Below are 56,510 nucleotides of genomic sequence, written 5' to 3' on the forward strand. Positions count from 1 at the left end.
CAGGCCGTGACCAGCGGGTTCGGCAGCCCGCCCGTGCAGGGGCGGCACAGGGTGCGCCCGCCCAGGCTGCGCAGCTGGTCGGCCACGGCGACGTGCCAGCCGAGGCCGCCTTGTATGGCGGAGCCGTCGGAGAGCCGTTGCAGCAGGCCCCCGTAGCTGACGTAGGCCTCGACCACCCACTCGGCGGAGCCGGCGACGAGTCCGGCGAGCAGGGCGGCGAGCGGTCTCCAGCGGCGCCGGAGCAGGGCGAGGGCGAGCAGCGGGAGCACCGCCCAGACGGCGTCCATCGGCCGCATCCACGCCATGAGGGCGGAGCCGCCGAGAAGGCCCCACAGCGCCGCGCGGTCGTGCCGGTCCGCGTGGACGCGCACGAAGCAGCCCGCGCAGGCCAGGGCGCCGATGCCGACCCAGTAGTTGGGCATGGCCTGGGGACCGTAGAACAGTGTCACCCACAGGGAGGCGAACAGGGCGCCGGCCAGGGCCAGGACCCCGGCGGGGAACAGATGCCGCCACACCCGCAGGGCCAGGTACAGGGCGAGGCCGGACAGGACGGCGAGGTAGACGCGCAGCAGGGCGGTGGACGACGACCAGGAGGCGACCGGGGCCACCAGCAGCGGGACGCCGCGGGCGCGCGGGGCGCTGAAGAAGGCCGCCGGGGCGTGCGGGCTGACCTGGCTGACGTAGACGGTCTCGTCCCAGCCCAGGCCCATGCCGGGGCGGACGAGGAGGAGCTGGGCCAGGGTGAAGGCGGCGGCCACGGCCGCGAGGGGCACGTCGCGGCGGGAGGGCAGGACGCGGCCGAGGCCGGGCGCCGGTCCGGCTCTCCGGGTCCCGGTGAGTAAGGCGTGCGTGCTGTCGGCCATCTCCACCCCTCACCCCTACGCGTTGTAGGGTTCTGGCTCCCCAGTCTGCGGGATCGGTGCAGGAGCCGGGTAAGACGTCGGGGAATCGTCGGGAAAGCGTCGCGTAAATGTCCGCGAACTCGGTGGGCATCGTACGAATCTACAAAAAGCAAAAACCAATCAAGTAAGGAAAGAAAACGGATCAAACAGCGAAATCAAGGACAACCTAACCCGCGCCGGGGCGCCCCGCCGGGCGGGACACCGCCGGACGGCTGACATCACTACGCGCTGTAAGGTTGAGGGCATGGCTGGTAGAGGGCCTCATGGCAGGACGGAACGGCGCAGCTCGGGTGAGCTGGAGAGTGAGGTCCTCGCGACGCTGTGGTCGACGGAGCGGCCGCTGACGCCGGCCGAGATCCAGCTGGAGATCGGCGGCGATCTGGCCTACAACACCGTGCACACCATCCTCAAGCGGCTCTACGACAAGGGTTTGGTGCTGCGCGAGGTCGACGGGCGGCGGGGCGCCTACCGGCCCGCGAAAAACGCCGCGGAGTTGACCGCCCAGGCCATGCACGAGGCCCTGGACCGGGGCCCCGATCCGATCGCCGCCCTGCGGCAGTTCGTGACCGGACTGAGCCCCGAGGAGGAGCGGGCCCTGCGCGAGCTGCTCACCAGGGGGCCCGCATGACGGTCCGCTGACGGTCCACGTCCTCAGCGGACGTTGGGGCGTCGGTGCGGGGGCTGTTCCGGGGACGGGAGGTGCTTGGGCGGGGGGACCGGGCGGGATGCGGGGGTGTCCGGCTGGAGGCGGAGGGCCTCGCCGTGGTGGCGGACCGTCAGTGCCGGTCCTGACAGCAGCGTGTACGTGGCGGTCTCCTGGGTGAACTCCAGGCGCAGCCGGCGGCCGCGGAAGAGCATGACGAAGGACAGGCGGCCGAACTTCTCCGGCAGCCGGGGCGAGAACTCCAGCGTCTCGCCGGCCCGGCGGGCGCCGCCGAACCCCGTCACCAGCGCCAGCCAGGTACCGGCCAGCGACGCGATGTGCAGCCCGTCGCGGGTGTTGTGCTCCAGGTCCTCCAGGTCCATCAGGGCCGCCTCGACCGTGTAGTCGTGGGCGAGGCGCAGATAGCCCGCCTGCGCGGCGATGACGGCCTGGATGCACGCCGACAGCGAGGAGTCCCGTACGGTCAGCTGCTCGTAGTAGGCGAAGTTCCGGGCGATGTGCTCCTCGTCGAACTCGGTGGCACAGGTGTACAGCGCCAGCACCAGGTCCGCCTGCTTGATCACCTGCTTGCGGTAGATGTCGAAGTAGGGGAAGTGCAGCAGCAGCGGATACTGGTCGGCGCGGGTGCCCTCGAAGTCCCAGCGCTGGAGGCGGGTGAAGCCCGCGTGCTGCTCGTGCACCCGCAGTTCGGGGTTGTAGGGGATGTTCATGCTCTCGGCGGCGTCCCGCCAGGAGGCGCTCTCCTCGTCGTCGGCGCCGAGCCGCTGCGCCTCCTTCGGGCAGCGCTCGACAACGTCGGCGGCGGCGAGCAGGTTCGCGCGGGCCATCAGGTTGGTGTACAGGTTGTCGTCCGCGATCGCGCTGTACTCGTCAGGGCCGGTGACGCCGTCGATGTGGAAGGTGCCGCGGTGGTCGTGGTGGCCGAGCGAGCGCCACAGCCGGGCGGTCTCCACCAGCAGCTCCAGCCCCGTGTCACGCTCGAAGTCCTCGTCGCCGGTGGCGGAGACGTAGCGCACCACGGCGTGCGCGATGTCGGCGTTCACATGGAAGGCGGCCGTGCCTGCGGGCCAGTACGCCGACCCCTCCTCGCCCCCGATGGTCCGCCAGGGGAACGCCGCGCCGCGCAGCCCCAGTTGGGCGGCGCGCTCCCGGGCGGCGGGCAGCGTGTTCTGCCGCCAGCGCAGCGCCTCGGCCACGGCGCCGGGCGCGGTGTACGTCAGCACGGGCAGCACGAACATCTCCGTGTCCCAGAAGGCGTGCCCGTCGTAGCCCGATCCGGTGAGCCCCTTGGCCGGGATCGCCCGCTCCTCGGCACGGGCCCCGGCCTGCAGCACATGGAACAGGCCGAAGCGCACCGCCTGCTGGATCTCCTCGTCGCCCTCCACCTCGACGTCCGCGCACGCCCAGAAGTCGTCGAGGTACGCCCGCTGTTCCGCGGCCAGGCCGTCCCAGCCGTCGTGCGCGGCGGCCGCCAGGGCGGCGTCGACCTGGTCGCTCATCGCCGGCAGGGAGCGGGCGCCGGACCAGCCGTGGGCGACGAGCTTGTCCACGCGCAGCTTCTCCCCCGGCTCCAGGACCGCGGCGACCGTCAGCCGGGCCAGGTCCGGGTGGCTCTCCCTGCTGGTCGTGGTGCGCTCCGGGCCGGAGACGACGTGGTCGGCGGCCACGGCCACGCGCAGTCCGCTGACGCGGGTGCGGTGCACCAGACGCAGCCGGTTGTCGCAGGCGAAGTCCTCCTCCGGCTCCAGCGGCGCCTGAAGGGCGATCGCCGCCCGCGGGTCGCCCTTGGTCTGCGGCAGCTGCTCGTTGGCGACGAGTTCGGACTGGATGACCACCCGCGTGTGGCAGTCGACCGCCTCCACCTCGTAGGACACCGCGCCGAGCGACCGCTGGGTGAGGGAGACCAGCCGGGTGGAGCGCACCCGGATCCGGGTGCCGGCCGGCGAGCACCACTCGCAGGTCCGCTCCATCACCCCGCGGCGCAGGTCGAGCACGCGCTCGTGGGAGACGAGCCGGCCGTAGCGCAGGTCGAACGGCTCGTCGTCGACGAGCAGCCGCAGGATCTTGCCGTTGGTGATGTTGATGACCGTCTGGCCCGACTCCGGGTAGCCGTAGCCGGCCTCGGCGTACGGCAGCGGGTGGGCCTCGTAGACACCGTTGAGGTAGGAGCCGGGCAGGCCGTGCGGTTCGCCCTCGTCGAGGTTGCCGCGCCAGCCGACGTGGCCGTTGGACAGCGCGAAGACCGACTCGCTCTGGGCCAGCACGTCCAGGCTGAGTTCCGTCTCGCGCACCGTCCACGGCTCCACCGCGTACGCACCGTGGGTGATCATGCGGCACCTCCCTTCTTGCCGGTGAGGAGCTCGGCGAGGTCCTTGACGACCACGTCGGCGCCGTGCGCGTACAGCGCGTCGCTCTGGCCGACGCGGTCGACGCCGACGACGTACCCGAAGTGGCCGGAGCGGCCGGCGTCCATGCCGGCCAGGGCGTCCTCGAAGACGGTGGCCTGCTTCGCCTCGACCCCCAGGTCCTGGGCGGCGGCGAGGAAGGTGTCCGGGCGGGGCTTGCCGGGCAGTTTCCGCTCGCGGGCGACCACGCCGTCGACCCGGACGTCGAAGAGGCGTTCGGCGTCGATGGAGCGCAGCACGTCCAGGGTGTTGGCGCTGGAGGAGACGATCGCCGTCTTCAGGCCCGCGGACCGGACCGCCTCGATGTAGCGCAGGGTGCCGTCGTAGGCCTCCACGCCTTCGGTGCGGATCTTCCGCAGGACGAGTTCGTTCTTCCGGTTGCCGACTCCGTTGACCGTCTGCGCGCCGGGCGGGTCGTCCGGGCTGCCCTCGGGCAGTTCGATGCCCCGGGAGGCGAGGAAGGTGCGCACCCCGTCGGCGCGGGGGCGGCCGTCGACGTACTCGTCGTAGTCGGCGACGGCGTCGAACGGCCGGAAGTCCGCGCCCTCCCGCTCGCGCAGGAACGCGTCGAACGTCTCCTTCCAGGCGGCCGCGTGCACCACGGCCGTCTTCGTCACGACCCCGTCGAGGTCGAAGAGGCAGGCCAGGATTGTCTGGGGCAGACCGAGCTCTGTCATACAGGGACCCTTCCCCATATCGCGGGCCCGAGAGGGTGTCACGCGCCACACGGGACGTACTTTCCGACATGCCTTTCGCATGCCTTCCGACAACTATCGGACCATCAGGCGCCCTCGGTGCGACGGCATGGAGGGCCAACCGGGTGACCGGGTGACACACTGTGGCCTGTGCCGCCGACCTCGACCTTCGACGATCTCCTCATCCGGGCCCGGTCCCTGGCCCGCGAGGGCCACCGCGCGATCCTCGGCATCGCGGGCAGCCCCGGCGCGGGCAAGTCCACCCTCGCGGAGCGACTGGTGCGGGCGCTGAACGGCGCGCGTGAGCCCTGGGTCGCTCATGTCCCCATGGACGGCTTCCACCTCGCCGACGCCGAACTGGACCGGCTCGGCCGCCGGAACCGCAAGGGCGCGCCGGACACCTTCGACGCGGCCGGGTATGCGGCACTGCTGCGCCGGCTGCGGGAGGAGTACCGGGGTGCGGCGCCGGACGGCGGCGAGACGGTGTACGCGCCCGGCTTCGAGCGCGTCCTGGAGCAGCCGCTCGCGGGCGCGATCCCGGTGCCGCCGTCCGTCCGGCTGGTCGTGACGGAGGGCAACTACCTGCTGCTGGACACCGGTGCCTGGGCTCGCGTACGGCCGCAGCTGGACGAGGTGTGGTTCTGCGAGCTCGACGAGCCGGAGCGGATCCGCCGGCTGGTCGCCCGGCACGAGGAATTCGGGAAGGACCACGAGCGGGCGGTCGCCTGGGTCCTGGGCACCGACCAGCGCAACGCGGACCTGGTGGCGGCGACCCGCGACCGGGCGGACCTGGTCGTGCCGGAGGCGCTGGTGCGGGGCGGGCCTGCCGCGCCGGCACCCGGTTCGGACGCGGGCGCGGACGCGGACGCGGACGCCGGCGCCCGCGCCCGAGCGGCCGGGTGAACTCCCGCCCGCCGGCGCCCGTACCGGTGGGTGCGGCAGAGGGTCTGCCGGTACGAGCCTGGAGTGGTGACGCGGCGGATGACGGTGGGCGAACAGCACCCGGCCCTGACCCCAGGGCCCCTCGGCGACGGGTCCCCTCGGGCGTCCGCCGGTGAGACGTCCGCCGGGCCGCCGGGCGCGGCCTGGAGCGCCGGGGCGGCGCGCGTGTACGCCGGGCTGCGACGGCACCGGCGGTGGCTGGTGCCGCTCGCCGCGGTCCTGCTGCTGGCGCAGATGGCCGTCGCGATGGTCACGGCGGCGGCCGAGCAGACCCCCACCATCGACGAGCCCGTCTACGTCGGTACGGCGGCCGTCTACCTCCACGAGCACAGCCTGGCGTACAACCCCGAACACCCGCCGCTCGGCAAACTGCTGATCGCCGCGGGGGTCGCCGCCGCCCGCCCGCACTTCGACGCCTCGTTCACGGGCGACCAGGGGCGGCTCGGGCGGCATCTGCTGTACGAGTCGGGCAACGACCCGTGGCGGCTGATGCTGTGGGCCCGGTCGCCGGTGATCGTCGCGGCCCTGCTGTTCGGGCTGGCGGTGTTCGCGTTCGCCCGGGAGCTCGCCGGCACCGCGGGCGCGCTCGTGGCCCTCGCCCTGTACGCGTTCTCGCCCGATCTCATCGCGCACGGCTCGCTGGCCACGCTGGACGTGCCCGCGGCCGGCTTCATACTCCTCTCGGCGTGGCTGATGTGGCGGGCACGGCGGCGGCCCCGGCCGTACGTCCCCCTGGCCGGGGCGGCGCTCGGCGCGGCCGTGGCGACCAAGATGAACGCGCTCCCCGCCGTGCCGGTGCTGCTGGCGCTCGCGGTCCTGACGGCCTGGCCGGGAGGCCGCCGTTCCGCCGCCGACGGCGGCACCCGGGCCGGGACCGCCCGGGTCCTGGCCGCCGGTGCCGGACGGGCCGCCACCGCCGGGGCGGCCGCGGTCGCCGTCGTGTGGATCTCGTATCTGGCCGTCGACCCGCACCTGCGCCCGCCCTCCCCGCACACGGTGCCCGCCGTGCACGGACTGCGCGGGGCGCTGGTCGATCTGCTGCCGCTGCCCGGGGCGTACCGCGACGGGATGCGGATCCAGTTCGGGCTGGAGGCCCGTCCCTGGCAGGGGTTCCTGTTCGGGCATGTGTACACCGGGGCGCGCTGGTACTACCTGCCGGTCGCGCTGCTGGTGAAGACGCCGCTCGGCGCGCCGGCCCTGTGGGCCGCCGGAACCGCGGCCCTGACGGCCGTGCGACGGCTGCGGCGCGCGGCGCCGTACGTCCTGGCCCCGCCCGCGGTGCTGCTGGCCGGGGCCATGCACTCCTCGCGCGACTTCGGCACCCGGTACGCGCTGTTCCTGCCCATGTTCCTGGCCGTCGCCGCGGCCGTTACGGTCACGGTCGCGGCCGGCGCGGTCCCCGTCCCGGCCGGTGCGGTCCCCGTCGCGGCCGGAGCGCCGACCGTCCGCCGCGCGCGGCGGCGACTCGCCGTGGTGGCGGCGCTGGTGGTGTTCGTCGCGGTCAGCTCGCTGCGGACGTTCCCGTACTACCTGCCGTACTCCAACGAGGCGTTCGGCGGGCCGGCGAAGACCCATCTGCGGCTGCACGACTCCAACGTGGACTGGGGCCAGGACCTGGGCCGGCTCGCCGACCGGCTGCGCGCCCGGTACCCGCGGGAACGGGTCTGGCTCGTCTACAAGGGCAGCGGGGTGCCCGCCTTCTACGGCATCCACGCGGCCGATCCGCGCGGGGCGCCCCCGGAGCGGGTGCACGGTCTGCTGGTGGTGTCGGACTCGGCGGCCGCCAAGGCGAAGGGGCGGCTGGCCGCGCTGATCCGGTCCGCCCGCCCGGTCGGCGAGGTCGGTCACTCGATCACGCTCTACCGGCGGTGAGCCCTGGTCATGACGGTGAGTGAGCTATGTTGAACCTCTGTGGGAGACAATGAAGGCGCCCAGGCGCCATCGCCGCAGCAGGCCCGGGCACAGGCGTCCGCGATCACCGCGGGCAAGACGGTGCCGGAGGCGGAGGCGGCCCCGGCGTCCCAGCTCAGAGAGCTGTTCGACGGCCCTCACCTGTCTCCCGGGCAGCGCCGCATCGCCCAGTACCTGATCGAGAACATCGCCGAGGCGGCCTTCCTGTCGATCACCGAGCTCGCGGACCGGGTCGGCGTCAGCCAGCCCTCCGTGACGCGGTTCGCCGGCGCGGTCGGCTTCAGCGGTTACCCCGCGCTGCGCGAGAAGCTCCAGTCCATCGCGCTCCGGACACTCGCGGGCGGTCCGGGCGCGGCGGAGGAGGACCGGGGCAACGAGCTCCAGGCCGCGATCGACGCCGAGATCGAGAACCTCGAGAACCTGCGCCGGGACCTCGCCGACCCCGACCGTGTGATCAGCGTCGGCCGCGAGCTGTCGCGGTCCACCCCGCTGACCGTGCTCGGGCTGCGCATCTCCGTCTCGCTCGCCGAGTACTTCGCCTACGCCGCACGGCGCATCCACCCCGACGTACGGCTGGTCACCCACGGCGGGAGCGTCGCCTACGACGCGCTGCTCCAGGCCCGTGAGGCCGGCGGCACCTGGGTGCTGGCCTTCTCCATGCCCCGGCACGCGCACGAGACCCTCACCGCCGTCCGGGTCGCCCGCAGCGCCGGGTTGAGGGTGGCACTGATCACCGACCTGGCGCTCGGCCCGGTGGCCGACGAGGCCGACGTCACCTTCGCCACCGGCACCGGCTCCCGCCTGGTCTTCGACTCCTACGCCGGGCCCGGTGTGATGTGCGCGGCCCTGCTCCAGGCCATGACCGACGCGGATCCCGAGCGGACGCAGGCCCGGCTGGAGGAGTACGAGCAGCTCGCGGACCAGCACCAGTTCTTCCTCAAGGAATGACCGCGTCCGCCCTCCGTCCGTCCTCTGTCCGTCCTCTGTCCGTCTCCGTCCGTTTTCCGTCATACGGACCGGCCGTCCTCCGTCCTCCCCCCTCTCCCTCGCTGCGGACTGATCGTTCGCGGAACCGGTCGGAACGTATGAGGAGCATGCCGTTCAAAGCAGGCATGAATGTTTTCATACGTCTTGCAAAGAGGATGGCATATATAAATACTGCTCACGGATCGCGGCCGGCCCACTCCGGGCGCGTTCCACGGGGCGTCCGGTCGGGCACCGCCTGCGCGTGCGCCCGCGGCGGCCCCGGTCATCCCCTAGGCCGGGGCCGCCTCGCCCTCGTCGGACCACCCTCCACGACGCCGCACACCCGGAAGCGATGATCATGCCTGTGACGACCACGCGCACCAGCCCGGACTGGCCCTGCCAGGTCAAGGCCCCCGGAAGCTACGACTGGGAGCGTTCGGCGACCAGGTGGCTGCGCGAACTGGTGCCCGCGCGCTACGGCAGCTACCCCGCACTGGTGCGGCACCCCGTCCTGCTCGCCCGGCACGCGCAGATCCAGGTCCAGCAGGAGATCCGGGTGGCCCGCACCGCCCTGCAGACCGCCCGCGCCGACCTGCCCCGGCTCGGCATGCCGGAGTCGGTCATCGAGCACACGATCAAGCTGTACGCGGCGGAACTGCTGCAACTCCAGCACATCGCCCGCAGTGTCCGGGCGGTGTCGGAGGCGCTCGTGGGGCGCGGCGGCGGCCGCTGAGAACCCCTCCTCACCGTCTTCTCGCACGAATACGGACCGACAATCCTGTGATCAGACCGGTTCCGATGTGCAATGCTCGTCCCGTGACCAGCGATTCCGGCTTCTCCGCGGACTCCGGCCCCGCACCCGACACGGCGGCGCTGGCGAGGATGGTGGCCAGGCAGCGGGCCGAGATGGACCGACTGCAAGAGCGAGCGACGACCTCCGCCGTGGTCGAGCGGGCCAAGGGGGCGCTGATGGCGCTGACCGGCTGCTCCCCGGAGGCCGCGCACGAGGAGCTGCTCCAGCGTGCCAAGACCGCGGGCCGCACGCTGGTGGAGGAGTGCTGGATCACGCTCGGCACACTGGTGCCTCCGCTCACCCACACCGGCGGCGCGACGGCCCCGGACGCCGCGCCGACCACCTCCGCGGCCCCGGCCGGCCCCGACCTCGGCAGCATACGGGGCCCGGCCCCGTCCCCCGGCGCCGCCGCACCCGCGGCGGGCGCACCGGGCGGCGACTCCGCCGTCCTCGCGGTGCTCGGCCGGGCCCTGGTCCGCGCCGGCACCCCGCACGACCTCGCCCACTGCCTGCGGGAGCATCTCGCCGAACCGGCCGGGGCGGACGCGGTGATCCTCTACCGGCGGCTGCCGGCCGGAGGACTGGAGCTGATCGGCCACGCCGGCGTCGACGACACCCTGGCGGACCAGTGGCGGCACGTGCCGCCGCTCAGCGGGGTCCCCGCGCTGGACGCGCTCGACACCGGTGAGCCGCGCTGGCTGGAGAACTCCGCAGAGGAGGCGGAGGACAACGAGCGGCACCTGCTGATCGGCGACCCCGCCGAACGGTGGCGGTCGCGTGCCTGGCTGCCGGTGGTGGGTGGGAGCCCGGCCCACGTGGCCATAGGTGTACTCCGCTCCCAGGACGGGCCGTTCACCCCGAACGCCCGGGAACTGCTGCGCGGTGCCGCCCGGCTGTGCGCGGGCCGGCTGCGCTCCTTCGACGCCCGCCCCGAACAGCTCTCCGAGGGCGCCCCGGACGCCGTCCGCGCCCTGTTCGAGGCGCTGCCCGGCGCCGCCCTGCTGCTCACCCCGTTGCGTTCGGCCTCGGGCGACGTCGAGGACTACCGCATCGACGCCGCCACCCCGCAGACCGTCGACGTGACCGGGCGCGGCGGACGCGAGCTCACCGGGCTGCGGATCCTGGAGTGCTGGCCGGCCGTCGCCGAGGAACCGCTGTGGCAGGGCTGGCTGGGCGTCCTCGGCACCGGTGAGCCCTACGAGAGCGAGCCGTACGCGCAGCAGGAGTTCGTGGCCGGCGCCCAGGAGCTGTCCACGTACTCGGTGCGGGCCACCCGCGTGGGCGACGGGCTGCTGGTCACCTGGCTGCGCCAGGACTCCTCCGACCGGCAGGAGCAGCGCCTGGCGGACCTCCAGCGCCTCGGCCGTCTGGGCTGGGCCACCTGGAACCTGGTCACCCGCGAGGCCGTCTGGTCGTCCCAGGTCTACACGCTGTGCGAGCGCGACCCCGTCCACGGCCCGGTGCGGCTGGAGGAGCTGCCGAAGCTGGCTCTGCCGGAGGACGAGCCCGCGCTCGCCCGGGCCGTGCGGGAGCTCCTCGGCGAGGGCAAGCCGTTCGACGTGCCGTTCCGGATCAGTACGCCGGCCGGTGTGCGGCACCTGCGGGCCGTCGCCGAGGCCGTGGCGGACGCCCAGGGCACACCGGCCGAGGTCCATGGCTTCATGCAGGACCTCACCGCGCAGCGCAGCGCGGAGCTGGCCCTGGTGGAGAGCGAGCGGGCGATGCTGGCGCAGCACGGGATCCTCCAGGCCGAGCGGATGCTGGCCGGCCGGCTCCAGCACGCGCTGCTGCCGCTGCCGCGCCGGCCCGTGCGCCTGGCCGGGCTGCGGGTGGACCTCGCCTATCTGCCCGCCGAGTCCGGGATCCACGTCGGCGGCGACTGGTTCAGCGCCATCGAGCTCCCCGGCGGGGACGCGCTGTTCGTGGTCGGGGACGTCGCCGGGCACGGCATCGACGCGGTGGCCACCATGGCCCAGCTGCGGTTCACCGCCAAGGGCATGATCTTCACGGGCTCCTCGCTGACCGGGGCGCTCGCCCGGCTGAACACGCTGCTGCTGCACTCCCGCGACTCCCACGGCACGGCGACCATGGTGCTGGCGCGGTACCAGCCGGACGAGCACCGGCTCCTGTGGGCGCAGGCCGGCCATCCGCCGCCGCTGCTGCTGCGCCGGGGCGAGGCCCGCTACCTCGAACGCCCGCGCGGGGTGCTGCTGGGAGCGGCCGAGACTCCGCACTTCGAGCAGGCCGAGTGCCGGCTGGAGCCGGGCGACCGGCTGCTGATCTACACCGACGGCCTGGTCGAGCGGCCCGGCGAGAGCATCCACCAGGGTCTGCAACGCCTCGCCGAAGCCGCCACGGCCCATCGCACGGACGCACCCGGCTCCCTCGGCCCGCTGCTGGCCGCGATGCTCAAGGGCGAGCGGCGGGACGACGTCTGCGTCCTGGACATCCGGGTCCCGGCGGAACCGGTGTAGCCCGGCCGGGCTTTCCCGATCCGCCCGGTGGCCGGGTCAGCCCACCGGGTGGCCCGGCGCGATGGCGGCCGCGTCCGTCAGACGCAGCAACGGGCCACGCCGTCCGCCCCGTTCGTCCGGTTCGCCGTGTTCACCTTGTTCGCCCCGTTCACCTGGTTCGTCTTGTTCGTCTTGTTCGTCGCGCCCGGTCCGCCCCCCTGACTCCACCGGCTCCAGCACAAAACCCACATGGTCCCCGCCGTCGGTGCGCAGGACGATCCGGCCGACGAACCAGGCCGGCGCGTCGTCGAGCACGACCGCCCCGCCCGGCCGCCGGGTGCACGGCACATGAGCGAACTTGTCCACGGCGTCGTCGCCGGTGCTGCCCCCGAAGAGCTCGGCGAGGGCGTACTGATCCCGGGCCAGCAGATGCACGGCGAGCCGGTCCGCCCTCCCGGCCACCCGGAAGGTGCGGTTCGCCTTGGACAGCCACACCACGAAGCGCAGCGGATCGATGGAGCACTGCGAGGCGAACCCGACCAGGCAGCCCGCCCGCTCCCCGCCCGCCGCGGCCGTCACCACGTACATCTCGGGGTCGAGCCGCCCCAGGAACGCGTCCACGCCCGTCATGCCGTAGCCCTCCGTCCGCCGCGCGCCGGTCTCCGTGCCCCTCCGACGGCACCAGCTCAGCACATCACGGCCGCGCCCGCCCGTTCGCTACGCCTCCTGCGTGGCGGCGAGAAAGCCGTGCAGGGAACGCGTCATCGCGGCCACGAAGGCGCCCTGGCCCGTGTCGTCGAGTGCGTCCAGCGACAGATACGGGTTGAGGTCCTCCAGCTCGACCAGCAGCAGTTCCCCGTCCGGGGCACGGCAGGCGTCCACGCGCTGGATGCCGTGGTCGAGGGCGTTCCACTCGACGAAGCGCCGGGCGAACTCCAGGTCGTCCCTGGTCGGTTCGTACGGCCGCAGCTCCCAGCGCCGCCCGGGGTCCGGGGCGTACAGGGCGTACTGGAAGTCGTGGTCGACGAAGTAGAAGGAGATCTCGTGGGCGAAGTCGATGTGCGGCTGGGCGAGGACGGTGCCGTCGACCAGGCCGGGCAGCCGGTCGGCGGTGACGATGCGCAGCCCTATGGAGTCGGCGCCCAGTTTCGGTTTGACCACATACCGGTCCGCGACGGGCAGCAGACGCAGGTCCTCGGGACGGTCGACGGTGGGGATGACCGGGTACCCGGCGGCGGTCAGGTCGAGGAGGTACTGCTTGCCGGCCATGTCGCCCCGGCCCGTGAGCGGGTTGTAGACCCGTGTTCCGCCGGCCAGGGCCCGTGTCCGGAAGTCGTCGTAGGCCTCCCGGTACTCCAGGACGGGTCCGCTGTTGCGGACGACGACGGCGTCGAAGGCGTCCATCAGGGCCGCCGCGTCCCGCGGGTGGCACAGGGCCAGGTCGAACTCCTCGCGGAGGCGTGCGGTCAGCCGTATGTCCTCGTCGCAGTAGCGGCGGCCGCGCGCCGGATACGCCAGGTCGGTGACGTACAGGAGGCGGGGGCGTGCGGACGGCATGCTGGGGGCTCCTGGGGTGGTGGTGTATCCGGTGGAAGGAAGGCGAGGAAAGGTTACTGCGGGCAGGTCGGAGCGCTCGCCCGACCCTCGGCCGCCTTCGCCCACTGCACTGAGTGCCATGGTTCCCGGAGCGGGCTCCCCTCTCCCCCTCGACTGGCGGTACTCCGTACCGCGATCGACTCAGATTTTGGTACGGAGTACCTTTACGTCTGGCACTGAGTGCCATACTCTGTTGGCCGTGCACGGTGGCACGGGTACCGCGCACGGGTGTGCACGGGTGGTCCGGGCACACCGGATTCCGGCCGAGCGCAGGGAGTTGACCAGCGTGTACCACTACTCAGGCAGCGCCGCTCATGCGGATGCCGGCTCCACGGCGGGCTCCGCGACCGGCCTCCTCGAGCCCGGCGCCCGCGATCAGGACGCCCTGTACTTCCAGCGCTGCACCTGGTGCGGGACGGCGATGTTCCACCGGGTGCTGTGCCCGGTGTGCCGCGGCAGCGAGCTGCGCACCGAGCGCAGCGCGGGCACGGGCACGGTCCGCCACTCCACGGTGGTGCACCGCAACACCCCGGCCGCCCGCAATGTGTCGCTCATAGAGATGGGCGAGGGCTTCGTCGTTCGGGGCCGGGTCATGGGGCCGCTGATCGGCATCCACGGCGGCGACCGGGTGCGGCTGTCCACCGCCAAGGACCCGGTGCGGGGCGAGCCGGTCTTCCAGCTGGTCGACGAGCCATACAGCGCCTGGAGCTGACGGCCTCCCGGCCGCCGCCGTCACAACAGCACCCCCGGGTGCGGCAGGTCCCGCGACCGTTCCGGTCCGGGGACGCCGGCACGCTGTTCCTCCCGGGCCGGTCCTAGGGGTTTCTCGTCGATCAGGCCGGATCAGGGAGCGGTGGCCGGCGGTGGGGGTACCTCCCACGCCGTTCAGGCAGTGGGGGAGCACCGCAAGGCGCAGGAGGGAGTCGATCCGGAGCATCGGCGACCGACGACAACGCCGCGAGGTGCGGTGCCAGGCGCCGCGAGCCCGGCGTGGTCGGCGAAACACCCCCCAGGGCCAGGGCCAGGAAGGTCAGCACCGCGCAGACGGCGTAGACGCTGCCCGGCCAGGCGAGGAGCTCGGGGTACGGGCCGGGGTGCGCCAGCCGGTCCTCCGCACCAATGAGACGCGGCACGAGGCGGGTGACGGTGACCAGCGCCCACAGGGCGAGGGCGACCCGGCTGAGCGGTCGCCGCCGGCCGGGGCCGTGGGCCAGCCAGATCATGGCGGGCACGCACCAGATCCAGTGGTGGCTCCAGGAGATGGGGCACACCAGCAGCCCGTACAGCTCCACGGTGACCAGGACGCCGAGCAGGTCGCTCCGCCGGACGCGGCGGTGCAGGGCCCAGGCCGCCGAGAGGGTCACCAGGGCCAGCGCCGCCCACCACAGGGCCGAGTCCGTCACGTCGGGGCCGAGCAGCCGGGTGAGCGCTCCGCGCAGGGACTGGTTGCGCACCGACCACACCGGGCCGACCCGCCCTGTGTCCGTCACCAGGTCCGACCAGTACCGTGCCGACGCGTCCGGGGCGACGCACCAGGCCAGGACCACGGTCGCACAGCCGGTCGCGGCCGCCCAAGCCGCCGCGCGCCACTGCCGGGTGGCCAGCAGATACAGTCCGCCGACGGCCGGGGTCAGTTTCACCGACGCCGCCAGACCCACGGCCGCGCCGCGCCCCGCCGCCGTACCGGACAGGGCAAGTCCCCCGAGGACGACAGCGCCCAGCACCAGGTTGACCTGGCCCTGGTCGAGGGTGTGCCGCACGGGTTCGAGCCAGGGTCCGGCGGCGGCCCAGAGCAGGGCGAGATCCCGGACGCGGGCGCCGGGGCCCGGGGACAGCAGCCGCAGGGCGCACACCGTGATGACGAGCAGGGCCGCCAGGGACACCGCCTGCCACAGCGCGACCAGCACCGCCCAGGGCAGGTGTGCCAGCGGGAGGAACAGCAGCGCGGCGAAGGGCGGGTAGGTGAACGGCAGTTCGGGGATGGGCGGACCGGTGCGCACCACGTAGTCGTACAGACCGCCCGAGAGCACGTGCGGTGAGGCCTCGCGGTAGACGCGCAGGTCCAGCGGGTGGGGCGGATGCGTGGCGACGGTCAGCACATACAGCGCCAGGGAGCCGGCCAGACACCAGCCGGCGCGAGCGGTGAGCCACTCGCCGATCCCCCGGCTCCGGGCCAGGATTCCCTTCACTCCACCAGCTCCGTCACGTCAGCGACGCCGTCACACCCGCCGCGACACCGGCCGGCCGGCGGTGCCGGCCCTGTCCGCGGCGCCCACAAACTAGCCGGAGGCACATCCCGCGAAACGCCGCCACGCGGAGAAACGACCCGCGGAACGTATGTGTCATCCCGGCTCCATCTGCCCGTCCGCCCCAGGTCGGACCACCGCAACCCCCGGCCCGGAACCACCGGTTCGCCCCCGGTTGGCGTGATCGTGTCGCCGGCGCCGCCCCGCTTCCCTGCACAGGCAACCCACAGCCCGGCAGCCCCGTCCTCCGGGACGCGAGCGGCCCTCGGGACCGACGGGGCGTCTGAGCTCGTGTGCGGCAGGACGTGCGCGCCTGCCGGGGATTCCAAGGAGGGGACCATTGATCCGTGCCCGGATCCGTGCCCGGTGCATAGGTGTCACCGCCGTGGCGTTGCTCGCCATGGCGGGGCCGGCGCCCGCGTCGGCGCAGCCTCAACCGCCCCATGCCGACGGGCCGTTCGCGTCGAGCGCCGACGGCGGCGGGCTTCCGCCGGGATGGCGTGTCACTGGCGAAGGGACCGCCCGGCAGCTGGAGTGGCACTCGGCCACTGCGGTGCCCATGGGTGACGCGCGTGTCGAGTTCTACGCGGGCGACCGGCTGATCGGGCGCCCGAGGCCCGGCGAGGACGGCCGCACCTTCCGCCTTGCCCTGGGCAAGGCCCGCACCACCGACCTGGACGGCCTGCAAGTCCGCGCCGCCGGGCGGCGGTTGGACACCTCCGGCGCCACGGCGCACGCACCCGGCCGCAGTTCCCTCGCCGCGGTGCGGCCGCCCGCGCCGCTCCCCGCGAACGGCGTCGACCCGGGCCGACCGGGCCCGTACCGCACCGTGACGGGCGAGTACAGCCTCAAGGCGGTGCGGCTGCCCGGGTTCCCGGCCCCCGTCGAGATGCGGGGCGTGGTGGTCGCGCCGCAGGGCGCCGCCGGCCGCCGGCCGCTCGCGCTGTTCCTGCACGGCCGCCACGCCACCTGCTACAAGCCGCACAGCGAGGAGGTCACCGGCGACTGGCCCTGCCCGGCCGGCACCCGGCCGATCCCCGGCTACCGTGGCTATCTCCAGGACCAGCGGCTCCTGGCCTCGCAGGGTTATGTGACGGTGTCGATCTCGGCCAACGGCATCAACGGGCAGGACTGGGCGGCCGAGGACGGCGGCGCCCAGGCCCGATCCTCGCTCGTCAGACAGCATCTGGCCCGGTGGGCCGACTGGGCCGGCCACCCGTCCTCCGCACCCGACGCCGTACGCCGCGCGCCGACGGCGGACCTGTCGCGAGTTCTGCTGACGGGGCACTCGCGCGGCGGCGAGGGCGTCAACCGGGCGGCCATGGACAGCCTCTACCCGCCGCCCGCGGACCAGGACGGCTACCACGGGCCCGCCCGCTGGCACATCAGCGGCACCGTGCTGATCGGTCCGACGATCTTCGGCCAGAATCCGGTCGCCGACGTGCCGTCCGCGACGATCCTGCCCGGCTGCGACGGCGACGTCTCCGACCTTCAGGGCGAGGTGTACGTCGACGGCACCCGCGGTGTCAGCCGGGGCACCGCCCTGCACAGCGCGGTGTACGTGGTCGGCGCCGACCACAACTTCTTCAACACCGAGTGGACCCCGGGCAAGGCGCAGGCGCCCGCCGAGGACGACTTCTACGACGACCCCGACCACCGGGACCCGGTCTGCTCGCCGGGCACCCGCACCCGGCTGACCGCCGACCAGCAGCACCGGGCCGGCGCCACCTACATCGCCGCGGCGGCCCGGCTGTTCGTCGCCGGGGACGACCGGGTGCGCCCGCTGCTCGACGGCTCCGGTCTCCGGGCGCCGTCCGCGGACCCGGCGCGCGTGCTCACCCACGCCGTCGGCGCCGGCCGCACCGGCGGCCTCCTGCCGGACGGGGCGGTCTCGGTGACCGGGGGCCGGCTGTGCTCGGCGGTGGACCCCAGCCCGTCCGCGGCCTGCCTCGGCTCCGGCACCGCCGGCCTGTCACCGCACTTCGCCCAGTGGGACACCGCCCGGGAGACCGGCCGCCGCGCGGTCGCGCTGCGCTGGTCCGCCGCCGGACCGACGGCACGGATACGGTACGCCGCGCCCGTGTCGCTGAAGGGTTCCGGGAGGCTGGCGCTGCGCCTCTTCGTGCCGCCGAACACCTCCGGCACTCGGCTGGACGTGGCCCTCACCGATGCCTCCGGCCGCCGGGCAGTGCTCGGCCGGGTGAGCGTCGACGGACTGCCGGGCACCGAGCGGACCGCCTCCTACTGGGCGCGCGAGCTGCGCGTCCCGCTGACCGCCGCCGCCCGCGCCGGGCTCGACCTGCGCAGGATCGCGGCGCTGGAGCTGACACCGCGCAGCCGCTCGGGCCGTGCCTGGCTGATGGACGCCTGGGGCTGGCGCCCCGGCACCCCGGCGGTACGGGCGGCCGCGCTGCCCCGCGTCGACATCGGCCGCCTCACGGTCAAGGAGGGCGACTCGGGCGTGCGCACCTACCGGGTGCCGGTGCGGGTCTCCGGCCACGGCACCGGGCAGATACGGCTGTACGTCCTGGACCCGGTTACGGGCAAGGCCGGCGACCGGCTGGTGACGGTACGGCCGGGCGGCCACGCCGTGGACGTGCCGGTGCGGGTGCAGGGCAACACGCGCTTCGGTGAGGATCTGCCGTACGACGTGGTGGTGAAGGCGGTGCACACCTCGGTGGTCGGCTCGCACCGGGGCGGGGTGACCGTCGAGAACGACGACCCGCGGCCCACCGTCACGGTCACGCCCGTGGCCGACCGGGTCACCGAGGGCAAGCCCCTGAAGTGGCGGATCGGCCTGTCGGCGCCGGCCGACACCGACATCCTGGCGGCCTTCCTCGTACGGCCCGTCCCGCAGGGTCCTCAGCTGTCCACGAAGGACGTCGACGCGGGGTGGCTGCGGGACGTCTCCGGCGAGTCGCCCGACCCAGAACGCCCGCTGTCCCAGGTGCGGGGCCTGTATCTGGTCGCGGGCTTCCGGCCGGGCGAGGTGAGCACCGAGGTGACGGTCCCGACGGCTCAGGACCGGGTCGAGGAGCCGGCCGAGTCGGTGCGCTTCCAGCTGACCGACGACTCCTGGGAGCCGCAGGAGGGCGGCGCGCTGCTGACGGGCACGGTGCTGGACGCGTCGTAGGGCCTGTCCCGCCGGACAACTCCCGTCCGGCCAGAGCCTCTTGCCAGGGCAGGGTCTCCCGCCGGGACCGGGGGGTCGCCTGCCGGGGCGGGGCCTCCCGCCGGGACGGGGACCGTGCCGTCCCGGGTGGCCCTCGCGCGTCGGTCAGCGCGTGAGGGTCACCCGGATCCCGACGGTCCCCCGCTCGCCCCGCCGCAACCGGCTGCCGAGCAGGGTGAGGCGGCCGACGAGGCCGTACTTGCGAGCGATCAGGCCCCGGTAGCGGGCGGTGGTGGCCGGGTCGCAGATCTCGGCGGTCGCCGGGACCTGATCGCCCGTCGGGTGGCCGCGCAGGTCGCAGGGGCCCACGAGGACGTCGGCGCGGTTGCGGATCCGCCTGACCTTCCAGGAGTCGGCCGCCGTCCACGCGCCGAGCGCGTCGCCGTCCCGCACCACCCACACCGGGGTGGCGACCGGGGTGCCGTTCTTCCGGTAGCTGGTGAGCAGCAGGTACTTGCCGGCCGCGAGCCGTGCCAGTTGGGCGCTGAGGGGATCCGGCCCACCGGTCGGGTCGTTCGGGATCCTGTTCATGCGCCCAAGATAAGCGGCTTCGTCCGCCCGGCACAGGCGGCCTCACCGACGCCCTGGGATGACGCGGACGCACGACGGCAGGGACTGCGCAGGGGCTGAACGCCGGCGTGCCGCGGCGCGTATGGAGTATGGGCGCCCAAGGACCGGAGCGCCGCGCGGCGTTGGGAGTGTTCGGTGTTCGGGAGCCACGCATGAGGCACGCACGACGACGGGTCGTGAGGCGAGTGACACGGCTGACGGCCGTGGCGGGACTCCTCCTCGGAGGAGCGATGGTCGCGCAGGCCGCGATGGCGGACGAGGCCCCCGGCGCCGCCGGTGCCGCGCCCGGCTCCGTACGGCCGGCCGCCGCCACGGGTGCCACCACGGCCGCCTCGGCGGGTGCCGATCTGGTGGCCCGGCTGGGTACGGCGCGTACGGCGGGCAGTTGGATCGGCGCCGACGGCCGCCCGGTCGTAGCCGTCACGGACACCGGGGCCGCGGCCGAGGTCCGGCGGGCGGGGGCCGAGGCGAGGGTCGTGCGGCACAGCATGGACGAGTTGAGGTCGGCCACGGCGGCTCTGCGCGCGGCGCCCCGGGTGCCCGGCACGGCATGGGTGACGGACTACCGGACCAACCGGGTGACGGTCGAGGCGGACAGCACCGTCTCCACCGGCGACTGGGCGCGGATGTCCCAAGTCGCCGACGGCATCGGCTCGTTCGTGCACATGGAGCGCACCAAGGGCCGGTTCACCACCCGGCTCAACGGGGCACAGCCCATTCTGTCCACCGGCGGGCGCTGCTCGGCCGGCTTCAACGTGACGAACGGGCGCGGCGACTTCATCCTCACCGCCGGTCACTGCGGGCCCACCGGCTCCATCTGGTTCGCGGACGGCCAGGGCAGCCGGCAACTGGGCACGACGGTCGGCGGCAGCTTTCCGGGCAGCGACTTCTCGCTGGTGAAGTACGACTCCGGCCGTGCCGGGCCGGGCGCGGACGTGGTGGCGATCGGCGGGGGCAACGGGGTGCGGATCACGGGCGCGGGCGATCCGGCGGTGGGGCAGCGGGTGTTCCGCAGCGGCAGTACCAGCGGGCTGCACGACGGTGAGGTGACGGGGCTGAACGCGACGGTGAACTATCCGGAGGGCACCGTCACCGGCCTGATCCGGACCACGGTGTGCGCCGAGCCCGGGGACAGCGGCGGCCCGCTGTTCTCGGAGGGGATCGCTCTGGGAGTGACCTCGGGGGGCAGCGGCGACTGCACGACGGGCGGTACGACGTTCTTCCAGCCCGTGACCAAGGCGCTGACCGCGCTGGGCGTGAAACTGATCGTGTCGGCGCCGCAGCAGGGCGCCGGCCAGGGCACCGCTTCCTCCGGCGCCCCGTCCACCCCGTCCGCTCCGGCCACCCACAGCGCCATCGCGCCCGGCGCCGTCTCCCCCGGGACGTCGGCGCCGGTGACGGGCGCGACGACCCGGGCGACGCTGCTCGCCCGGCTCACCGACCCCAGGAACGTCGGCCCGGGGCTGCTGGTCATCGCCGGCAGCCTGATCGCGCTGGTGGCGACCCGGTGGATCCGCTCGGAGCAGGACAGGAAGGCGTACCAGCGGTACTACTCGGCCACGTGGGGCTGACGGGGACGATGCCGGGAGCGGTGCCGGACGGGACCGGTGGCGGTCGGTGCGGACAGAGGCCGGTGCGCCGAGGTCGGGGCACCCTGTTTCCGCGTGCGGCGGGGGTGCCCGCGAGTCCGGTCAGGCGGCCCTGTCCGAGTGCGGAGCGGCCGTGGCCCACTCCATGACGAGGCGCTGGTACAGCTCTCGCTGCTCGGTGGTGAGTGTCCCGCCCGACCGGCGCCACAAGGCCCGGATCTCCTCGTTGACCTCCGCGGCCGATCGCTCGGAGGCGGCTTCAACAGTGGTGGACATGGTGTGAAGCATATGCCGCTGGACGTGAAGGCGCTGTGAGTAAGTGCACGCCATATGGACATTCCGGACCGTGTTGCTCATCACGTGAAACCGGCGCAACCCGCCTCTTTGGACCTCAGGTTCCGGGCTTGCGGCCGTACACGAAGACGTCGTCGCCCTTCTTCAGCAGCGTCCAGTACTTCTTGGCGTCCTTCCTGGTCATGTTCACGCAACCGTGGGAGCCCGGCGGGTTCCACACGCTGAGCCCCACCGAGTGGAACGCCTGGCCACCGTCGAAGAACTGGCTGTAGGGCATCGGCACGTTGTAGAGGGTCGAAACGTGGTCGATGTCACGCCAGTAGATCTTCTTGAGACCCGTGCGGGTCTCGTAGCCGTCGCGACCGGTGCGCACCGGCACGGGCCCGTACACGAGCTTGCCGCCGTCCTGGATCCAGCTCAGCTGCACGGTGAGGTTGACGCAGGCGATGCGGCCCTTGTTCGTCGGGCACTTGCCGTCCTTGTTGGGCTTCTTTCCCACGGCCTTCTGCTTGTTCATGAGATCCATCACGCCCCAGGTGACCGGCCCCGCGTACCCGATGTTCGGGGTGATGCCGTGCTTGGCCTGGAAGGCGCGTATGGCCGTGCAGTCGGCGGCCGACTGGCGTCCGTCGACGCGGCGGCCGAGGAACTTCTCCACCTGCTTCTGGTACGGCCCGCTCTTCGTCGTACAGCTCGCCGCCTGCGCCGGCGCGGCGCCGAGCGCGAGCGTGAGCGGCGCGACCATCCCCGTGATGCCGAGTACGACGGCTCCGCGCCTGCCGATGTTCCTCATCGTGGTCCTTCTCTCCCCCGTGGTGCGTTCGCGTTTCCGCGCTCTCGGACACATAGACCGCTATGGGGAGAGATCGGTTGTAAGCCACTTCATGCCGAAATGAAACAGTGACCTTCGGCACCCGGTGATCGCCCGCCGGGTGCCGGTGCGCCCCTGGTGTCAGTGGGTTGGTGTAAGGGGGTTGGTGTCAGGGGGTGCGAAGGGCGGTCCGGAAGCCGGCGTTGACGGCTGTGAGGCCGCCGTCGACGGTGAGGGTGGTGCCGGTGATCCAGGCCGCGTCGCGTGAGGCGAGAAAGGCGACGGCGGCGGCGATGTCGTCCGGCTCCCCGACGCGCCCCAGGGGATACAGCCCGCGGATCCGGTCGAGTTCGGCGTCCCGTCCCTCCCACGCCGAGGTGCGGACCGTGCCCGGCATCACGAGGTTGACGCGTACGCCCCGGGCGGCGGCGTGCCCGGCGAGGGTGCGGGTCAGGGAGACCAGGCCCGCCTTGGCGGCGCTGTAGGCGTGGTTGCCGAAGTCCTGGGCGGCGTTGACCGAGCCGATGCCGACGATCGCGCCCCGGCCGGACGCCACGAGGTGGGGCAGGGCGGCGCGGCAGCAGCGGTGGGCGCCGGTCAGGGTGACGTCGAGGTCGCGCGCCCAGTCCTCGTCCGTGCCGTCCTCGAAGAGCGGGGTGTCGGGGGTGCAGTGGGCCGCGCTGTTGACCAGCACGTCGAGCCTGCCGAACGCGTCGACCGCGTGCGCGACGGCCGCCTCCACGGAGTCCCCGTCGGCCACGTCGCAGCGGTACGCCCAGGTCGCCAGTCCGCGCTCGCGCAGGATCGCCGCGGTCTTCTCCGCCACGGTCGCGTCGGCGTCGGTGACCAGGACCCGCGCCCCCTCCTCGGCCAGTCGCCGGGCGATGGCCGCGCCGATGCCGCGGGCCGCACCGGTGACGAGCACTCCGTGTCCCTCGAACCGCCTCGTGTCCGTCATGGGCAGAACCTACCGTCGCGGCGATCGTTTGGGCAGATACCGTACGGTCATGTCCGCGTTCATACAGCAACTCCCCGCCCTCATCGGCGTCGTGATCGGCGCGCTGGGCTCGTATCTGGCGGTCGTGCGCAGCGACCGGGCGCGGTTCCTCCGGGAGCGGACGGCACGTTGGGAGGAGCGGCGGCTCTCGGTGTACTCCGACTACGCGCGCTCGCTGAAGCAGACGGTCACGCTGACCTACCGGGTGGCCTCCCATCTGGGCGCCGACCCGCATCCGCACCCCCTGACGATGGCGGAGGCCCAGCCGTTGCCGGCGGAGGCGGCCGTCGCCCGGGAGCCCTCGGGCGAGACGCTGATCATGCTGGGCGGCAAGGAGGCGGTGGAGAAGGCCCGGGTGTGGGTGGCGGTGGTGCTGGAGATGGAGCGGTTCGTGCGCGAGGGACGGCGGGAACGGCGGGAGCCGGAAGCCTGGCGGGCGCTGCTGGCGCAGCAGCGCGCCGCGCGCGAGGGCTACTACGCCGCCGTACGGTCGGACCTGGGGCTGCCGCCGGGCCACGGGGCGCGTACGCCACTGCCGTCAGTACCGGCCGCGTGAGTACCGCTGCCGTCCATGCCGGCCGAATGGGTCCGCTCACCGGTAGCCGGTCGCGTCCGCCGGTTTGCCCGCGTCCTGCACCTCGACCAGGTACCGCCAGGCGTCGGGGCGGCTGCCGTCCACGTCGGTGAAGCCGTACACCTGGGCGAGCCCGCCACTGGACAGCGACCGACCGTTCCAGCGCGCCACGTCCGGGTCGGCGGCGAGGGCGGCGACGGCCCGGCCGACGTAGCGCGGAGTCTCGGAGATGGCGAAATGGGGCACCTGCTCCAGGGCGTCGCGCCAGTTCTCCTCCCGCACCCCGAAGTGGTCGAGCATCATCTCCGAACGCAGCCAGCCGGGGGTGAGCGCGACCGCGGTGGCGCCGCGCGGGCCGAGTTCGTGGCCCAGGGAGAAGGCCATACGCAGCACGGACGCCTTGGCGAGGTCGTAGAAGAGATTGACGCGATAGGTGTCCCGGTTGTACTCGGCGGTGCCGTCGGTCATCTCCACCACCAGGCCGCCGGGCCGGCGCAGCAGCAGGGGCAGGGCGTGGTGATTGGTGACGGCGTGTGTCTCCACGGCCAGGCGGAGCAGCCTCAGACCGTTGTCGAGGTCGTGCTCCCAGACGGGGGTGTCCCGCTCGAAGAGCTTCTCGCCGCCCCAGATGTCGTTGACGAGGACGTCCAGGCGGTCCTGCTCGTGTGCGACGCGCTCGACGAGGGCGCGGACCTGGTCGGGTTCCAGATGGTCGGTGGGGACGGCGATGCCGTGGCCGCCGGCCTCGGTCACGAGTTCGGCGGTGTCCTCGAGGGTCTCGGGGCGGTCGTACTCGGAGCGCTGGGCGCGTGTGCTGCGTCCGGTGACGTACACGGTGGCGCCGGCCGCGCCGAGCTCCACGGCGATGCCGCGGCCTGCGCCGCGTGTCGCTCCCGCGACCAGCGCGACCTTGCCCTCCAGTGAACGTGGACGTGGACGTGACATGTCCGGCCTCCTGTGCGTCTTCCTGCGGTGTCCTCGTCGAGGGTGGCGCGGAAGCCGGACATCTACTGTCGTCTTTCTGTCGTCTTTCGGTCGTCTTCCTGTCGGCTGCGTCGGTGCGTCGCCGCCGTTCAGTGACCGCGGGCGATCCACTCCTGAAGGTGCGGGGCCTCCGTGCCGATGGTGGTGGCATCGCCGTGGCCGGTGAGGACCTTCGTCTCCGGCGGCAGGGTGAGAAGGCGGTCGCGGATGGAGTCGATGATCGTCGGGAAGTCGGAGTAGGAACGGCCGGTGGCGCCCGGCCCGCCCTGAAAGAGGGTGTCGCCGGTGAAGACGACGCCGAGCCCGGGGTCGTGGAGGCAGACCGCGCCCGGCGCGTGGCCGGGGGTGTGCAGGACGGTGAGGTCGGCGCCGGCCGCCTCGATCACCTGGCCGTCCGTCAGGTGTTCGTCGGGGTCCCGGTCGCGGTGGGTCATCTTCCACAGCGGCAGGTCGTCGGGGTGCAGCCAGATCATCGCACCGGTGAGGTCCGCGAGGGCGGGTGCGGCGTCGATGTGGTCGTTGTGCGCGTGGGTGCACACGATGGCGGTCAGCCGTCGGTCGCCGACCGCGGCGGCGATGGCCTCGGCGTCGTGCGCGGCGTCGATGACGATCGCCTCGTGGTCGTCGCCCACGATCCACACGTTGTTCTCGACGTCCCAGGTGCCCCCGTCGAGGGTGAACTGCCCGGAGGTGACGAGGCGTTCGATGCGGGCGGCCATCACAGCACCACCACCGAGCGCAGCACGTCGCCGCCGTGCATCCGCTCGAACGCCTTCTCCACCTCGTCGAGGGCGATGGTCTCGGTGACGAACTTGTCCAGCGGCAGGCGCCCTTGACGGTGCAGGTCGATCAGCATCGGGAAGTCCCGGGAGGGCAGACAGTCGCCGTACCAGGAGGACTTCAGCGCGCCGCCCCGGCCGAACACGTCCAGCAGGGGCAGCTCCAGCTTCATCTCCGGGGTCGGCACGCCGACCAGAACCACCGTGCCGGCCAGGTCACGGGCGTAGAAGGCCTGCTTGTAGGTCTCCGGGCGGCCGACGGCGTCGATCACGACATCAGCGCCGAAGCCTCCGGCCAGCTCCCGGATCGCCTCGACCGGGTCGGTCTCCCTGGAGTTGACCGTGTGGGTCGCGCCCATGGTGCGGGCGGTGGAGAGCTTGCGGTCGTCGATGTCCACGGCGATGATCCTCGCCGCGCCCGCCAGGTACGCCCCGGCGATCGCGGCGTCCCCGACACCGCCGCAGCCGATGACGGCGACCGAGTCGCCGCGGCCGACGTTCCCGGTGTTGATCGCCGCGCCGATGCCCGCCATCACACCGCAGCCCAGCAGCCCGGCCACGGCCGGGGAGACGGCCGGGTCCACCTTGGTGCACTGGCCGGCCGCCACCAGCGTCTTCTCGGCGAAAGCGCCGATCCCGAGGGCCGGGGAGAGCTCGGTGCCGTCGGTGAGGGTCATCTTCTGCCGGGCGTTGTGCGTGTTGAAGCAGTACCAGGGCCGCCCGCGCAGACAGGCCCGGCACTGCCCGCACACCGCACGCCAGTTGAGGATCACGAAGTCACCGGGAGCGACGTCCGTGACCCCCTCCCCCACCGACTCCACCACACCGGCCGCCTCGTGACCGAGGAGGAAGGGGAACTCGTCGTTGATGCCCCCCTGTTTGTAGTGCAGGTCGGTGTGGCAGACGCCGCAGGCCTGGACCCGTACGACGGCCTCTCCGGGCCCGGGATCCGGCACGACGATCGTCTCGACCCGTACGGGCTCGTCCTTCCCGGGTGCGATCACGCCGCGCACTTCCTGGGCCATGGTGGTGGTCCCTTCCGTCGACCGTTGTCCGTGGTCCCGACACTACCGGCGGCCAGGCGGTACGGCGGCGGGCGGGCCGGTCGCCGCACCGCGTGGCGCGGGATCAGTGGATGCCGGGCACCAGCCCGAAGAGCGGGGAGACGAGGCCGGTGACCTGCCTGAGCTGGTTCAGCTGGTTGAGGTCGTGCACGTGGTGGAGGGAGGAGAGCTGCCCGGAGACCGAGGGGACCGCGTTCTGCGGCTCGGCGGGGAGGCCGGTGCGGGCGAGCGAGTCGACCGTGCTGAGCGGCACCAGCCTGCCGACGACCGGGACCCCGGTGTCGGCGGCGCTCGCCGGCAGCGCGGCGAGACCCGTGACGGAAGCGGCAAGACCGACGACGGTGACGATACGTCGAGTGGAGATCATGCCCTCAGCAACGCCGCCGGCCCCGCCCGGACACGGCCTGAGGCCCCCGCTCACCCGACAGGACGAGAACGCGGCGGACGGAACGCGGCGCACGACGGGGAGGTTCACCGCCGCTCCCCGGGTCGGGCACGGCACGGCACGCACCGGCCGTACGCCCGCCCGCGCGTTGCGCCGGTACCGCGCGCGGCGCCTACCGCGCCCGTGCGTGCGGGCCCCATCCGGCTTGCCGGGCCCGGACGGGCGGAGCACGCTCGAAGGAGAGGCCCGTGACGGCCCGCTCCCGCCGGGCCATGGCTTCGTGGGAGGTCATATGGCGACCACGGCACGCCCCGCCTTTGACACCGGTGCACTGCGCGACGGCAGGATCGCCGATCGGATCATGATCCGGACATGGGACGAGTAGGGCGGAAGGCCGCGCGGGTCCAGGTCAGCTCCCGGCTGACGTGGAGCTTCTCGGCCCGCGCCGGAGTGGGCGGGTCCCACTCCGCCCGGCCGCGGCCCTCGCGGGCCGCCTCCGCGGCACAGCGGCTGGCCTCCGCCGCGCTGGTGAGATCCCTGCTGCGCGCCGTGCGGCCCCGGGCTCGTGCCCGTTCGCCGCGGGCGCTGCCGGGGCGGCGGGCGGGTTCGGCTAGGCTGGGGCGGGGCCGTGACTGGCGCTGAGGTGGAGCACCACCGGGGAGCGGTCCACGCAGAGTCGTAGCCGCGCGCCTGGGCGATTCCGTCGAACGCTCAGGAGTGGACCATGTCCCAGGCCCGGCTCATGGACGGCACCGCGCTCGCCCGACGCATCGTCGAGGAGACCGCCCGGAAGGCCGCCGAACTCACCGACCGCACGGGCACGGCGCCCTGTCTGGCGACGGTGCTGGTCGGCGAGGACCCCGCCTCCGTCACCTACGTCCGGATGAAGCAGAACCGGAGCCGCAAGGCCGGTATCGACTCCCGCCGTGTGGCGCTGCCCGCCGAGACCACCACCGAGGAACTGGTCGGCACGCTGCGGTCGCTGTCGCAGGACCCCTCCGTCCACGGCATCCTCCTCCAGCACCCGGTCGGCGAGCACATCGACGAGCGGGCCGCGTTCGAGGCGATCGCGCCCGAGAAGGACGTCGACGGCGTCACCTTCGCCTCCTTCGCCACGATGAGCTTCGGCCTGCCGGGGTTCGTCTCCTGCACGCCCGGTGGCATCCTGCGGCTGCTCGACGCCTACGACGTCGACCTGGCCGGCAAGCGGGCCGTCGTCGTCGGGCGCAGCGCGATCCTCGGCAAGCCGGTGGGCATGCTGCTGCTCGCCCGGGACGCCACGGTGACGTACTGCCACTCGCGGACGCGTGAGCTGTCGTCCGTGGTCCGGGAGGCGGACGTGGTGGTAGCCGCCGTGGGCCGGCCGCGGCTCGTCCGCGGCCAGGACATCAAGCCGGGCGCGGTCGTGATCGACGCGGGCTACAACGAGGGCAACGTCGGCGACGTCGACTTCGACTCGGCCGTGGAGCGGGCCTCGCTCATCACGCCGGTGCCCGGCGGTGTCGGTCCCATGACGATCGCCACGCTCCTGGAGCAGACCGTGGACGCGGCCGCCCGGCAGCTCGGCGTGTGAACAAGGCGCGGGGTGAAGGCTCCGCGATCCGACGGGTCGTTCACCGGCGGTGGGCGGCGGCGCGGCCATACTGGCCGTCGTGCGCGTAGCGATCATGACGGCGGGTTCCCGGGGAGACGTCGCCCCCTTCACCGGACTGGGGCACGGCCTGGCCCGCGCGGGTCATGCGGTCACCCTGGTCACCCACGGGCGCTTCGAGCCGCTCGTCGCGGGCTCGGGGCTCGGCTTCCACGCGCTGCCGGTGGATCCGCGGGCCGAACTCCACTCCACGCGTGGGCGGGGCCTGCACCGCAGCGCGACCGACGCGGGCAAGATGCTGCGGGCCGTCGGGCTGGTGCGGGCGGCCCTCACGCGCATGACGGACGAGCTGATCGCGGCGGCCGAGAAGAGCGACGTCCTGCTGCTGTCCGGCTCCCTGGGGCCGGTCGGGCACGCCATCGCCGAGGCGTTGGGCCTGCCCTGCATGGGCACCCATCTGCAACCCCTGTCGCCCACCCGGGAGTTCGCCCCGCCGCTGCTCGGCGGCGGTCACTGGGGAGCGCCGGTGAACCGTCTCGCCGGGCACGGGGTGAACCTCGCCGTGGAGCGGGTCTTCTCGGCGGCCGTGCCCACCGTGCGGGCCCGGCTGGGGCTGCCCGCCTCCCGGATCGGCACCGCCCGCCGCATCCGCGCGGGGCTGCGCCTGCCGGTGCACCACGGCTTCAGCCCGCTGGTGGTGCCCCGGCCCCGTGACTGGCGGGCCGGTCTGGAGGTGTGCGGCTACTGGTGGCCGTACGACCGTGACGACCGGCTCCCGGACGAGCTGCGGGAGTTCCTGGACGCGGGGCCGCCCCCGGTCTTCGTCGGGCTCGGCAGTGCCACCGTGCCCGACCCCGCCCGGCTCAGCGGGACGATCGTGCGCGCGCTGCGCCGGGCCGGGCTGCGCGGGGTGGTCCAGCGGGGCTGGGCCGGGCTGGCGGCGGCCGGTGACGACATGCTGACCATCGACGAGGTCCCGCACTCGGCGCTGTTCCCGCGCATGGCCGCCGTGGTGCATCACGCCGGGGCGGGCACGACGGCGGCCGGGCTGCGCGCCGGGGTGCCCGCGGTGCCGCTGCCGGTGCAGTTCGACGAGGGTTTCTGGGCGCAGCGCCTGGTGGGTCTCGGTGTGGCCCCCTGCGCCGTCCCGCTGCGCGGGCTCACCCCGGACGCGCTCTCCGCGGCGCTCGCACGGGCCACCGGGGACACCGCCCACCGGCGACGGGCCGAGGTCCTGGGCGCCCGGATCCGCGGGGAGGACGGCGTCGCGCCGGTGCTGGCCGCCGTGGACCGGCTGGCGAGCTGACCGGGCCGGCCACCTCGCGCGTGGCCGGCCACCTCGTCCGTGGCCGGCCATGTCGTCCGTGGCCGACGGGCGCTTCGCGACGCCATCAGCCGCGTCCTACGGGTCCAGCTGGCCGCCTCTGTGGAGCGCCGGGCCCCGTCAGGCGGGGCTGATGCCTCCGTCCCCCGGTTGCGGGCGCTGCTGGAAGAGGCGGACCGGCACGGTGTCGGCCAGGGCCTTGTACCCGGCCGGGTTGAGGTGGAGGTGGTCGCCGGTGTCGTAGGCGGGCAGCAGTGCGCGCGGGTTCTCAGGGTCACGGGCCGCCTGGTCGAGGTCGATGACGGCGTCGAACCGGCCGCTGGTGCGGATCCACCGGTTGACCGACTGCCGCGCCGACTCGCGGAGGCCAGCCGGGTCGTCGTAGCCGTTGCCGCCGAACGGGGTGAGGGTGGCACCGTAGACGCGGATGCCCTGGGCGTGGGCGCGGGCGACTATCTGCTGGTAGGCGCCGATGAGGTCGTCCGTGACCTGCTTCATCGCCGGCTCGGTCGCGTCGGCCGTACCGATGTCGTTGACGCCCTCGAAGACGATGAGCCGATCGACGCCGCTCTGGGCGAGCACGTCACGGTCCAGCCGGGCCAGGGCGCCCGGACCCAGACCGTCGTGGAGGATCCGGTTGCCGCCGGCCGCCTCGTTGATGACCGCGATGCCCGACGTGCCGGGGCGGGAGCGCAGCCGGTCCTGGAGCTGGTCCGGCCAGCGGTCGTTGCCGTTGGTCGTGGACCCGCGGCCGTCGCTGAGCGAGTCGCCGAGCACGACGGTGGCGGAGGTGCTGTTCTTCGACCACACCTCCAGGCCGCTGAGGAAGTACCAGTGGTCGGCGGTGGTGGCGCCGGGCAGTGCGGTGTCGTCCAGGTGCTCACCGGCGAGCATGTAGGACGTGGTGCGCGAGCCGGGGTGCGAGGTGATGGAGGTGGAGGCCTGGCCGTCGGCGAGGTAGACGGTCACGGTGAGGTCGGTCCCGGCCCTCACATCGAAGTCCAGCGGGTCGCTGACCGCCTGAGCGCCCATCGGGATGTCGATGCCCTGGTGCCCGCCGAACGTCACCGTCCGGGCGCTGCCCGGCACGATCGCGTCGACGCCCGCCTTGCCGTCGGCCGGGCGTGCCACGGTGACGCCGGTGACGGGCAGGTCGGTGCCGCCGAACGCGTTGGAGAAGCGCAGCCGCAGATGCTGCCCGCCCACCGAGACGTGCACGGTCTGGCGCAGCGTGGCGTGCTCGAACACGCGGTCGGTCTGGGTGAAGGGCGCGGGCGGCATGTTCCCGGGCTCGGTCAACTGGGGCATGGACGCCCAGGTGTCCACCCAGTGGCCGCCGGCGTCGCTCGTCGCGGCGGCGGCCTGCGCCTGCCGGGGCGCGGCGTCGCGCGCACCGGACGCCGTGTGCGTGGTGAAGCCCGCCGTGCCGACGACCAGGGCGACCGCGACGCTCACCAGCGAGGATCTCTTCATCCGAGGATTACCTCCATCTGTGCTCGGTTGGTGTGTCTTGTCTGTTCTCGGTGGCCCCGCGCCGACGCTCGGAGCGAAGGCCGCATCAGGCCTGCTCCGCCAGCGGGTTCAGAGCAGCGGTCTCGGGGCCGGGCTCCGGGCCGGAGACGGCCGCGACGACGGCGTCGGCCTCCGTGTCCGGTTCCGGCAGCAGCAGGCCGAGGCCGGTGTAGACGACGAGCGAGGTGACCAGCGGGGTGACGACCACGGTGGTCTGGGAGGCCCCGTCCAGGCCGTACTTGACGAGGAAGTAGCCGCCGAGGCCGAGCGCCCAGGAGGCCAGGGCCGCCCGCGGCCCGCAGCGGCGGAAGGCCGGCAGCAGGCCCAGCAGCATCGGGATGGAGATCGGGCCCATGACGGCCGCGACCATGCCGACGATGATCCCGAGGACGCCGCCGAAGTGGTCGGCCTCGATGGCCACGATCATGGAGACGGCGATGAAGACCACCGTGACCACCCGCGCCACCCGCAGACCCCGCTCGGTGCTCGCGTCGCGGAAGCCGGGCAGGAGGGCGGGCAGGATGTCACGGGTGACCACCGCCGAGATGGCGTTGGCGTCGGAGGATGCCATGGCCATGGTGTGGGAGAACATCCCGGCGAGGGTGAGACCCACCAGGCCCATGGGCAGGTAGGACTGCGCCATCAGCGCGTATGTCTGCTGAGGGTCGGCGATGTGCGGCATGAGCACCGGCGCGGCGACCGCGGGCAGCAGCAGCACGGCGGGCCAGATCAGGTACAGGGCGGCCGACAGCCCCGCCGAGCGGCGGGCGGCGCCCGGGGAGTCCGTGGCCATGTAGCGCTGGGCCAGGTTCCACATGCCGCCGTTGTACTCGAAGAGCTTCACGACGACGTACGCGGTGAGGAAGCCGGCCGTGTAGGGGCCGACGAGCGGGTCGGTGTGCCCGGACGGGAGCCGGTGCCACAGGGTGCCGAGGCTCGACACGCCGCCGAGCCGGTCGAGGACCACCCACATCATCGAGAGCGCGGCCACGCCCTGGATGACGAACTGGCCGAACTCGGTGAGGGCGTCCGCCCACAACCCGCCGACCGTGCAGTACAGCAGGGTGACGACGCCGGTCAGCAGGATGCCGTTGGTCATCGACATGCCGGTGAAGACCTTCAGCAGCACGGCCACCGACGCCCACTTGGCGGCGACGTCGAAGACCTTGAGCAGGGCGCCGCTCCAGGCCAGTGCCTGCTGGGTGGGGATGTTGTAGCGGCGGGCGAGGTACTCCAGCGGCGAGGCGACCTTGAAGCGCCGTTGCAGCCGGTTCCACCGGGGCGCGAACAGCCAGGCGCCGACGCCGGTGCCGAGGGCGAGCGGCAGGAACGCCCAGACGTAGACGGTGATGCCGTAGTTGTAGGCGACGGCGGCGTAGGCGACGAACACGGCGGCGCTGTAGCCGGACATGTGGTGCGAGATGCCGGTCAGCCACCAGGGCATCTTGCCGCCGCCGGTGAAGTAGTCGGAGACGTCGTTGACACGCCGGTGCGACCACACGCCGATGAGGAGCATCACCAGGAAGTAGGCGCCGACGGCGGCCCAGTCGAGCCAGTGCATGGGAGGACCTTCTTGTCGGGACTTGTCGGGAGGGGATTCGGGGACGGGTGACGGTGGGGCGGCTGGGCGCCGCCCGGTGTCACCAGCGCGGGGTCTTCTTCTCGTACGTCGGGTCCAGCCGGCGCATGTAGCCGGTGTCGTCCCGGTTGCGCAGGCCGCAGCGCAGGTACTGCTCGTGCAGCCGGGCCAGCGCGTCGCGGTCCAGCTCCACGCCGAGGCCCGGGCCGCGGGGCACGGCGACCGAGCCGTCACGGAAGCCGAGCGCACCGGGGACGATCACGTCCTCCGCCGGGTCCTTCCACGGCCAGTGCGTGTCGCAGGCGTAGGTGAGGTTCTCCGTGGCGGCGGCCAGGTGGGTCATCGCGGCCAGGCTGATGCCGAGGTGGGAGTTGGAGTGCATCGACAGGCCCAGACCGAAGGTGTCGCAGATCCCGGCGAGCAGCTTGGATCGGTGCAGCCCGCCCCAGTAGTGGTGGTCGGAGAGCACGACCTGGACCGCGTCGGCGCGCACCGCCGAGGGCAGTTCGTCGAAGGCGACCACGCACATGTTGGTGGCCAGCGGCATCGCGGCCTCACGGGCGACGCGGGCCATGCCCTCCTGGCCGGGCGTGGGGTCCTCCAGGTACTCCAGGACCCCTTCGAGGTCGCGGGCCACCTTCAGCGAGGTCTCGACGGTCCAGGCGGCGTTGGGGTCCAGGCGCAGCGGGGTGACGGGGAAGGCCTCCCGCAGGGCCAGCACGGCCTCCACCTCCTGCTCGGGCGGCATCACCCCGCCCTTGAGCTTGATCGCCGTGAAGCCGTACTCCCCCGCCATGCGCCGGGCCTGCGCGACGATGCCGTCGGGATCCAGGGCGGGGCCCCAGTCGTCGGGCGCGTGCCCCGGGTGCGCGGCCCACTTGTAGAAGAGGTACGCGCTGAACGGCACCCGGTCGCGGACGGCGCCGCCGAGCAGGTCGCAGACCGGGCGGCCGGCGGCGCGGCCCCGGATGTCCAGGCAGGCCACCTCGAACGGGGAGAAGACCCGGTCCACGGTGCTGCTGGTGGTGATCATGCCGGTCAGTCCGTGGCCGTCGCTGCCGTTGTCCCCGCCGAGCGTCTCGGCGATCCGCCGGTGCATCGGGCCGAGTTCGTGGACGTCCATGCCGGTGATCGCGTCGGCGGCCGTGCGCAGTCTGCGCAGGTGGCCCTCGTCGGCGTAGGTCTCTCCCAGTCCGGTGATGCCCTGATCGGTCGTCACCTCGATGACGGCGCGCAGCGCGTAGGGCTCATGGACGCCGACGGCGTTGAGGAGGGCGGGGTCCTTGAACGCCACGGGGGTGATGTCGACGCGGGTGATCCGCAGCGCCTCGCTCATCGGGCCACCGCCTGGGCCGCAGCGGCGGCCGCGGGGGTCCTGTCGGCCTCGTCGGCATCGCCTGCATCGCCGGCGTCGTCCGCCGGGCGGGCTTCGGTGACCAGGGCCGGGCCCTTCGCGATGAGCGCCTCCAGCTCGGCGAGGTCCTCGGGCGCGGGGTCGGTCAGCGGCGGACGTACGCCGCCCACGTCCAGTCCCCTCAGCCGGACGCCCGCCTTGATCAGGGCCACCGAGTAGCCGGGGACGCGGTCGCGCAGCGCGATCAGGGGGTGGAAGAAGCCCGCCAGCAGCCGCTGCACCACCTCGTCGTCCCCGGCCGTGACGGCCCGGTGGAAGGCCAGGGCGATCTCGGGGGCGAAGCAGAACACCGCCGAGGAGTAGAGCCCGACGCCGATGCCCCGGTAGGCGAGTACGGTGCCCTCGGCGGTGGGCATTCCGTTGAAGAACTGGAAGCCGCTGCCGCCGGTGGCCGGATCGGCCCGGACGGCGGTCACGATCCGGCCGAGGAGGTCCAGGTCGCCGGTGCCGTCCTTCAGGCCCACCACCTGCGGCAGGCGCGCGACCTCGAGGGCGGAGGCGACGTCGAACCGGGCCGTGCCGCGCTGGTAGACGATCACCGGCAGCGAGCTGGCGGCCACCACCTGACGCACATAGGCGACCAGCCCGGCCGGCGGCCCGGCCACCAGGTACGGGGGCATCAGCAGCAGCCCGTCGGCGCCGGCCTCCTGCGCGGCCCGCGCGTACTGCCGGGCGAGGGGCAGCGAACCGCCCGCGCCGGCGAAGACCGGGACCCGGCCGCCGGCCACCTCCACGGCGGTGCGCACCACGGAGGCGAACTCCTGCACCCCGAGCGCGTGGAACTCCCCCGTTCCGCAGGCGACGAACACCCCGCCCGCACCGGCTTCGATGCCGGACTCCAGATGGATCGAAAGTTTCGCCGTGTCGACCGACCCATCTACGGCGAAAGGAGTGACAGGAAAGAACAGAACGCCCTGAAGCATGGTGACCCCATCCGATGTGCGATCACATACATGAACGCACATCAAGAATACGAATGACGTGGGGAATGTAAGGTCGGCCGCTCACCAGGGTCAAGGCGTGCGCAGGGGCCGTTTTCACGTGCGCGACAGCGCACGGGGATCGCCGCAGGCGCCTACACGGGGGTTCATCGAGGTCGGCCGCAAGGAGACCGATCTCCCACTCGAAACTTTCGAAACGCCGAACCAGTCACCGAACGCCGCCCTCGGTGGCGGCACGTTCGGTGAGCGGCGCCCTCCGATCACCGTTCTTGTCGTGAACACATCTTGTCGCGAAGCCCGACCCTTCCTTACTTTTGAGTAAGTTCACTGGGAAGGGCCCGTGTTCAGATCCCCCGAGGAAGGAGAGCAGTCATGCCTGCCTCCAGAACCAGGCACCTGTGCTCCGTCGCCGCCGCCCTCGTCCTCACCGTCGCCGGGCCGGCGACAGCCGCTTCCGGCGCGACCGGCGCCTCCGACGGGCTGCGCGAGGTGCTGTTCGTAGGCAACAACTGGGACGGCACCGCTGACGTCATCCGGTCCACCGGCGACTTCGCGAGGATCGGCCGTGTCAATGTGATCCCCGACAAGCAGCAGCGGATCGCGGAGATCAACGCCGACCCGATCAAGTGGATCTACTACACCTCCATCCGCAACCAGGTCGGCGAGGGCCACGACCAGTACGTGGACGACATGTACTCCACTCCGGACGGCCGATCGGTGGTGGTCTCCCGGCCGAGCTTCGCCGACGTCGTCTCCATCGACCTGGCCACCGGCCGGGTCAACTGGCGTTTCCCCGTGGCCGGTTACCGGGCCGACCACATGGCGGTCTCCCCCGACGGCACCCGGGTCGCCGTGTCCGCGTCCACCGCGAACAAGGTGCAGGTCCTCGACATCCGCACCGGCGAGGAAGTGGGCGAGTTCGCCACCGGCGACAAGCCGCACGAGAACGTCTTCACCGACGGCGGCCGGTACATCTGGAACATGTCGATCGGCGAGGTCACCACCTCGCTCGACAGCCCGGGATGGGACTGGACGAAGGGCGACCGGCACATCACCGTCGTCGACGCCACCACCTTCAAGCAGGTCAGGACCATCGACATGCGGGACCGGCTGAACGCGATCGGGCTGAAGGACTTCTCCGACGCGGTCCGCCCCGCCGCCTTCACCCCCGACTGGTCCAAGCTGTACTTCCAGGTGTCGTTCTTCAACGGCTTCCTGGAGTACGACGTCGCCGCCGACCGGATCACCCGTGTGAAGACCCTGCCGGGCAACCCCGGGACCGACCCCGACCGCACCACCTGGCTCCTGGACTCCCGCCACCACGGCATCGCGATGAACCCCCAGGGGACCAAGCTCTGCGTCGCCGGGACGATGGACGACTACGCGACGGTCGTGGACCGTTCGAGCCTGCAGGAGGGCCCGCTGGTCCCCGCCGTCAAGCCGTACTGGGCCACCGTCAGCGGCGACGGCAAGGACTGCATCGTCTCCGAGAGCGGCGCCGACCAGGTCACGGCCATCGACTTCGCCACCGGCCGGAAGGCCGCCTCGGTGCCGGTCGGCGACCATCCGCAGCGGGTACGCCTGGGCCACGTGCAGCCGGACTGGACGGGCCCGGCCGCCGGCTAGCCGTACACGTACTCGTGCCTCAACCGCTCGTCCGTCAACCGCTCACCCTTCCCCGTCGGCCCTTCAACCCCTCGACGACCTCCGCCGTGCGTCCCACCGCGTCCTCGCCCGCCATGCGGCGGGCCGCGGTGGCGGCGGCGTGGGCGTGGCGCCCGTCCCGGGCGGCGCGGCCGAGGGCGTCGGCCAGCCGTTCGGCGATGAGCTCCCCGAACGGCCGCGTGGCCGCACCGAGGGCGGCGAGCCGTGCCGCCCAGAACGGCTGGTCCGCCGTCACCGGCACGGGTACCGAGGGCACCCCGGCGCGCAGCGCGGCCGCCGAGGTACCGGCACCGGCGTGGTGCACCACGGCGGCGACCCGCGGGAAGAGCAGCGCGTGCGGCACGTCACCGACGGTCAGCACGTCGTCCCCCTCGGCGGCGAGTCCGGCGCTGCCGGACTGGAGGACCCCGCGCAGTCCGGCGCGCCGCAACGCCGCCACGGCCAGTCCGCTCAGCCGCTCGCCGTCGCCGCTCGCCATGGAGCCGAACCCGATGAACACCGGCCGCGGCCCGGCCGTGAGGAAGTCCTCCAGCTGGGCGGGGAGCCTCTCGGCCGGATCGACGTACGGCCACCAGGTGCCGACGACCTCCAGGCCGGCCCGCCAGTCGGCGGGGCGTGGCACGAGGGTCTCGCTGAAGCCGTACAGGACGGTCCGGTTCGCGGCTTCCTGCCGGCGGCGGGCGGCGGCGGGACCCAGTGGCGGCAGGCCCAGTCGGCCGCGCAGTTCGGCGACCGCCCGGTCGTAGAGCCGGTCGGCCATCCGCAGGGCGAACCGTCCGGCCGTACGGTTGCCGAGGCGGCCCAGGGAGCGGGTGCCGGTGACGACGGGCGGGAAGTCCCCGGTGGGTTCCGTGGGCGTGAGATACGCGCCGAGACTCGGGGTGCCCGTGGCCTCGGCGAGGTGCCGGCCGAGCGGTGCCGTGGTCGCGGACAGCACCAGCAGGTCGGTGGCGTCGTCCATGACGTCGGCGAAGCCGCGCCCGAGCTCGGTGACGAACGCGGCGGCGCTGCGCATGAGGGCGCGCCGGCCGGTGGCGCCGTCCAGGGCCTCAGGGCGCCCGGGCAGGCCGCGGAACTGCAGTCCGGCCCGGCGGACCAGCGGCGCGAAGGGCTCCGGCGCGGCGACGGTGACCTCGTGTCCGGCCCGCCGCAGTACGGCGCCGAGACCCGTGTAGGGATCGACATCCCCCCTCGAGCCGGCGGCGGCTATCAGGATTCTCATCGGTCCCCCTCGGGGTCGGTGCGGCGCGAGGCGTTGGCGTGCACGGCCTTGCCCAGGTAGGCGGCGAGGCCGCGGCGCTGCTGCGACGGCGGCACGACGAGTGCGAAGGCGCGCGGGTCGGCGACCATGTCGTCCGCGATGCGCCGGTGCATGTCCGGCGGGCAGGTGGTGAACCAGCGCGAGATGTGCAGACGGTGCTCCTCGGCGAGGTCCATGGCCCGCTCGCCGTCGGCGGGCTCGCCGTCGTCGAAGGCGGCGAGCAGCTCGGCGCGCCAGGCCGCCGCCTCCCGCATGAGCAGGCGCCAGTCCTCCTTCGTGTGCTCGGCGGCCCGCGCCATCGACTCCCGCTGTCCCTGGGAGTCGGCCCATTTCAGCTGGGCCTGGGTGGCGTAGCTGAGGTCGAAGGTGATCTCGCCGAAGACCTCGAAGCGCTCCTCGGGGGTGAGGGGCACGCCGGTCTGCTGGACCTCGATGGCGCGTTCGGCGACTTCGGCCAGCCGTTGCAGCCGCGCGATCTCCTCGCCCAGCCGCAGCTGCCGGGCCCGGAGGTGCTCGAGAGCGTTGGCCTGGGGGTCCTTGAGGATGGTGGCGATCTCGTCGAGGGAGAAGCCGAGTTCCCGGTAGAAGAGGACCTGCTGGAGGCGTGCGAGGTCGCCGTCGTCGTAGAGCCGGTACCCGGCCCGGCTGCGCGCGCTGGGTGACAGCAGCCCGGCCCGGTCGTAGTGGTGCAGTGTCCGGACCGTGATCCCGGCGAAGGCCGCCACCTGTCCCACGGAGTAGCTCATGCTCCTGCCCTTTCGTCGGGGTACAGCCTGGAGCCTGACGCGAGGGCAGGGTCAAGCACGGGTCTCATCCGCCGACCCGGCGGGTCAGGTTGAGCAGGTACTCCTTGCGGTCCAGGGGGTTGTGGTCGGTGCGCGGGCGCTCGGGAACCGTGCCGCCCGTGACCGGGGCGTAGTGGTCGAAGGCCGTCTCCAGTTCGCCCTCGCCACGTGTCAGTCCCGGCAGCCGCTGCTCCAGCGCGTGCACGCGGGCGGCCGGGACCTCGCCGTCCAGGACGCAGTCGGTGCCACGGGTCCGGGTGGTGCGGGGCACGGCCCGCAGCGCGGCCAGCACCGGCAGCAGCGCGCCGAGGGTGTCCGCGGGCGCCTCGACGCGGAAGCGGTGCATCGGCTCGTGGACGCGGGTGCCCGCGCGCCGCAGCGCCTCGATGAGCACGAGGGGGGTCAGGCCGCGGAAGTCGGCGCCGGTGCTGGACATGCTCTTGTCGAAGCCCTGGTGGGCGTGGCTCTGGCGGGGCGAGTAGCCGGAGTGGGTCATGGTCACCGTGCAGTCGGTGACCTGCCAGCCGTGCAGGCCCTGCCCGAGCGCCTCGCGCACGGTGTCCTCCACCGCCTTGAAGAAGGCGTACGGCATCGAGCCCAGCTCCACCTCCATCCGGAAGTCCACCCCGGAGCCGGCAGGCGCGGGGTCGACGCGCAGCCCGACCGTGGCGAGGAAGGGGTTGCCGTCCTTCTTGTTGAACTCCACGGCGGCTCCGGTCCCCACCGGCCGTTCGACGCACAGCGGGGTGGTCTCGCGGAAGGTGACGTCCAGCCCGAACTCGTCGGCGAGCGTGGCCTGGAGGACCTCCTTCTGCACCTCTCCGTACAGCGACACCGACGTCTCCTGGCGCACCTCGTCGTGGCGCAGACCGATCAGCGGGTCCTGTTCGGCGAGCCGGGTGAGCGCGAGATGCAGGGCGCCGCGGCCGGCCCCGGGGCCCGGGACGACGACGGTCTCCAGTGTCGGCGGTGCGAAGAACCGCTCCTGTGTCTTGCGCGGTTCGCCGACGGCGTCGCCGATCCTGATGTCGGCCAGCCCCCACAGCCGGGCGATCCGGCCGGCGGGGACGGCGTCGGCGCGGACGTCCGTGCCGTGGTCGAAGACGCCGATGGAGGTGACCCGGCCCTCGGTGCGGGACTCGCCGTAGGGGACGCGGTCGCGGACGCGGAGCGTGCCGGAGAACATCCGCGCGTACGCCACCTTCTCCCCCGCCGGTCCCCGCTCCACCTTGAACACGGTGGCCGAGACCGGCCCGCCGGGGTCGCCCGCCGCGGTGGGCAGCAGTTCCCTGATGCCGCCGATCAGTGCGTCCACGCCGGCTCCGGTGATCGCGGAGCCGAAGTACAGCGGGTGCGCGAGGGACTGGCGGGTCTGGGCGGCGAGGGCCGTGTGCAGGAGTTCGTCGCCGAGGGTGCCCTCGACGTAGGCGGTCAGCAGGTCGTCGTCGTGGTCGGCGAGGACGTCGGCGGCGCCCGGGCCGGGACCGGGGACGAAGCGGGCCGCGCGGGTGCCGAGCCCCTCGACGCGCCCCATCGGCACCGCATCGGGGGTGAGCCGCCGTGCGATGGCGCGCAGCAGGGCCTCGTCCTGGGCGCCGCGCCGGTCGATCTTGTTGACGAAGAGCAGGGTCGGGATGCGCAGCCGCTGCAGGGTGCGCAGCAGTACCCGGGTCTGTGCCTGGACGCCCTCGACGGCGGAGATCACGAGGACCGCGCCGTCGAGCACGCCGAGGACCCGCTCCACCTCGGCGATGAAGTCGGGGTGGCCGGGGGTGTCGATGAGGTTGACGGTGACGTCGTCGACCGGGAAGGAGACGACGGCGGACTTGATGGTGATGCCGCGCTCCCGCTCCAGCGCGAGCGTGTCGGTCCGTGTGCTGCCGGCATCGACGCTGCCGACCTCGTCGATCACTCCGACGGAGTGCAGCAGCCGCTCCGTCAGGCTGGTCTTACCGGCGTCTACGTGCGCGAGGATACCGAGATTGAGCAAGTGCACTGAGCGTCATGTCCTTCTGCATGGGCGGGATTCCTTCCTGGGCGGACATGGACGCAGTGCGCATGGGTGCTCCTCGCTGGGTGACGACGGGTGACGGACAGTGCACCAGGGCGGCGGCCCCGACGGCAATGGATTAACGGTCAACAAACCCCGTCACACCACTCGCCGTGCCCGGGGCTCGGCCATAGAGTGACGTACACCACGCTGGTCGCTGAATTCCCTCACTCACGCCCATACGGTCTCTGGAGGGCACATGACCCATATCTCGGTCACGGTGGACGGCACGACCTACGAGGACGAGGTGGAACCCCGTCTGCTGCTGGTCCACTATCTGCGTGACCGGCTCGGCCTGACCGGCACCCCGATCGGCTGCGACACCTCGAACTGCGGGGCCTGCACGGTCGAGCTGGACGGCACGAGCGTCAAGAGCTGCACGGTGCTCGCCGTCCAGGCGGACGCGGGCGAGATCACCACCGTCCAGGGCCTGGCCCGAGACGGCGAGTGGACGGCGCTCCAGCGCGCGTTCCACGAGCGGCACGCGCTCCAGTGCGGCTACTGCACCCCTGGGATGATCATGGCCGCGCGGGATCTGCTGCGCGATAACCCGCACCCGACCTCCGACGAGGTGCGCAAGGGACTCGAAGGCAACCTGTGCCGCTGCACGGGCTACCAGAACATCGTCCGCGCGGTGCTCGCCGTGGCCGAGGGGGAGACGGCCCCGGCCGGGCAGGCCGCGTCCGCGCGGGAGGTGACGGCATGACCGACCAGGCCGTCGAACGCGAGGTCGGCAGGGCCCGGCTGCGCAAGGAGGACGCCCGGCTGATCACCGGGCAGACCAACTGGACCGACAACATCTCCGTCACCGGGCTGCTGCACCTGGCGATCCTGCGCAGCCCCATGGCGCACGCCCGCATCGAACGGATCGACGTCGCCCCCGCCCTTCAGCGGCCCGGTGTGGTCGCCGCGTTCAGCGGCCGGGACCTCGCCGAGGGACTGGGGTCGCTGCCCTGCGCCTGGCCCGTCACCGAGGACATGGTGCTGCCCGACCACCCGCCGCTCGCCCTCGACGAGGTGCGCCACGCGGGCGACCCGGTGGCCGTCGTGGTGGCCCGCGACCGGTACGCCGCCGCCGACGCGCTGGAGGCCATCGAGGTCGACTACGAGCCCCTGCCGCCGGTGCTCGATCTGGAGGACGCGCTCGCCGAGGAGGCCCCGCTCGTCCACGCCGACAAGGGCACCAACCGCGCCTACGTCTGGCCGCTGAAGACCGGCGAGGACTTCGAAGCCGTCAAGCGGCGCGCGGACGTCGTGCTGAAGCGGCGCTACGAGCAGCAGCGGCTCATCCCCAACGCGATGGAGCCGCGCGCGGTCGTCGTCGCACCGCTCGCCGCCTCCGGTGAGTACACGGTGTACTCGGCGACCCAGATCCCGCACATCCTGCGGATCATGCTGTCGACGGTCACCGGCGTGCCCGAGCACAAGCTGCGGGTGATCGCCCCGGACGTGGGCGGCGGCTTCGGCTCCAAGCTCCAGGTGTACGGCGAGGAGGCCGTCGCGCTGGCGGTCGCCCGCAAGCTGGGCCGGCCGGTGAAGTGGACCGAGTCCCGCTCCGAGGGGTACCTGGCCACGCACCACGGCCGCGGCATGATCCAGGACGTCGAGATCGCCGCGACCCGCGAGGGCAGGCTGCTCGGCCTCAAGGTCGACCTGCTCGCCGACATGGGCGCCTATCTGATGCTGGTCACCCCGGGCATCCCGATCCTGGGCGCGTTCATGTACCCGGCGATCTACAAGATGGACTCCTACGAGTTCGCCTGCACCGGCGTGTTCACCACGAAGACCCCGACGGACGCCTACCGGGGCGCCGGGCGCCCGGAGGCCACGTACGCCATCGAGCGGGCCATGGACGAGCTGGCCGCCGAGGTGGGCCTGGACCCGGTGGAGGTGCGGCGCCGCAACTGGATCCGGCACGAGGAGTTCCCGTACACCTCGATCGCGGGCCTGACCTACGACAGCGGCAACTACGAGGCGGCGACCGAGAAGGCGCTCGCCCTGTTCGGGTACGACGACCTGCGCGCCGAGCAGCACAAGCGCAACGAGCGCGGCGACACCGTGCGCCTGGGCATCGGCGTGTCGACGTACACGGAGATGTGCGGGCTCGCCCCGAGCCGGGTGCTGCGCGACCTGCGGTACGCGGCCGGCGGCTGGGAGGCGGCGAGCATCCGCATGCTGCCCACCGGCAAGGTCGAGGTGGTCACCGGCACCAGCCCGCACGGGCAGGGGCACGTGACCTGCTGGAGCCAGATCGCCGCGGACGTCCTCGGTGTGCCGTTCGAGGACGTCGAGGTGGTGCACGGCGACACCAAGGTGGCCCCGCAGGGCATGGACACCTACGGCTCGCGCTCCCTGGTCGTGGGCGGGTCCGCGGTGCACCGGGCCGCCGAGAAGGTCGTGGAGAAGGCGCGGAAGGTGGCCGCCCATCTGCTCGAGGCCAGCGAGCAGGACCTGGAGTTCAGGGACGGCGTGTTCTCCGTGAAGGGATCGCCCGAGGCGCGCAAGTCCATCCAGGAGATCGCCTTCGAGACGTTCACCTCGCATGACGTGCCCGACGGCATGGAACCCACCCTGAACGCCGACCACGTGCTCGACCCGGAGAACTTCTCCTACCCGCACGGCACCCACCTGTGCGCGGTCGAGGTCGACACCGAGACCGGGCAGACCGGCATCCGCTCCTACGTCTGCGTCGACGACGTCGGCCGGGTGATCAACCCGATGATCGTCGAGGGGCAGGTGCACGGCGGCCTCGCCCAGGGCATCGCCCAGGCGCTGTACGAGGAGGCCGTGTACGACGACGAGGGCAACCTGGTCTCGGGCACCATGGCCGACTATCTCGTGCCGTCGGCGGCGGACCTGCCCGACTTCGTCACCGACCGGACCGAGACACCTGCGGCCAACCCGCTCGGCGTCAAGGGCGTCGGCGAGGCGGGCACGATCGCCTCCACACCGGCCGTCGTCAACGCGGTCGTGGACGCGCTGCGCCCGCTGGGTGTGCACGACGTACGGATGCCGTGCACACCGGAGCGGGTCTGGGAGGCGGTGCGCTCCGCGCAGTCGGAGCAGTCGTCCGGTTCCCCGCGGAAGGAGGCCTCGGCATGATTCCCCCCGCATTCGACTACGCCCGGCCCACCAGTCTGGACGAGGCGGTGCGCACCCTCGCCGAGGCGGGCGAGGACGCCAAGGTACTGGCCGGCGGGCAGAGCCTGCTGCCGCTGCTGCGGCTGCGACTGGCCTTTCCCGAACTCGTCGTCGACGTCGGGCGGATCCCCGGGCTGCGCGGGGTCCGCGAGGACGGCGACACGCTGGTCATCGGCGCCCTGACCACCCATCACGACGTGGTACACGACCCGCTGGTGCGGCGGCACGCGGGCCTGCTGGCCCAGGCCACCGAGACGGTGGCCGATCCCGCCGTACGGCACCGGGGCACCCTCGGTGGCTCACTCGCCCACGCCGACCCTGCCGGGGACCTGCCCGCGGTGGTGCTGGCGCTGGACGCGGAGCTGGTGGCCGCGGGACCGGGCGGGCGGCGCACGATCCCGGCGCGCGAGTTCTTCGCCGACTATCTGCAGTCCACGCTGGCCCCCGACGAACTGCTGGTGGAGATCCGGGTGCCGAAGCGGGACGGCTGGGGCTTCCACTACGAGAAGTTCCACCGGGTCGCCCAGTCCTGGGCGATGGTCGGCGTGGCAGCGCTGGTGCGGCGGGACGACGGGCACATCGCCGAGTCCCGGATCGCGCTGACCAACATGGGCGCGACCCCGCTGCGGGCCCCGGCGGCCGAGGAGGCGCTGACCGGTGCCGGGGACGCCGCGGCGGTGGCGCGGGCGGCCCAGTCGGCGGCGGAGGGCACCCGGCCCTCCCGGGACGCCTCGGCCTCGCCCGAGTACCGGGCGCATCTGGCACGGGTCCTCACCAAGCGGGCGGTGCTGGCCGCCGCCGGGATGGGGTGAGCGCCGATCATCAGCGTCGACAGCCCCGAGCAGGTGCGTTCCCGCCTGGAGGCGACCGGTTACCTCGTCGACGAAGGGCTCGCCGTCGCCTGCTTCCTGGCGCTGCGGCTGCACCGGCCGGTCTTCTGCGAGGGCGACGCGGGCGTCGGCAAGACGGCGCTCGCGTCCGCCCTCGCCGAGGCGTTCGACGCCCCGCTGATCCGGCTCCAGTGCCACGAGGGGATCGACGCCTCGCAGGCGCTGTACGACTGGGACTTCCCCCGTCAGCTGCTGCATCTGCGGGCCGCCGAGGCGGCCGGGGTCACCGACGCCGACCGGCTGGAGCACGAGCTGTACGACCGGCGGTTCCTGCTCGCCCGGCCGCTGCTGAAGGCGCTGCAGACGCAGCCGTCGGTGCTGCTGGTGGACGAGATCGACCGGGCGGACGACGAGTTCGAGGCGTTCCTGCTGGAGGTGCTGTCGGAGTTCCAGGTGACGATCCCCGAGCTGGGCACGGTGCGGGCCGAGGTGCCGCCGGTGGTGGTCCTCACCTCCAACCGGACCCGGGAGGTGCACGACGCGCTGAAGCGGCGCTGCCTGTACCACTGGTTCGACCACCCCGGATTCGCCCGCGAACTGGCCATCGTCCGCCGCCGGTTGCCGCGGGTGTCGGCGCGGCTGGCCGAGCAGGTGACCGCGCTGGTGCAGGCGCTGCGCGCGGAGGACCTGCTCAAGCCGCCGGGCGTGGCCGAGACGCTCGACTGGGCCGCCGCCCTGGACGCGCTCGGCGCGACCGAGGCCGACGCAGAACTGGCGGTGGCCACGCTGGGGTCGGTGCTGAAGTACCGCGAGGACACGGACCGGGCCCGGGGCCTGGACTTCGCGGCGATCCTCGCGGGGCGGGGGGCTGGAGGGGCATGACGGGTACGGGCACGCTCCAAGGGCCCGGCGCCGACGCCGTGCTGCTGGGCTTCGCACGGGCGCTGCGCGCGGCGGGAGTCGGGGTGAGCGCCGAGCGGGTGCACGCCTTCCTGCGGGCGGTGGACGCGCTGCGGCCCGGCGTGCGGGCGGACGTGTACTGGGCGGGACGGCTGACGCTGTGCGGGGACCGGGACGATCTGGAGCGCTACGAGCGGGTGTTCGGCGCGTACTTCGGCCAGGGTTCCGGCGGGCCCCCGCCCCGGGTGGTACGGACCGCTCCCCGGCCCCGGCTGCGGGCTGCCGTGCGGGAGGCGGCCGCCCGGTCGCGCACCGGCGGCCCGGACGACGAGCCGCAGGGCCCGCCCGTCGCCTCGCTCGCCAGTTCGATGGAGGTGCTGCGCCACCGCGACGTCGCGGAACTGGATCCGGCCGAACGGGCGCAGGTGCGCCGACTGCTGGCCGCGTTCGCGCTGCGCGGGCAGTCGCGGCGCAGCGCACGGCGGCGGCCGGCCCGGCGCGGTCCTGTCGATCCGCACCGCACCGTGCGGGAGATGCTGCGACGGGGCGGCGAGCCCGCGCTGCTGCGGCGGCACACGCGCGTGGAACGGCCCCGGCGGGTGGTGCTGCTCGTCGACGTCAGCGGCTCCATGGCGCCGTACGCCGACGCGCTGCTGCGGTTCGCGCACGCGGCGGCCCGGGGGCGGCGCACCGAGGTGTTCACCATCGGCACCCGGCTGACCCGGGTGACGCGCGAGTTGTCCCACCGGGACCCGGACCTGGCGATGGCCGCGGTCGCCGCGGCCGTGCCCGACTGGCGCGGCGGCACCCGGCTGGGGGAGCTGCTGCGGGAGTTCCTCGACCGGTGGGGGCAGCGGGGCATGGCGCGCGGCGCCGTCGTGGTGCTGCTGTCCGACGGCTGGGAGCGCGGCGATCCGCGGCTGCTCGCCGCGCAGACGGCCCGGCTGCACCGGCTGGCGCACCGGGTGATCTGGGCCAACCCCCGCAAGGCCCGCCCCGGCTACGCCCCGCTCGCCGCGGGCATGGCCGCGGCCCTGCCGCACGTGGACGCCTTCGTCGCGGGCCACAGCCTCGCCGCGCTGGAGCACCTGGCGGCGGTGGTACGGGGCGCCGACACGGACACGACCGGCGGGGCGGCATCGGCGCCCGACGCCGCCCCGCGGTCACCCGCCGCCACCGCCGGTGGCGGGCCGGAGCGACCACCGTGAGGAGAGCCCCGGCAGGGACACGGTCGGCAGGTCTCGGGCGGGCTACGTCCCGAGCGCCGCACCGACGCCTCGCCGCACCGGAGCGCCCGGCAGCGGTCGGTACGGGGGCGCGGACGGCGGGACCGCGGACGCACTGTGCCCGCCACGGCGCCGACGCCCCGCACGGCCCCCCGCCGCGACGCCGACGCCGCGCGCCACCCGTCACCGCCAGCGCCACCGCCACCGCCACCGGCGGGATCGAGCGACCGCCGCGAGGAGGGGCCTCGGCACGGTCGCGGGCGTAGCGGGGCGAAAGCGCCGTACCGTGCAGTGAGGCCCCTTGGCGGAACGGTCCGCAGGAGAGGAGCGGAGCGTGCGTGACATTCTTCCGGCGCTCGAGCGCTGGTACGCGGCGCGGGTGCCGTTCGGGCTCGCCACGGTCGTCTCGGTCAGCCGCAGCGCGCCGCGCGAGCCCGGCGCGTCGATGGCCGTCGGTCCGGACGACGAGGTGGTGGGCAGCGTGTCCGGGGGGTGCGTGGAGGGCGCCGTCTTCGAGCTGGCCCAGGAGGTCGTGGCGAGCGGCGAGGCGCGCCTGGAGACGTTCGGCTACAGCGACGAGGACGCGTTCGCGGTCGGCCTGACCTGCGGGGGCGAGATCACCGTGCTGGTCAGGCCCGTGACGCCCGAGTCGGATCCCGCCTTCGGCGCGGTGGCGGCGTCGGTGGCCTCCGGTGAGCCGGTGACCGTGGCGACCGTCGTCGACGGACCCGCGCCACGCGGGGCGACGCTCGCGGCCTGGCCCACGACGGTGGCCGGGACCCTGGGCGCGTCCGGGCTGGACGTGGCGGTCACCGCCGACGCCCGCGGCGAACTCGCTCGCGGGGCGACGGGTCTGAGGCACTACGGGCCCCGCGGGGAGCGGCGCGAGGACGCCGTCACGGTCTTCCTGCACTCCTTCGCCCCGCCACCGCGCATGCTGGTGTTCGGTGCGATCGACTACGCCGCCGCGGTGGCCCGGATCGGCTCCTTCCTCGGCTACCGGGTCACGGTGTGCGACGCCCGACCGGTCTTCGCCACGCCCAAGCGATTCCCCGAGCCCGTGGAGGTCGTCGTGGACTGGCCGCACCGCTATCTGCACGCCACGGACACCGACGAGCGCACGGTGATCTGCGTGCTCACCCACGATCCGAAGTTCGACGTGCCGCTGCTGGAGGAGGCGCTGCGCCGGCCGGCCGCGTACATCGGGGCGATGGGCAGCCGCCGCACCCATCACGAGCGGATGGAGCGGCTGATCGAGGCCGGGCTGACCGATGACGAGCTGTCCCGGCTGCGCTCCCCGGTCGGCCTCGACCTCGGCGCCCGTACGCCGGAGGAGGTGGCCGTGTCCGTCGCGGCCGAGATCATCTCTCTGCGCTGGGGCGGCACCGGGGCGCCCCTGACCGCGGCCGCCGGAGCCATCCACGCGAACGGTTACGCCTGAACCACGACCGGCTCCGCCCGAACGGGCATGGACGAGCCTGGACGACGAACTGGACGAGGAGGACGTCATGGAACTGCACCACGCGTTCACGGTGCCCGTACCGGTCGAGGACGCCTGGCGGGCGCTCCTCGACATCGAGCGCGTCGCGCCGTGCCTGCCGGGGGCCACCGTGGAGGAGTACGACGGCAAGACGGTGACCGGTTCGGTCAAGGTGAAGCTGGGGCCGATCACCGTGACGTACAAGGGCACGGCGGTCTTCGAGGAGCAGGACGAGGCGGCCCGGCGCATGGTGCTCGTGGCGAGCGGCCGGGAGACGCGCGGGCAGGGCACGGCGCGGGCCACCGTCACGGGCACGCTGGAGGAGCGCGACGGCTCCACGGCGGTGTCGGTGCGGACCGATCTGACGGTGACCGGGCGCCCGGCGCAGTTCGGGCGCGGGGTGCTGGCGGAGGTGGGCGACCGGCTGGTGGGGCAGTTCGCGGAGTGTCTGTCGCAGCGGCTGGCCGGTGCGGCGCCGCGGGTTGCCGCGGAGCCCGGTCCCGGGCCCGCTCGAGCGGCGGCCGGCCCCGTGGAGGGCCGCGGGGCTCCCGCGGCCGGCGAGGCGGAGCCCGTGGCGGGCCGCGAGGAGGCGGAGCCGCTCGACCTGCTGCGCGCCGCCGGGGTGCCGGTCGCCAAGCGCGCGGCCGCGGTGGCCGGAGTGGCCGTGCTGGTGGCGCTGGTCGTCGTCGGCGTACGGCGGCTGAGGCGCCGCTGACGGCGACGTCTGTGCCACGTGGGGAAGGTGTGGACAGTCCGGCCCTTGTTGCCTCTGTGGCCTGCGAGTTTGCGAAATTTCCCGGGTTTGCCGGATTCGATGGTTGGGTTCCGGCCAGGAGGGGTAGGCGGCCGTCGACGGATGAGGCACGCATGCACGCCTCTGCAGCACATGTGCAGCACATCCCTCGCTGGAAGGAGGTCCGTGAGAGCGCATACTCGCAGCTCCCGGGCCGCCTCCGCGTACGGAGCGGCCCGGATCTCGCCGAGAAGTCGGAAACGAGAAAGGGAAGAGTGACCCCGGGGCGGCCCGCGATCGGGCCGCCCTCCTAGCGCCCGGCTCCCGCCACTCTCCGCGTTCACCCGACTCACCAGGGCGACGGCAACCCCTACCGGCGGGGCAGCCGGTGCAGCTCCACCCCGGTCAGACAGCCGTCGGCGACCTCTGCCGTCATATAGGTGCAGTACGGCCGGCGGCGGCGGTCGGTCGGCGAACCGGGGTTGAGCAGCCGCAGCCCGGAGGGTGCCGTGGTGTCCCAGGGGATGTGGCTGTGACCGAAGACCAGCACGTCCAGGTCGGGGAAGCGGGCGGCGCAGCGGGTTTCGCGGCCCTCGGCCGGCCCGGTCTCGTGGACGACGCCGAATCGCAGCCCGCCCAGCTCGGCGTGGGCCACCTCCGGCAGGCGGGCCCGCAGCTCGGGGCCGTCGTTGTTGCCGTACACGCCGATCAGCCGGCGGCTGCGGCGCTCCAGCAGGTCCAGCGTGGCGGCATCGACCCAGTCGCCGGCGTGCAGGACGACGTCGGCCCGCGGAAGCTCGGCGAGGAGCGGAGCGGGCAGCTCCCTGGCCCGCTTGGGGAGATGGGTGTCGGACGTCAGGAGCAGGCGCACGCGGTCAGCGTAGTGCGGCACCACCGGTGGCGCGCCCCGGATCCGGCGGAAGTCCCGGGCGAGGTCCCCGAGCCAGGTCCGGACGAGGTCTCCAGGTGAAACTGTTCAGTCCAGACTGGACAGTTTCACCTGATGGTTCTACGGTGACGGTATGGATCACCAGTCCCCCGAGGTGCCCGAGGGCGTCTCCATGTCCGCCGCCCTGGCCGCGCGCGACCTGTGGGTGGTGTTCAGCCGGCTGCGGCGCCGGATCCGCAAGGTGGCGCAGGACGACGACCTCACGCCCTCCCAGGTGTCGGCGCTCACCCTGGTCGGCAAGCACGGGGCCGCCACGGCCAGCGCCCTGGCCGCCTCCGAGGGGGTCCGGCCGCAGTCGATGGCCGCCACCCTCGCCGCCCTCGAGCAGCACGGACTCATCCGGCGCAGCCCCGACCCCGACGACGGCAGGCGGCAGCTCGTCACCCTCACCGACAGCGGCCGCGAACGCATCGAGGGCAACCGGCAGGTCCGCGCGGAGTGGCTGGCCCGGGCCCTGGAGGACCGGTACACCGAGGACGAGCGGCAGACACTCGTCGAGGCGCTGACGCTGCTGGAACGGCTGACGCAGCCGTGAGAAGCGGTCCCGCCCGCACCACCGGCCGCCCGGGGTGCCGCAGGGGCGCGGCGCCCCCGCCCCCCGAGTCCTTCGACCGCCGCCTGATCGCCCCGATGATCCTGGGGTCGGTCCTCAACCCGATCAACTCCTCGATGATCGCGGTGGCCCTCGTCCCGATCGGCACCGCGTTCGGGGCACCGCCGGCCCGGACGGTCTGGCTGGTCTCGGCGCTCTACCTGGCGACCGCCGTGGGCCAGCCCGTCATCGGGCGGCTCGTCGACATGTACGGCCCCCGCCGGCTCTACCTCATCGGTACGGCCCTGGTGGGAGCGGCGGGCCTGCTGGGCGCCCTGGCCCCGACGCTGGGCGCGCTCATCGGCGCACGGGTGCTGCTGGGGTTCGGGACCTCGGCGGCGTACCCGGCGGCCATGCAGCTCACCCGGCGCGAGGCGGAGCGGACGGGGCGGGACAGTCCGGCGGGCGTGCTGACGGCACTGGCCGTCGCCAACCAGACGGTGGCCGTGGTGGGCCCTGCGCTCGGCGGCCTGCTGATCGGTGTGGGCGGCTGGCGCGCCGTTTTCACGGTCAACGTGCCGCTGTCCACGGCCTGTCTGGTCCTCGGCGCCCTGCGGCTGCCGAGGGAGCGGCCCACCGCGACCGCCCGCCGGGACGTGGATCTGCCCGGCATGGTCCTGTTCGCGGCCATGCTCGTGGCGCTGATGCTGTTCCTGATGGAGCCGCGGGCGGACCACTGGTACCTGCCGCTGCTCGCCGCCGCCGCGGGCGCCGCCTTCGCGGTGCGGGAGCTGCGGGTCGCGCGGCCCTTCGTCGACCTGCGGGTGCTGGGCGGCAACGTGCCGCTGCTGGCCACGTATGTGCGCCAACTGCTCGGCTACACCACCTCCTACGCCTTCATGTACGGCTACACGCAGTGGCTGGAGGAGGGCCGCGGGCTCAGCGCCTCCACGGCCGGACTGGTGCTGCTTCCGCTGTCGGCCGCCGCGCTCACCGTCTCCGGACTGACCGGGCGCCGCGAGGCCGTACGGGCGAAGCTCGTCGTCGGGGCCGCCGTCCAGGTCGTCGCCTGTGCCGTACTCCTGCTGGTCGGCTGCGGCAGCCCGGTGTGGCTGCTGCTCGCGGCGGGAGTCGTGATGGGCGTCCCGCAGGGGCTGATCGGCCTCGCCAACCAGAACGCGCTCTACCGGCAGGCCGATCCCGCGCGGATCGCGTCGGCCGCCGGGCTGCTGCGCACCTTCATGTACCTCGGCGCGCTGGCCGCGTCCGCGGCCACCGCGGGATTCTTCCCGCACCGCGCCGACACGGCCGGGCTGCACGGCCTGGCCCTGTTCATGATCGCCGGATCGGCGCTGCTGCTGGCGAGCGCCCTGCCCGGCCGATCACTCGCCCGTCTCGTCCCCCGCAGGACCAAGACCCCAGGCACGGCCGAAGTTCCTGGCGACACCGAATCCCCTGGCAAGACCCGAAAGGCCTGACACCCCCATGGCAGTCACCGCCCTCGACCCGCGTACGGCCCTCGTCGTGATCGACCTGCAGGCCGGCATCGCCGCCGCGCCGACCGCTCCCCACTCCGGTGCCGACGTGGTCGCGCGCTCCGTGGAGCTCGCCGACGCCTTCCGCGCCCGCGACCTGCCCGTCGTCCTGGTGCGGGTCTCCTTCTCGCCCGACCTCGGGGACGTGCCGCCCGGCCGCACCGAGGCGGCCGGCTCCGGCCGGACCCGCCCCGAGGGCTGGGACGTGATCGTCCCCGAACTGGCGGGCCACTCCGGCGACATCACCGTCACCAAGCACAACTGGGGTGCCTTTCACGGCACCGACCTCGATGTGCAGCTGCGCCGCCGAGGGGTGACGCAGATCGTACTGACCGGCATCGCGACCAGCATCGGCGTGGAGTCCACCGCGCGCGCCGCCCACGAGCACGGCTACCACGTCACGCTGGCCACCGACGCCATGAGCGACATGGACGCGGAGGCCCACAACAACAGCCTGACGCGGATCTTCCCGCGTCTGGGCGAGACGGGCACCACCGCGGAGATCCTGGAGCTGCTGGCCAAGACCCACGGCTGACCAGGACGGCGAAGCGGGGCGAGGACAAGGGCGGACGGGTCGGTCCTCGCCCCGCACGACGTCGGTCGGTCTCCCCGCCGGTCAGTCCTCGCCCCGCACGATGTTCCAGTCGGCACCGCTGTGGTCCGACCGCGGGCCGCCCCGGTCCTCGACCGCCGGCAGGCAGGTGCGCACACCGTTCTCCCGCCGTCGGCGGGCCTCCGCCCAACCCGTCTCCTGGGGACGGTGGGGCACCGGTTTGTCCGTGGTGTGCGCGGTCACGACGCTCATCTTCCTTCTGCGTCCGGTCCTGTCCTGTCCGGTCCGTTCCAGTCCCGCCCGGTGGTCCGGTCGGGAACCGGAACCCCGCGGGCCTGGGGTCTTCGGGTCCCCGGGCATGTCCGGGGCAAACCCGCGGCTCATGTGGCGCCCGGGCCCCCGCCGCCGAAGGAGCCGCTGGATCCCGCGTTCCAGCGCGGGCGGCTCTGTTCCCCGCTGCGCCGGCTGCCGGACGAACCGAGTTCGTGCGGGGTCAGGCGGCGGCCGGTCTCCTCGGCGCGCGGAACCTCGTCCGCTTCGCGCCGCTGCCGGATCTCGTGGACGGGCCCGGATTCCGGCAGGGTCGGGTGTTCGCCGCCACGGGGGGTCCTCGATTCGCTCCGCATCACCTTGATCCCGAGCCGGACGGCCCAGATCAGCACGCCGACAAGGACCAGCCCGCCGACGACGAAGGCGGCGACCCCGAAGCCCGAGCCCGCCGCGGCTGTCTCATACCCAGTGGTGTCCATGCCGACCGGGTACCCGGCCCCGGCCTGCGGATACCCGGCTGCCGGGCCGGACCCCGGATTCACGGTTCCCGGGGCCCGGGGCCGTCGCCTTCCCCGGCCGGCCGCGCGGCCCGCTCCACGTCGGCCTCCACCTCGGTGCGGGGCCTTCCCTCGTCGCTCGCGTACTCGTTCAGGGCGGCCTGCAGATCGCGCGCGAGGTCGCGCCACGCGCGCCAGGCCGTCTCGTACGTCTCGCTCTGCAGTCCGGTCCACCGCTCCTGCGCCGGCGGTCCGTAGTTCTGCCGCAGTTGCTCGACCCGGGTGTGCGCCTCGTCGGCCGCGCGCTGCTTCGCGACAAGCTCTTCGAAGGTGTGTGACACAGCCCAGGACCCTAGACAGGGCAGGGCCGCACGGCTGCTCAGACCTGCCGTGGTCCGGGCGCGGCACACCCGTGTGGCGGGTCCGTGCGGCCCGCCCGCCGTTCCCGGCAGCACACGCGTTCCGGTCGCGGGTACCCCCGCGTCGCCGGCACCGAGCGGGTCCCGGTCTCGACTACCGGTCACTCCCCCAGGACCAGCTCGCTCCACACCTGCTTGCCGCCGCTGACCGGCAGGGTGCCCCAGGCGGCCGACACGGCCTCGACCAGGAGGATGCCCCGGCCGCCGGTGGCCTCCCAGCCGATGCGGGTCGGCTTGACGGGCGTACGCGGCGAGGTGTCGGCGACCGAGATGCGCAGCCGGTCGTTGACGAGGGCGAGGTCCAGGCGTACCTGGCCGTCGGTGTGCACGAGGGCGTTGGTGACCAGTTCGGAGACGACGAGGAGGGCGACGTCGGCGTCGGCGGTCACCTCCCAGGCGCGCAGGGTGCGCCGGGTGAAGCGGCGCGCGTGGCTGACCGCCTCGGGCACCCGCCACACCGTCCAGGTCTCCCGGAGCGGGCGCACGGCCAGGCCCTCGTAGCGCATCAGCAGCAGCGCGATGTCGTCGTTGCGGCCGGCGTCGGTGAGCAGGGCGTCGGCGACCAGTCCGAGGTGGCCGGGGTCGGCGGCGGCCAGGCGCCCGGCGAAGCGGGCCATGCCCTGGTCGATGTCGGAGGTCGGTGACTCCACGAGGCCGTCCGTGGTCAGGGCGAGCACCGTGCCGGGCTGGAGCCGCAGCGGGTTCATCGGGAAGTCGGCCTGGGTGAGCACTCCGAGCGGCGGCCCGCCCTCCGCCTCCGCGATCTCCACGCTGCCGTCCGGGTGCCGCAGCACGGGAGGCAGATGCCCGGCGCGTACGCTCCAGGCCGTGCCGGCCTCCATGTCCACGTCGACGTAGGCGCAGGTGGCGAACAGGTCGGTCTCCATGTCCAGCAGGAGCCGGTTGGCGTGGGAGACGACGACGTCCGGGGGGTGGCCCTCGGCGGCGTAGGCGCGCAGCGCGGTGCGCATCTGCCCCATCAGGGTGGCCGCGCCCGCGCTGTGGCCCTGGACGTCGCCGATGACGAGGGCGACGTGGTTGTCGGGCAGCGGGATCACGTCGTACCAGTCGCCGCCGACCTCCAGGCCGGCCGTCGCGGGCAGATAGCGGGCCACCGCCTCCGCGCCGGGCAGTTTCGGCAGCCGGCGGGGCAGCAGGGTCCGCTGGAGCATGCCGACGAGCTCGTGCTCGGCGTCGAAGGCGTGGGCGCGCATCAGGGCCTGGCCGGCGAGGCCGGCCGAGGCGGTGAGCAGGGCGCGTTCATCGGTGCCGAATTCGTGCGGGTCGTCCCAGCCGATCAGGCAGGCGCCGGCCATCCGGCCGGCGGCGGGCAGCGGCAGCACCGCGAGGCCGCCGGGGCCGACGTCGGCGAGGGCGGGCTCCAGCGCGGTTCCGGCCGGCCAGATGTGCGCCCGGCCCTCGCTGAGGGCGGCGGCCAGGGTGGGCATGGCCCGTACCGGTGCGTCCGGCCACTCGGTGCGCCACTCCAGGCGCCACAGCTCGGGCCAGGCCTCCGGTTCGGGCGGGTCGAGGACGGTGACGACGAGCCGGTCGTTCTCCAGTTCGGCGAGTGCGATCCGGTCCGCGCGCAGCGGCTTGCGCAGGGCGGTGACCACGGCCTGGCTGACGTCCCGGACGGTGCCCGCGGTCGCCAGGGCGGCGGCCAGGCGCTGGACACGGGCCACATCGGTGACGCCGGCGCGCAGGGTGGAGGCGTCGGCGACGGTGCCGACCAGGCGGGCCGGGCGGCCCTCGCCGCCGGCCAGCAGCCGGCCGCGCAGCCGCAGCCACCTGGGCTGCGCGTCGGGCTGGAGGACGCGGAACTCCAGCTCGCGCTCGCCGATGGTCATGTGGTCGGCCTCCACCACGGACATCAGCGCGGGCAGGTCCTCCGGCACGGTCAGCGCGAGCAGGGTCTCGACCCTGCCGTCGAAGTCGGCGCGGCCGATGCCGAACAGGGCCAGGAGGTCGTCGCCGACCTCGACCCGGCCGGTGTCCATGGCGAGACTGAACGCGTGGGGCGGCAGTTCCTCGCCCTGCCCGGCCTCGTCGGGCACGGGACATGCGACGGCCTCGGCGACCAGCTCCAGGCACTCCCGGTCCTCGCTGTCGAAACCGCCGGGGCTCTCGGTGACCAGGAGCAGACAGCCGCGCCCGTTCCCGGGCAGCGGCACCGCGGCCATGAAGACGTCGCACTCGGGCATCCGCCGCGCGTCGGAGCAGTCGGCGACCTCCTCCGGCCCGAGCCACAGGGCCCGCCCGGCACGGCGGGCCTCTGCCATCGGGGACCGCCCGGCCAGGGGGTAGGCGTCCCGCAGCCCGTACAGGGTCCTCGGAACGCCGACGGACTCCGACAGGCACAGCACGTCACCGGTCTCGGCGCGGGTGTAGACGCCGGCGAAGGCGGCCGAGGTGAAGACGAGGGCCTGTTCCAGGACACGGCGCGGCCGGTCGCCCGGCACGGTGGTGGCGGCGACCGTCCTGAGGGCAAGTTCGGCCCGCAGAGACCTTGTTCTGCGTGTCGTAGCGCC

General features: G+C 73.5%; 49 protein-coding genes and 1 riboswitch (2 of these 50 cut by a window edge). Of the genes, 23 read left to right on the forward strand and 26 right to left on the reverse strand.

Annotated elements, in window-relative coordinates; all coding sequences use genetic code 11:
- Positions 1-863: the 5' portion of a hypothetical protein gene (locus tag R2S09_RS16105; protein WP_316741674.1), read on the reverse strand. Its footprint begins 634 nt before the window's first position; only the first 863 of its 1,497 coding nucleotides appear in the window; it begins with the start codon at positions 861-863; its stop codon lies beyond the left edge, outside the window.
- Between the two features lie 283 nt (positions 864-1,146).
- On the opposite strand from R2S09_RS16105, the gene R2S09_RS16110 reads away from it, so the two are divergent.
- On the forward strand, positions 1,147-1,530 hold the full coding sequence (locus R2S09_RS16110; protein ID WP_030172663.1) for a BlaI/MecI/CopY family transcriptional regulator: 384 nt from the start codon (positions 1,147-1,149) through the stop codon (positions 1,528-1,530).
- 23 nt (positions 1,531-1,553) lie between these two features.
- On the opposite strand, the gene R2S09_RS16115 is transcribed toward R2S09_RS16110, so the two are convergent.
- The gene (locus tag R2S09_RS16115; RefSeq protein ID WP_316741676.1) at positions 1,554-3,896 is read right to left on the reverse strand and encodes a glycosyl hydrolase family 65 protein; all 2,343 of its coding nucleotides are present in this window, start codon (positions 3,894-3,896) and stop codon (positions 1,554-1,556) included.
- Positions 3,893-4,648, reverse strand: coding sequence for a beta-phosphoglucomutase family hydrolase (locus R2S09_RS16120; protein WP_316741678.1), 756 nt, complete (start codon positions 4,646-4,648; stop codon positions 3,893-3,895). Before R2S09_RS16120 ends, R2S09_RS16115 begins: the two co-directional genes overlap by 4 nt.
- A 168-nt stretch (positions 4,649-4,816) precedes the next feature.
- On the opposite strand from R2S09_RS16120, the gene R2S09_RS16125 reads away from it, so the two are divergent.
- The 5 genes from R2S09_RS16125 (at position 4,817) to R2S09_RS16145 (ending at position 11,752) form a co-directional block, all read left to right on the forward strand.
- Positions 4,817-5,569 carry a nucleoside/nucleotide kinase family protein gene (locus R2S09_RS16125; RefSeq protein WP_316741679.1) on the forward strand — a complete coding sequence of 251 codons (753 nt, stop codon included), beginning with the start codon at positions 4,817-4,819 and terminating at the stop codon, positions 5,567-5,569.
- Positions 5,570-5,854: 285 nt separating this feature from the next.
- Positions 5,855-7,480 carry a glycosyltransferase family 39 protein gene (locus tag R2S09_RS16130; protein WP_399143972.1) on the forward strand — a complete coding sequence of 542 codons (1,626 nt, stop codon included), beginning with the start codon at positions 5,855-5,857 and terminating at the stop codon, positions 7,478-7,480.
- A gap of 39 nt (positions 7,481-7,519) precedes the next feature.
- The gene (locus tag R2S09_RS16135; RefSeq protein ID WP_306191204.1) at positions 7,520-8,467 is read left to right on the forward strand and encodes a MurR/RpiR family transcriptional regulator; all 948 of its coding nucleotides are present in this window, start codon (positions 7,520-7,522) and stop codon (positions 8,465-8,467) included.
- A gap of 370 nt (positions 8,468-8,837) precedes the next feature.
- The gene (locus tag R2S09_RS16140; protein ID WP_306191205.1) at positions 8,838-9,218 is read left to right on the forward strand and encodes a hypothetical protein; all 381 of its coding nucleotides are present in this window, start codon (positions 8,838-8,840) and stop codon (positions 9,216-9,218) included.
- 65 nt (positions 9,219-9,283) lie between these two features.
- Positions 9,284-11,752: a SpoIIE family protein phosphatase gene (locus R2S09_RS16145; protein ID WP_399143956.1), complete on the forward strand. Its 2,469-nt coding sequence runs from the start codon at positions 9,284-9,286 to the stop codon at positions 11,750-11,752.
- A gap of 36 nt (positions 11,753-11,788) precedes the next feature.
- On the opposite strand, the gene R2S09_RS16150 is transcribed toward R2S09_RS16145, so the two are convergent.
- Both R2S09_RS16150 and R2S09_RS16155 read right to left on the reverse strand, forming a co-directional pair.
- Positions 11,789-12,361, reverse strand: coding sequence for a flavin reductase family protein (locus R2S09_RS16150; RefSeq protein WP_316741680.1), 573 nt, complete (start codon positions 12,359-12,361; stop codon positions 11,789-11,791).
- Between the two features lie 87 nt (positions 12,362-12,448).
- Positions 12,449-13,288: a hypothetical protein gene (locus R2S09_RS16155; RefSeq protein ID WP_306191207.1), complete on the reverse strand. Its 840-nt coding sequence runs from the start codon at positions 13,286-13,288 to the stop codon at positions 12,449-12,451.
- A 325-nt stretch (positions 13,289-13,613) separates the two neighbouring features.
- On the opposite strand from R2S09_RS16155, the gene R2S09_RS16160 reads away from it, so the two are divergent.
- Positions 13,614-14,039, forward strand: a complete 426-nt coding sequence (locus R2S09_RS16160) for a Zn-ribbon domain-containing OB-fold protein (RefSeq protein WP_306191208.1) — start codon at positions 13,614-13,616, stop codon at positions 14,037-14,039.
- Between the two features lie 121 nt (positions 14,040-14,160).
- On the opposite strand, the gene R2S09_RS16165 is transcribed toward R2S09_RS16160, so the two are convergent.
- Complete coding sequence (locus tag R2S09_RS16165) at positions 14,161-15,516, reverse strand: glycosyltransferase 87 family protein (RefSeq protein ID WP_316741681.1); 1,356 nt, start codon at positions 15,514-15,516, stop codon at positions 14,161-14,163.
- 457 nt (positions 15,517-15,973) lie between these two features.
- Between R2S09_RS16165 and R2S09_RS16170 the strand changes: the two genes are divergently transcribed.
- Positions 15,974-18,706 (forward strand): hypothetical protein, encoded by a 2,733-nt coding sequence (locus tag R2S09_RS16170; protein WP_316741779.1) that lies wholly within the window; start codon positions 15,974-15,976, stop codon positions 18,704-18,706.
- A 144-nt stretch (positions 18,707-18,850) separates the two neighbouring features.
- On the opposite strand, the gene R2S09_RS16175 is transcribed toward R2S09_RS16170, so the two are convergent.
- Positions 18,851-19,276 carry a PPOX class F420-dependent oxidoreductase gene (locus R2S09_RS16175; RefSeq protein ID WP_306191210.1) on the reverse strand — a complete coding sequence of 142 codons (426 nt, stop codon included), beginning with the start codon at positions 19,274-19,276 and terminating at the stop codon, positions 18,851-18,853.
- 191 nt (positions 19,277-19,467) lie between these two features.
- On the opposite strand from R2S09_RS16175, the gene R2S09_RS16180 reads away from it, so the two are divergent.
- A complete protein-coding gene (locus tag R2S09_RS16180; protein WP_316741683.1) occupies positions 19,468-20,886 on the forward strand; it encodes an alpha-lytic protease prodomain-containing protein in 1,419 nt (472 codons plus the stop codon).
- 120 nt (positions 20,887-21,006) lie between these two features.
- On the opposite strand, the gene R2S09_RS16185 is transcribed toward R2S09_RS16180, so the two are convergent.
- From R2S09_RS16185 to R2S09_RS16195, 3 genes are all read right to left on the reverse strand, one after another.
- Positions 21,007-21,192, reverse strand: a complete 186-nt coding sequence (locus tag R2S09_RS16185; RefSeq protein WP_306191212.1) for a hypothetical protein — start codon at positions 21,190-21,192, stop codon at positions 21,007-21,009.
- A gap of 103 nt (positions 21,193-21,295) precedes the next feature.
- A complete protein-coding gene (locus R2S09_RS16190; protein ID WP_316741685.1) occupies positions 21,296-21,991 on the reverse strand; it encodes a L,D-transpeptidase family protein in 696 nt (231 codons plus the stop codon).
- A gap of 187 nt (positions 21,992-22,178) precedes the next feature.
- Positions 22,179-22,967 carry an SDR family NAD(P)-dependent oxidoreductase gene (locus R2S09_RS16195; RefSeq protein WP_306191143.1) on the reverse strand — a complete coding sequence of 263 codons (789 nt, stop codon included), beginning with the start codon at positions 22,965-22,967 and terminating at the stop codon, positions 22,179-22,181.
- 49 nt (positions 22,968-23,016) lie between these two features.
- On the opposite strand from R2S09_RS16195, the gene R2S09_RS16200 reads away from it, so the two are divergent.
- Positions 23,017-23,562, forward strand: coding sequence for a hypothetical protein (locus tag R2S09_RS16200; RefSeq protein WP_316741686.1), 546 nt, complete (start codon positions 23,017-23,019; stop codon positions 23,560-23,562).
- Between the two features lie 36 nt (positions 23,563-23,598).
- On the opposite strand, the gene R2S09_RS16205 is transcribed toward R2S09_RS16200, so the two are convergent.
- The 4 genes from R2S09_RS16205 to R2S09_RS16220 all read right to left on the reverse strand — a co-directional run bounded on the left by R2S09_RS16205 (position 23,599) and on the right by R2S09_RS16220 (position 26,774).
- Positions 23,599-24,525 carry an SDR family oxidoreductase gene (locus tag R2S09_RS16205; protein WP_316741688.1) on the reverse strand — a complete coding sequence of 309 codons (927 nt, stop codon included), beginning with the start codon at positions 24,523-24,525 and terminating at the stop codon, positions 23,599-23,601.
- Positions 24,526-24,653: 128 nt separating this feature from the next.
- On the reverse strand, positions 24,654-25,283 hold the full coding sequence (locus R2S09_RS16210) for an MBL fold metallo-hydrolase (protein WP_306191141.1): 630 nt from the start codon (positions 25,281-25,283) through the stop codon (positions 24,654-24,656).
- Positions 25,283-26,368: an S-(hydroxymethyl)mycothiol dehydrogenase gene (locus R2S09_RS16215; protein WP_316741689.1), complete on the reverse strand. Its 1,086-nt coding sequence runs from the start codon at positions 26,366-26,368 to the stop codon at positions 25,283-25,285. The genes R2S09_RS16210 and R2S09_RS16215 overlap by 1 nt, the downstream gene beginning before the upstream one ends.
- 103 nt (positions 26,369-26,471) lie before the next feature.
- Complete coding sequence (locus R2S09_RS16220; RefSeq protein WP_316741690.1) at positions 26,472-26,774, reverse strand: hypothetical protein; 303 nt, start codon at positions 26,772-26,774, stop codon at positions 26,472-26,474.
- A 636-nt stretch (positions 26,775-27,410) separates the two neighbouring features.
- A riboswitch (ZMP/ZTP riboswitch) is annotated at positions 27,411-27,495 on the forward strand.
- Between the two features lie 21 nt (positions 27,496-27,516).
- Between R2S09_RS16220 and R2S09_RS16225 the strand changes: the two genes are divergently transcribed.
- Positions 27,517-28,365 carry a bifunctional 5,10-methylenetetrahydrofolate dehydrogenase/5,10-methenyltetrahydrofolate cyclohydrolase gene (locus R2S09_RS16225; RefSeq protein ID WP_306191138.1) on the forward strand — a complete coding sequence of 283 codons (849 nt, stop codon included), beginning with the start codon at positions 27,517-27,519 and terminating at the stop codon, positions 28,363-28,365.
- A gap of 94 nt (positions 28,366-28,459) precedes the next feature.
- On the forward strand, positions 28,460-29,689 hold the full coding sequence (locus tag R2S09_RS16230) for a glycosyltransferase (protein WP_306191150.1): 1,230 nt from the start codon (positions 28,460-28,462) through the stop codon (positions 29,687-29,689).
- Positions 29,690-29,827: 138 nt separating this feature from the next.
- Here the strand turns inward: R2S09_RS16230 and R2S09_RS16235 are convergent, their stop codons facing one another.
- The 4 genes from R2S09_RS16235 to R2S09_RS16250 all read right to left on the reverse strand — a co-directional run bounded on the left by R2S09_RS16235 (position 29,828) and on the right by R2S09_RS16250 (position 35,135).
- A complete protein-coding gene (locus tag R2S09_RS16235) occupies positions 29,828-31,180 on the reverse strand; it encodes an SGNH/GDSL hydrolase family protein (protein ID WP_316741691.1) in 1,353 nt (450 codons plus the stop codon).
- An 85-nt stretch (positions 31,181-31,265) separates the two neighbouring features.
- Positions 31,266-32,780 (reverse strand): sodium:solute symporter family protein, encoded by a 1,515-nt coding sequence (locus R2S09_RS16240; RefSeq protein WP_316741692.1) that lies wholly within the window; start codon positions 32,778-32,780, stop codon positions 31,266-31,268.
- A 79-nt stretch (positions 32,781-32,859) separates the two neighbouring features.
- On the reverse strand, positions 32,860-34,134 hold the full coding sequence (locus R2S09_RS16245; RefSeq protein WP_316741693.1) for a glucarate dehydratase family protein: 1,275 nt from the start codon (positions 34,132-34,134) through the stop codon (positions 32,860-32,862).
- On the reverse strand, positions 34,131-35,135 hold the full coding sequence (locus R2S09_RS16250; protein ID WP_316741695.1) for a 5-dehydro-4-deoxyglucarate dehydratase: 1,005 nt from the start codon (positions 35,133-35,135) through the stop codon (positions 34,131-34,133). The genes R2S09_RS16245 and R2S09_RS16250 overlap by 4 nt, the downstream gene beginning before the upstream one ends.
- Before the next feature lie 390 nt (positions 35,136-35,525).
- Here R2S09_RS16250 and R2S09_RS16255 point away from each other — a divergent pair, with 390 nt between their 5' ends.
- Positions 35,526-36,779, forward strand: a complete 1,254-nt coding sequence (locus R2S09_RS16255) for a YncE family protein (RefSeq protein ID WP_306191133.1) — start codon at positions 35,526-35,528, stop codon at positions 36,777-36,779.
- A 34-nt stretch (positions 36,780-36,813) separates the two neighbouring features.
- On the opposite strand, the gene R2S09_RS16260 is transcribed toward R2S09_RS16255, so the two are convergent.
- The 3 genes from R2S09_RS16260 to R2S09_RS16270 form a co-directional block, all read right to left on the reverse strand.
- A complete protein-coding gene (locus tag R2S09_RS16260; RefSeq protein ID WP_316741698.1) occupies positions 36,814-38,040 on the reverse strand; it encodes a glycosyltransferase in 1,227 nt (408 codons plus the stop codon).
- Entirely contained in the window at positions 38,037-38,825 is a 789-nt protein-coding gene (locus R2S09_RS16265) for a MerR family transcriptional regulator (protein WP_316741700.1), read from the reverse strand. The genes R2S09_RS16260 and R2S09_RS16265 overlap by 4 nt, the downstream gene beginning before the upstream one ends.
- Before the next feature lie 64 nt (positions 38,826-38,889).
- The gene (locus R2S09_RS16270) at positions 38,890-40,860 is read right to left on the reverse strand and encodes a translation factor GTPase family protein (RefSeq protein ID WP_316741701.1); all 1,971 of its coding nucleotides are present in this window, start codon (positions 40,858-40,860) and stop codon (positions 38,890-38,892) included.
- Between the two features lie 253 nt (positions 40,861-41,113).
- Between R2S09_RS16270 and R2S09_RS16275 the strand changes: the two genes are divergently transcribed.
- From R2S09_RS16275 to R2S09_RS16305, 7 genes are all read left to right on the forward strand, one after another.
- Positions 41,114-41,620, forward strand: a complete 507-nt coding sequence (locus tag R2S09_RS16275) for a 2Fe-2S iron-sulfur cluster-binding protein (RefSeq protein WP_316741702.1) — start codon at positions 41,114-41,116, stop codon at positions 41,618-41,620.
- The gene (locus R2S09_RS16280; protein WP_316741703.1) at positions 41,617-44,016 is read left to right on the forward strand and encodes a xanthine dehydrogenase family protein molybdopterin-binding subunit; all 2,400 of its coding nucleotides are present in this window, start codon (positions 41,617-41,619) and stop codon (positions 44,014-44,016) included. The genes R2S09_RS16275 and R2S09_RS16280 overlap by 4 nt, the downstream gene beginning before the upstream one ends.
- Positions 44,013-44,867, forward strand: a complete 855-nt coding sequence (locus R2S09_RS16285) for a xanthine dehydrogenase family protein subunit M (protein WP_316741704.1) — start codon at positions 44,013-44,015, stop codon at positions 44,865-44,867. The genes R2S09_RS16280 and R2S09_RS16285 overlap by 4 nt, the downstream gene beginning before the upstream one ends.
- A gap of 6 nt (positions 44,868-44,873) precedes the next feature.
- Complete coding sequence (locus tag R2S09_RS16290) at positions 44,874-45,767, forward strand: MoxR family ATPase (protein WP_306191149.1); 894 nt, start codon at positions 44,874-44,876, stop codon at positions 45,765-45,767.
- Positions 45,764-46,993, forward strand: coding sequence for a VWA domain-containing protein (locus R2S09_RS16295; RefSeq protein WP_306191126.1), 1,230 nt, complete (start codon positions 45,764-45,766; stop codon positions 46,991-46,993). Before R2S09_RS16290 ends, R2S09_RS16295 begins: the two co-directional genes overlap by 4 nt.
- A gap of 352 nt (positions 46,994-47,345) precedes the next feature.
- Entirely contained in the window at positions 47,346-48,452 is a 1,107-nt protein-coding gene (locus tag R2S09_RS16300) for an XdhC family protein (RefSeq protein ID WP_316741707.1), read from the forward strand.
- Positions 48,453-48,519: 67 nt separating this feature from the next.
- On the forward strand, positions 48,520-49,206 hold the full coding sequence (locus R2S09_RS16305; protein ID WP_306191123.1) for an SRPBCC family protein: 687 nt from the start codon (positions 48,520-48,522) through the stop codon (positions 49,204-49,206).
- Positions 49,207-49,594: 388 nt separating this feature from the next.
- Here R2S09_RS16305 and R2S09_RS16310 read toward each other — a convergent pair whose 3' ends face one another.
- Positions 49,595-50,095 (reverse strand): metallophosphoesterase, encoded by a 501-nt coding sequence (locus tag R2S09_RS16310; RefSeq protein ID WP_316741710.1) that lies wholly within the window; start codon positions 50,093-50,095, stop codon positions 49,595-49,597.
- 151 nt (positions 50,096-50,246) lie between these two features.
- On the opposite strand from R2S09_RS16310, the gene R2S09_RS16315 reads away from it, so the two are divergent.
- Genes R2S09_RS16315 through R2S09_RS16325 form a run of 3 tightly spaced genes read left to right on the forward strand, consistent with a single transcriptional unit; the run spans position 50,247 to position 52,775 of the window.
- Entirely contained in the window at positions 50,247-50,708 is a 462-nt protein-coding gene (locus R2S09_RS16315; RefSeq protein ID WP_306191121.1) for a MarR family winged helix-turn-helix transcriptional regulator, read from the forward strand.
- Positions 50,705-52,183, forward strand: a complete 1,479-nt coding sequence (locus R2S09_RS16320) for an MFS transporter (protein WP_316741712.1) — start codon at positions 50,705-50,707, stop codon at positions 52,181-52,183. Before R2S09_RS16315 ends, R2S09_RS16320 begins: the two co-directional genes overlap by 4 nt.
- A 7-nt stretch (positions 52,184-52,190) precedes the next feature.
- A complete protein-coding gene (locus R2S09_RS16325; protein WP_306191119.1) occupies positions 52,191-52,775 on the forward strand; it encodes a hydrolase in 585 nt (194 codons plus the stop codon).
- Between the two features lie 81 nt (positions 52,776-52,856).
- Here R2S09_RS16325 and R2S09_RS16330 read toward each other — a convergent pair whose 3' ends face one another.
- The 4 genes from R2S09_RS16330 to R2S09_RS16345 form a co-directional block, all read right to left on the reverse strand.
- Entirely contained in the window at positions 52,857-53,045 is a 189-nt protein-coding gene (locus R2S09_RS16330) for a hypothetical protein (RefSeq protein WP_316741714.1), read from the reverse strand.
- 128 nt (positions 53,046-53,173) lie between these two features.
- A complete protein-coding gene (locus R2S09_RS16335; protein WP_316741716.1) occupies positions 53,174-53,542 on the reverse strand; it encodes a DUF6479 family protein in 369 nt (122 codons plus the stop codon).
- Positions 53,543-53,601: 59 nt separating this feature from the next.
- Positions 53,602-53,901 (reverse strand): hypothetical protein, encoded by a 300-nt coding sequence (locus tag R2S09_RS16340; protein ID WP_306191117.1) that lies wholly within the window; start codon positions 53,899-53,901, stop codon positions 53,602-53,604.
- 179 nt (positions 53,902-54,080) lie between these two features.
- Positions 54,081-56,510 carry the 3' portion of a SpoIIE family protein phosphatase gene (locus tag R2S09_RS16345; protein WP_316741717.1) on the reverse strand. 21 nt of this gene lie beyond the right edge of the window, so 2,430 of the gene's 2,451 nt are visible here — the last part of the coding sequence; the start codon falls outside the window, past its right edge — the gene reads right to left on this strand; the stop codon is at positions 54,081-54,083.

Source organism: Streptomyces sp. MK7, assembly GCF_032658145.1.
Lineage (GTDB): Bacteria > Actinomycetota > Actinomycetes > Streptomycetales > Streptomycetaceae > Streptomyces > Streptomyces spiralis.

Coding starts and splice junctions, on each gene's coding strand:
- R2S09_RS16190 (WP_316741685.1), bottom strand. CDS start 21,991: ATGAGGAACATCGGCAGGCGCGGAGCCGTCGTACTCGGCATCACGGGG.
- R2S09_RS16220 (WP_316741690.1), bottom strand. CDS start 26,774: ATGATCTCCACTCGACGTATCGTCACCGTCGTCGGTCTTGCCGCTTCC.
- R2S09_RS16115 (WP_316741676.1), bottom strand. CDS start 3,896: ATGATCACCCACGGTGCGTACGCGGTGGAGCCGTGGACGGTGCGCGAG.
- R2S09_RS16265 (WP_316741700.1), bottom strand. CDS start 38,825: ATGAGCTACTCCGTGGGACAGGTGGCGGCCTTCGCCGGGATCACGGTC.
- R2S09_RS16250 (WP_316741695.1), bottom strand. CDS start 35,135: ATGCTTCAGGGCGTTCTGTTCTTTCCTGTCACTCCTTTCGCCGTAGAT.
- R2S09_RS16260 (WP_316741698.1), bottom strand. CDS start 38,040: ATGAGAATCCTGATAGCCGCCGCCGGCTCGAGGGGGGATGTCGATCCC.
- R2S09_RS16245 (WP_316741693.1), bottom strand. CDS start 34,134: ATGAGCGAGGCGCTGCGGATCACCCGCGTCGACATCACCCCCGTGGCG.
- R2S09_RS16255 (WP_306191133.1), top strand. CDS start 35,526: ATGCCTGCCTCCAGAACCAGGCACCTGTGCTCCGTCGCCGCCGCCCTC.
- R2S09_RS16325 (WP_306191119.1), top strand. CDS start 52,191: ATGGCAGTCACCGCCCTCGACCCGCGTACGGCCCTCGTCGTGATCGAC.
- R2S09_RS16130 (WP_399143972.1), top strand. CDS start 5,855: ATGGTCACGGCGGCGGCCGAGCAGACCCCCACCATCGACGAGCCCGTC.
- R2S09_RS16280 (WP_316741703.1), top strand. CDS start 41,617: ATGACCGACCAGGCCGTCGAACGCGAGGTCGGCAGGGCCCGGCTGCGC.
- R2S09_RS16215 (WP_316741689.1), bottom strand. CDS start 26,368: ATGGCCCAGGAAGTGCGCGGCGTGATCGCACCCGGGAAGGACGAGCCC.
- R2S09_RS16150 (WP_316741680.1), bottom strand. CDS start 12,361: ATGACGGGCGTGGACGCGTTCCTGGGGCGGCTCGACCCCGAGATGTAC.
- R2S09_RS16180 (WP_316741683.1), top strand. CDS start 19,468: ATGAGGCACGCACGACGACGGGTCGTGAGGCGAGTGACACGGCTGACG.
- R2S09_RS16235 (WP_316741691.1), bottom strand. CDS start 31,180: ATGAAGAGATCCTCGCTGGTGAGCGTCGCGGTCGCCCTGGTCGTCGGC.
- R2S09_RS16295 (WP_306191126.1), top strand. CDS start 45,764: ATGACGGGTACGGGCACGCTCCAAGGGCCCGGCGCCGACGCCGTGCTG.
- R2S09_RS16305 (WP_306191123.1), top strand. CDS start 48,520: ATGGAACTGCACCACGCGTTCACGGTGCCCGTACCGGTCGAGGACGCC.
- R2S09_RS16140 (WP_306191205.1), top strand. CDS start 8,838: ATGATCATGCCTGTGACGACCACGCGCACCAGCCCGGACTGGCCCTGC.
- R2S09_RS16225 (WP_306191138.1), top strand. CDS start 27,517: ATGTCCCAGGCCCGGCTCATGGACGGCACCGCGCTCGCCCGACGCATC.
- R2S09_RS16110 (WP_030172663.1), top strand. CDS start 1,147: ATGGCTGGTAGAGGGCCTCATGGCAGGACGGAACGGCGCAGCTCGGGT.
- R2S09_RS16170 (WP_316741779.1), top strand. CDS start 15,974: ATGGCGGGGCCGGCGCCCGCGTCGGCGCAGCCTCAACCGCCCCATGCC.
- R2S09_RS16120 (WP_316741678.1), bottom strand. CDS start 4,648: ATGACAGAGCTCGGTCTGCCCCAGACAATCCTGGCCTGCCTCTTCGAC.
- R2S09_RS16230 (WP_306191150.1), top strand. CDS start 28,460: ATGACGGCGGGTTCCCGGGGAGACGTCGCCCCCTTCACCGGACTGGGG.
- R2S09_RS16205 (WP_316741688.1), bottom strand. CDS start 24,525: ATGTCACGTCCACGTCCACGTTCACTGGAGGGCAAGGTCGCGCTGGTC.
- R2S09_RS16285 (WP_316741704.1), top strand. CDS start 44,013: ATGATTCCCCCCGCATTCGACTACGCCCGGCCCACCAGTCTGGACGAG.
- R2S09_RS16195 (WP_306191143.1), bottom strand. CDS start 22,967: ATGACGGACACGAGGCGGTTCGAGGGACACGGAGTGCTCGTCACCGGT.
- R2S09_RS16275 (WP_316741702.1), top strand. CDS start 41,114: ATGACCCATATCTCGGTCACGGTGGACGGCACGACCTACGAGGACGAG.
- R2S09_RS16200 (WP_316741686.1), top strand. CDS start 23,017: ATGTCCGCGTTCATACAGCAACTCCCCGCCCTCATCGGCGTCGTGATC.
- R2S09_RS16240 (WP_316741692.1), bottom strand. CDS start 32,780: ATGCACTGGCTCGACTGGGCCGCCGTCGGCGCCTACTTCCTGGTGATG.
- R2S09_RS16155 (WP_306191207.1), bottom strand. CDS start 13,288: ATGCCGTCCGCACGCCCCCGCCTCCTGTACGTCACCGACCTGGCGTAT.
- R2S09_RS16330 (WP_316741714.1), bottom strand. CDS start 53,045: ATGAGCGTCGTGACCGCGCACACCACGGACAAACCGGTGCCCCACCGT.
- R2S09_RS16145 (WP_399143956.1), top strand. CDS start 9,284: ATGTGCAATGCTCGTCCCGTGACCAGCGATTCCGGCTTCTCCGCGGAC.
- R2S09_RS16175 (WP_306191210.1), bottom strand. CDS start 19,276: ATGAACAGGATCCCGAACGACCCGACCGGTGGGCCGGATCCCCTCAGC.
- R2S09_RS16185 (WP_306191212.1), bottom strand. CDS start 21,192: ATGCTTCACACCATGTCCACCACTGTTGAAGCCGCCTCCGAGCGATCG.
- R2S09_RS16315 (WP_306191121.1), top strand. CDS start 50,247: ATGGATCACCAGTCCCCCGAGGTGCCCGAGGGCGTCTCCATGTCCGCC.
- R2S09_RS16210 (WP_306191141.1), bottom strand. CDS start 25,283: ATGGCCGCCCGCATCGAACGCCTCGTCACCTCCGGGCAGTTCACCCTC.
- R2S09_RS16335 (WP_316741716.1), bottom strand. CDS start 53,542: ATGGACACCACTGGGTATGAGACAGCCGCGGCGGGCTCGGGCTTCGGG.